This window comes from Halorientalis litorea, from assembly GCF_023028225.1.
GTDB classification, from domain to species: Archaea; Halobacteriota; Halobacteria; order Halobacteriales; family Haloarculaceae; genus Halorientalis; species Halorientalis litorea.
In genome coordinates this window covers 2,586,282-2,641,545 of sequence record NZ_CP095482.1, presented here as the reverse complement: position 1 = coordinate 2,641,545, position 55,264 = coordinate 2,586,282, and the positions used below count along the sequence as shown (strand labels likewise).

Sequence of the window (55,264 nt, the reverse complement as noted above, 5' to 3'; positions counted from 1 at the left end):
GTGAACGTCCTCGAACGGCCCTGACCGACCACCATTCTTTACCCCGGCCCGCGTAGCCCCCGGGGATGACTGACGCCCAGTCACCTGCGAGGAACCGGGAGGCCGCCGATGCTCGACGCTGAGCGACGGGCCGTCTGTGCCCATCTGTCAGACCTCGCCGCGCTCACGCCCGGTACGTCGGGGAACCTCAGCGTCCGCCGGGGCGACCGGTTTGCCGTCACGCCGACCGGCGTTCCATACGACGATATCGAGGCGGCCGACGTGCCGGTTCTGACCCTCGACGGCGAGCAAGTGGCGGGCGACGCCGACCCATCGAGCGAGACAGCGATGCACCGGGGCATCTACCGGGAGCGTGACGCCGGGGCCGTCGCCCACACGCACTCGCCGTGGGCCACCACGCTCGCGGTGCTGGGCGAACCGGTTCCGCCGGTCCACTACGCGCTGGCCCACGCGGGCGGGAGGGTTCCGGTCGCCGACTACGCGACCTACGGCACGGCGGACCTCGCCGCGAACGTCGTCGCGACCCTGACCGAGGCCGACGTGTCGGCCTGCCTCGTCGCCAACCACGGCGTCGTCGCCACGGGTGAGGACGCGGCCGCCGCCGTCGAAACCGCCCGCGCCGTCGAGACGACGGCCCGCCTCTACTGTCAGGCGGCGACCATCGGCGACCCGCGGGAACTCCCCGAGTCGGAACTCGCGGCCGTCGCGGCGAAGTTCGACGCGTACGGGCAGGACGAGTGAGGGCGGTGGCGAGGAACCGACGACCCTCACTGCGGCGGCGACCGACTGTTTTTATCGCTGCGTGTCGAAGTGTGTGGTATGAGAACAATTCAGTGGGACGACGGCCGGGACTGCATCGCGATGGTCGACCAGACGAAACTCCCGGCGGAGTACACCACCTACTACGCCGAGACGGTGGCAGACCTCGTCGAGAGCATCGAGGTACTGCGGATTCGTGGCGCGCCCGGCCTCGGCGGTGCGGGAACGCTGGGCGTCGCACTCGCCGCGCGCCGCAACGACGGCGACACCTACGACGCGTACGAGGCGGCGGTCCGCGAGGACGCCGACCGCATCGCAACCGCACGGCCGACGGCGGTCAACCTCTCGCGGGAAGTCGAGGCGGCACTCGGCGAACTCGACGCCGCGACCAGCATCGCCGAGGCCCGCGAGCGGACGCTCACGCACGCGAAGGCGGTCTGTGACCGGGACGTGGAGCGCAACAAACGCCTCGGGGAACACGGCGCGGCACTGCTCGCCGACGACGACACCGTGATGACCCACTGCAACGCCGGCGCGCTGGCGACGGTCGATTGGGGCACCGCGCTCGGCGTCGTCTACTCCGCCCACGAGGCGGACAAGGCGGTGTCGGTCATCGCCAACGAGACGCGCCCCCTGAACCAAGGGGCGCGCATCACGACGGTCGAACTACAGGAACACGGCGTCGAGACGACGCTCATCCCGGACAACGCGAGCGGCCGCGTCATGCAGGAGGGCCGCGTGGACGCCGTGGTGGTCGGGGCCGACCGCATCGTCCTGAGCGGGACGGGCGAGTTCGCCGACGGTGCGGTGTTCAACAAAATCGGGACGTACAAACACGCCGTCCTCGCGGACCGGCACGACGTTCCCTTCGTCGTCGCGGCTCCCCGGGCGACCATCGACGCCGAGACCAGCGTCGAGGACGTGGAAATCGAGGAGCGGGACGGCGACGAACTCCGGGAAATCTACGGGACGCAGAACGCGCCCGAGGACGTGCCGGTGTACAACCCCGCCTTCGACCCGACGCCGATGTCGCTCGTGGACTACGTGGTGACCGAAGTCGGCGTCTTCGAGCCGCCGCTGGACCGCGAGGCAGTCGTCGAGGACACGGCGACGCCCGCACACTGACTCACAGCAGGACCGACCCGGCGAGGGCGAGCGCGACTAACGTCGCCGCAACGTCCCCGGTCCCGAACGTGAGCGGTGGCAGCGTCGGGTTCCACGAGAGACACCGCGCCCGGAGCGCGAGCGAGAGGCGGTCGGCGCGGTCGAAAGCACGCGCGAATCCCGACACGGCGACCAGCCGCATCCGCTCGGTCAGCGGCAACTCCGTCCCGAGTCGGGCGTGCATCGCGTCCCGCGCACGGGAGAGGTCGGCCCGCAGGACCGGCAGGAAGCGAAAGACGAACGACACGCCCATTCCGAGGAACTGTCCGGGTTTGCCGGGCACGAGCCACTGAATCGCCGCGCGTGACTCCCGGACCGGTGTCGTCTGGACGTACGCCGCGCTCACGAACAGAATCAACAGCACCCGGTAGCTCGCGAGTGCCGGAAAGGTGGCCGCGGACACCGAGAACCACGGCGGGCCGAGTCGGACGCCCTCCAGTATCGGCCCGGCGACCAGAATCGGGAGGACGTACCGGATGTCGACTGCGACGGCGACCGGCGAGAGGCGGGCCGCCGCCAGCACGCCACCCGTGACGGCGGTGAGTGTCGCCAGCCCGGTCGGCGTGGTGTGGGCGAACGCGGCGCCGGCGAAGCCGACTTGGACGGCGAGTTTGCTCCGGGGGTCGAGCGAGTGAGCGAGCGACGCCCCGGGGTCGTACCTCAGCATACACGCACGCCGTAGTCCGGGAGGTCGTCCCGGAGGTCGGCCGGTGCCCCCGCGGCCGCGAGGGTGCCGTCGTCGAGTAGCAAGAGGCGGTCGGCCAGTTCCGTGAGGTCCCGCAGGTCGTGCGTGACGACGACGACGCTCGTCCCCGCCTCGTGGAGGCGTTCGAGGTGGTCGAGGACGGTCTGCCGTGCCGGCCAATCGAGGCTGGTCAGCGGTTCGTCCAGCACGAGGTGGTCCGGCTCCATCGCCAGCGCGCCGGCGATGGCGACGCGGGCCTGTTCGCCCCCGGAGAGTCGGTCGACGCGCTCCTCGCGGCGGTCGGTCATCCGTACGGCCGCCAACGCGGTGTCGACCCGGCGGTCGATTTCCTCGTGGGAGAGCCCGAGGTTCTCCGGGCCGAAGGCCACGTCGGCTGCCACCGTCGCGGCCACGAACTGGTCGCGAGGGTCCTGAAACACCATGCCGACGGCCTGCCGTGCCGCCACGAGATTGGCGGCCACCGGCCGCCCGTTGACCGAAACGTCGCCCTCGTCGGGTTCCAACAGGCCGTTGAAGTGACGTATCAGCGTGGACTTGCCGGACCCGTTCGGCCCGACGACGACGGCGAACTCGCCGTCGGCTATCGTACAGTCGACGCCGTCGAGGACCGCCGTCTCGCCGTAGGCGTACCGGAGTCCACGCGTCCGTATCATCGAGCCATTATCTCGTCGCTCCGCACGACGGCGACGGCGGCCGCGATTTTGAACGCCTCGGCGGGGATGAACGCGGCCGCACCCGCGAAGAACGCCGCCTCCGGGCCGAGACCGAGGACGAGCATCAGCCCGGCGACGCCCATCGCGTAGATGATGACGACGCCGACGACCATCGCACCCACGAGCCGCGGGAGGCTGACCGACCGCGGGTCCCCGAGCGTGAACCCGCTGTGGACGATGGTACCGACGACGATGGCCGCGAGCGGGTACGACCATAGATAGCCGCCCGTACTCCCCAACAGTTGGCCGAGTCCCGCCGCACCGCCGCTGAACACCGGTGCCCCGACGGCCCCCGCCGCGAGGTAGAGGACGAGCGACGCCCCGCCCCACAGCGGACCGAGCATGATACCGGCGAGGAACACGCCCAGTACTTGGAGCGTAATCGGTGCCGGCGAGACCGGATTGGGGAACGTGACGTAGGCGAACGCACCCATCAGTGCGGCGAACAGAGCCGCGCGCCCGACGTTCTCGACTGTCTCGTCGCCCACCAGTTCGACCGCCTCGGTGTCGGTACTCATCGCTGCCACCCCGTATCGCCAATCGCTAGAGACATACGTACCTGTCCGTCACAGTCAACCCGATTGAAAACTTCGGTTGACGCCGGCCGAGCAGGCGTGACAGGAGAGGGCCGCGAGTTACAGTTTACTCTCGGCGTCGTCGGCGAGTTCCTGCATTCGCTTACCGATGCGGCCCGCGTCGGAGAACTCGTCTTCGCTCATCGCCGTCGCCAGCGCGTTACCGAGGACGAACACCGCGTGCTTGTGCTCGCTCTTGGACATGTGAACGTCGTCCGGCGTCACGTCGAGTTCCTCGTAGGCGTCGAACAGCGAGGAGTCCGTGCCTTCGAGGTCCTTGAAGTACTCCATTATCAGCACCATGTGTTCGTGCAGTTCGAGCAGTTCGTCTTTGTGCATGGCTACGGGTTGGTGAGACGGCGGTTTAAGGATTTCTGACAGTCGATGGCTCGAAAACCAGTCAAAACACGTATTCGTCGTCGTGGCCCATCATCCCGTCGTCCTCCAGACCGGCCTCCTCCTCGTCGTCGACCGGACCACTCGTCTTGTACGCCTTTATCCCGGTCGAGAGTAAGTCTTCGATGGCTTCCTCGCGGTTGAGGAACTCGCCCTTCTCGACGAGCTGGGCGATTTGCATCTCCAAGTGTTCCGGGATGTTGATCTCTGCCTTGGGCATCTTGACGTTCGAGGTTTCGACTGAGGGGTATTTAAGCTTGGCGGGGATATTGCGACGATAGAAAATAATTACTCCGACAGTGAGAACACTCGTTCCAAAAAGCCCCATGTGAATTTTGTGTGAGGCCAAGAATCCTGCGCTATCGGACAGACCACTCGCGGCGTCGACGGCAGTAGCGAGTCTCGGTCGATGGGTCTACACGGCACCGCCACGTGGATTGTCGCATGCGCGACGTAACCGACCTCTACCGGGAGTTCGGCGACGACCGGTTACCGCCCGGCCAGCACGAGACGGACGGTTTCCCGATACTCTCGAAGGGGACGACGCCACGGTGGGACCCGGAGGCGTGGGAGTTCCGCGTCTCCGGGGCCGTCGAGGAGGAACTGACGCTCTCGTTCGAGGAGTTCCGGGCGTTGCCGAGCGAGACGCAGCGACAGGACTTCCACTGCGTGACCGGGTGGAGCAAGTTCGACTGTCAGTTTACCGGGGTTCCGTTCCCCGAACTCGCCGAGCGCGCAGGCGTCCACGACGACGCCTGTCACGTCATGTTCACCAGCCTCGACGACTATACGACAGACCTCCCGCTCGAAGCGTGCATGCGCGACGAAGTGCTGTTCGCGTGGGGGTACGACGGGGACGACTTGGCGGCGGACCACGGCGGGCCGCTCCGAGTCGTGACGCCTCACCGCTACGCCTACAAGGGAGCGAAGTGGGTCTGTGGCGTCGAGTTCCTCACGGACCCGGAGCGGGGGTTCTGGGAGAAGCGCGGGTACTCGGTGACCGCGAACCCGTGGACCGAAGACCGGTACAGCTGAGCGACTCGACAACCCGTCGCGCGTTGACTACCGACGGGGAAGGACACTCTCAAGAACCCTGCACCCTTACTAGAGGCAGATGGAACCGGCCCACCGCGAGGAGACGACGGGTCCGCGAACGGGCGCGGCCCTCGTCGGTCGAACCTGCGAGATACCGGACGTGTCCTACCGGGCGTTTCTCGCCAGCCAACCGGCCCCACGGGTCCACTGGGCCGCGCCCGACGGCCTCGAAGTCGTCGGGAGCGGGGCCGCCGTCACGCTCACCGCAGACGGCTCCGACCGCTTCGAGAGCCTGCGCCGCGGGGCGGCTACCGTCTTCGAGACGGTCGACCGCTCGGGGCCGCCGGAGACACGGCCGCGACTACTCGGCGGCCTCGCGTTCAACGAGAACCACGAAGAGCGCGGGCCGTGGACCGGGTTTCCCGCCGCGTCGTTCACGCTCCCACGCGTCCAGTTGACGCGGGCCGACGGCACGACGTGGCTGACCGTCCGGGCGTACGACACCGAGGCAACGGGCGAACGCGTCGCCGCCACGCTCGAACGGACCCGCGAAGACATCGCGGACCTCCCGGTGATGCGACCCAGCGGCGGGCCGCCGGGCGTCCTCGAGACGCGCGTCACGCCGCCCAAAGACGAGTGGACCGAACAGGTCGAACAGGCGACGGGGTACATCCGCTCCGGCGACCTCCGGAAAGTCGTCCTCGCGACGGCACTGGAGGTCGACCTCGCCGACGACATCGACGTGCCGGACGTACTCGAACGACTGCGCCGCACCTACCCGAACTGCTACCGCTTCCTCGTCCAACCCGGCGACGACGGCGCGTTCTTCGGGCCGCCGCCGGAACGTCTCGTCAGGATGGACGGCCGGCGCGTCCAGACAGAGGCACTCGCGGGGTCCGTCCCGCGCGGCGAGACGCCCGAGAAAGACGCCGACTACGCACAGTCGATGCTCGACAGCGAGAAACTCCAGCACGAACAGCAGTTGGTGGTCGACGCCATCAGGAACCAACTCGAACCGCTCGGCGACGTTCACGAGGGGGAACAGGACGTGCGGAAACTCACGAACATCCAGCACCTCCAGACGCCGATTACGGCTGATTTGGACGGCGAGGGGCACGTCCTCGACATATTGGAGGCACTCCACCCGACGCCGGCGGTGGGCGGCCTCCCGCCGGACCGGGCGTGGGAAGTCATCCGGGAGACGGAGTCGTTCGAGCGCGGGTGGTACGCCGCACCGGTCGGCTGGTTCGATTCGAACGGTGACGGCGAGTTCGCCGTCGGCATCCGCTCGGGCGTCGCCGGCGGTACCCACGCCACGCTGTTCGCCGGGTGTGGCATCGTCGCCGACAGCGACCCGGACGAGGAGTGGGAGGAAATCCAGCCCAAGTACCGCCCCATCCTCGACGAACTCGAGAACGGCGCGGACGGGCCAGACGACTGACGATGACGGCACCGAACCGCGCCACACTGTGGGGTCGGACCGTCGCCGACGAACTGGCCAAAAGCGGCGTCACCGCGGCGTGCATCGCGCCCGGTAGCCGCTCGACACCGCTGACCGTCGCCCTCGCCGACCACGAGAGTATCGAGACGTTCTCGATACTCGACGAACGCTCGGCGGCCTTCTTCGCGCTGGGCCGGGCTCGCCGGACCGGCGACCCCACGGCCATCGTCTGTACCTCCGGAACGGCCGCGGCGAACTTCCACCCGGCCGTCATCGAGGCACACCAGTCGCGGGTGCCACTCCTCGTGCTGACTGCCGACCGACCGCCGGAACTGCAGGACAGCGGCGCGAACCAGACCATCGACCAGTCCGACCTCTACGGCGACGCGGTTCGCACGTCCCGCACGCTCCCCGAACCGAAACCGCGAGCGCGGGCACTCCGCTCGCTCCGGACCACCGTTTGCCGGGCCGTCGCCGAGACGACGGGGACGCCCGCCGGGCCAGTCCACCTCAACTGCCCGTTCGCGAAGCCGCTGGAACCCGTCGAGGTGCCCGGCGACGTGCCCGAGTCGCTGGCCGAGGAGGCACCGCTGGCCGTCGAGGGCCGGGCGGGGCCGTTCGTGGAGACGGCGGCGGGCCGCCCGGAGGTGGCCGCCGATGCCGCCGAGAGGTTCGTGGCGGCACTCGACGCGGCTGACCGGCCGCTGGTCGTCGCCGGACCGGCGGACGCGCCGACGCCGGACGCCGACGCTGTGGCCGACCTCGCGGCGGCCGTCGGCGCGCCGATACTGGCCGACCCGCTCTCGGGCCTCCGTTTCGGGGGACACGTCGACCGGACGGACGTGACCGTCTGTGGGGGGTACGACTCGTATCTGGACGGGGCCGACGACTGGCCGAACCCCGATGTCGTCCTCCGACTCGGGGCGTCGCCGACCTCGAAGGTCCTCAGACAGTACCTCCGTGACCACGCCGAGCGGCAGGTGGTCGTCGACCCGGCGGGCGGGTGGCGCGAGGCGGAGTTCACCGCTACGGACCTCGTCGTGGCGGACCCGACGCGGCTGGCGCGGACGCTGGCCGACGGAGTGGCTGACGCGGCGGCGTCGGCGTGGCGCGAGCAGTTTGCCGACGCCGAGCGGACGTACTGGGACATCGTGGCGACGGCCCGCAACGAGGAGTCCTTCGAGGGAGCGATACTCGCGGACGTGGCCGACGCGGTTCCCGACCCGGCGACGCTATTCGTCTCGAACAGCATGCCGGTCCGGGATTTGGACCGGTTCGGGCGGCCTCGCTCGACAGCGGTGACTGTCCACGGCAACCGGGGCGCGAGCGGTATCGACGGCATCACCAGCACGGCACTGGGTGCGGGGAGCGCGACGGACGACCCCCTCGTTCTCGTGACCGGCGACTTGGCGTACTTCCACGACTCGAACGGCCTGCTCTCCGTCGAGCGGTGTGGGGTGGACGCCACCATCGTCCTCGTCAACAACGACGGCGGCGGTATCTTCCACCTGCTTCCCATCGAGCAGTTCGACCCACCGTTCACCGAGCAGTTCGTGACGCCCCACGGCCTCGACTTCCAGCCGACGGCCGATCTCTACGGGCTGGGCTTCCAGCGCGTCCCGCCGGGCGAGCGGTTCCGCGAGGCGTTCGACGAGTCCGTGGGCCGGGACGGGACGCAGGTAATCGAAGTCGTCGTCGACGGCGAAGCCAGCCACCGGACTCGCGAGGCGGTCCACGAGCGCGTCCTCGAAACCGTCTGAGTCACGGCCGGAGTGCCGCCCGCGTCAGGAGTGCCAGACAGAACGGGAACCACGCCGCGACGGGGACGAGCAAGCCCACGGGGGAGAACAGCGAGAGACCGCCGATACCGAGCAACAGAAGCGGTGCGAGGACGCTCCACACCCCGAAGACGACGACGGCCACGTTCGGCATCGAGACGAGGTACGCCACGACGGCCAGCGTACAGAGGGCGACCACGACGTTCACCGCCATCGGGAACGCCGGCAAGACGCTGGCGACGACGAACACGGGATAGAGGAGCGACATCGTCCCCATCAGGATGACCGTCCGGGGCGTCAGCGGCAGGCGGACGCTGTCGGAGGACCCGCCGGTGTACTCCGTCTGCGTGGCGTAGGTGGTCTCCTCGCCGCCGCGCCGGGACTGGCGATAGCGTCCCGTGGCCGCGCCGTCCGTCGAGTCACCCGTCGTGGCACTCGCGTCGGCCGTCCCCGTCGCGTCCGCTCCCGTCCGCTGACGGTTCGTGTCACTCCCAGTACGGCTCCCCCGCGATTCCGTGCCGGTGCCCGCTCGGCCACCGCCGGCCGCCGCCGTGTCGTCCGCCGTCCGGTCGTCTGAGGACGCGGTTCCGGCACCTGCGGCGTCCGCCGTGTCGTCGGTGTCAGCACCGACGCCGGGACCGCCCAGTACTCGCTCGACGTACCGGTCGTGACCGAGGCGGTCGTACGTCGCTCGCTCGTCCTCGTCGGTGAGTACGTCGCGGGCTCGCGTGACGCGCTTGAACTCGTCTTCGGCGTCGGGCGCGTCGCTCACGTCCGGGTGCGTCTCCTTGACGCGGGCCCGGTACGCGGCCTCGATTTCCTCGCGCGAGGCGTCGGATGGGACCGACAGCACCTCGTAGAACGTCTCGGTCATTGGAGGGCAGTGGCCGAGTCCTACGAGCGCGGTCGTATAAATCCAGCCGCTCCGCACCACCGCAACCGGGAACCTATTTGATGCGGCCAACCTCACTCGGGGTATGGTCTCTGAGATTTTCGACGGCGAGCGATGGGAGGAAATCGGAGAGTTCGACTTCGAGGACATCACCTACCACCGCGCGACGGACACCGGCGCGGTCCGCATCGCGTTCGACCGCCCCGAGGTGCGCAACGCCTTCCGTCCGCCGACGGTGGACGAACTCTACGTCGCACTGGACCATGCCAAGCGACAGACCGACGTGGGCTGTGTCCTGCTGACCGGCAACGGCCCGTCGCCCGACGACGGCGGGTGGGCCTTCTGCTCGGGTGGCGACCAGCGGGTCCGAGGACCCGACGGGTACGAATACGACAGTGATGGCAAGACGGGACGCCTCCACATCCTCGAAGTCCAGCGGCTCATCCGCACGATTCCCAAAGTCGTCGTCGCCGTCGTCCCCGGGTGGGCCGTCGGCGGCGGCCACTCCCTCCACGTCGTCTCGGACATGACCATCGCAAGCGAGGAACACGCGAAGTTCCTCCAGACGGACCCCGACGTGGCCTCCTTCGACGCCGGATTCGGGTCGGCGTATCTCGCCCGCCAAATCGGCCAGAAGAAGGCCCGCGAGGTGTTCTTCCTCGGGAAAACCTACGACGCCGAAGAAGCCGCGGACATGGGGATGGTCAACGACGTAGTTCCCCACGCCGAACTGGAGGACGAGGCCCTGGCGTGGGCCGAAGCCATCATGAGTAAGTCCCCGACGGCCATCCGGATGTTGAAGTACGCGTTCAACCTCGTCGACGACGGCCTGATGGGTCAGCAGGTGTTCGCGGGCGAGGCGACACGACTGGGCTATCAGACCGCCGAGGCACAGGAGGGGCGGGACGCGTTCAACGAAGATCGGGAGCCGGACTTCGAGCAGTTCCCCTGGCACTACTAACCCACCTTTTTCCGCGTCGGGTGACGCGCGGAGCGCGTCACCACTCCTTGAAAAACGTGGGCGAAGAAGCCGCGAGCGCACCAGTGGTGCGCTCGCGGTTGCTATGCTCGTGCCACCGCAACCGCCCCGCCCCGTATCCGTGCCGCTCTGCAACCGCCTGCCACGACGCCCGCGGACGAACGGAGTGGTAAGGTTGACACGGCTGGGAATCCAACAGTACGGCAATGGCAACGGCCGAGGCAGACGTGTCACGAACACGCGCGTGGCTGATGGCGGCGCGTCCACAGACGCTCCCGGCGGGGGCCGCTCCCGTCATCGTCGGGACCGGACTCGCGCTCCACGCCGGCGTGTTCGCGCTCCTCCCGGCAGTCGCGGCACTCCTCGGCGCGGTCCTCCTGCAAGTAGGGACGAACTTCGCCAACGACTACTACGACGCGGTGAAGGGGACCGACTCCGCCGAACGCGAGGGGTTCACCCGCGTCACCGCCGGTGGTCTCATCGAACCCGCGCGGGTCAAGCGGGCGATGGCCGCCACCTACGGGTTGGCCGTCGTCGTCGGCCTCTATCTGGTCTCCGTCGGCGGCGTCCCCATCCTCGTCGTCGGCCTGTCGAGCATCCTCGCGGGCGTCGCGTACACCGGCGGTCCGTATCCGTACGGCTACCGCGGCCTCGGTGACCTGTTCGTGTTCGTCTACTTCGGCCTCGTGGCGGTGACGGGGACGTACTACGTTCAAGCCGCCGCGTCGCTCCCAGCCGTCGGCCCGCTCGCCGTCGGGATTCCGCCGGGGACGGTCACCGCGGCGGCACTGACCGCCAGCCTCCCGGCCGCCGGCCTCTCGACAGCCATCCTCGTCGTCAACAACATCCGCGACAAGGAAGAGGACGCGGCGGCGGGCAAGCGGACGCTGGCGGTCATCTTGGGCTACCGGGCGAGCAGAGTCGAGTGGACGGCGATGGTCGGGATGGCCTACGTCGTCCCCGTCGTGTTCGCGCTCGACCCGAGTTTCGGACTGACGGTGCTGTTGCCGCTCCTGACGCTTCCGCTGGCCATCGCAATCAGTCGGGTCGTGTACGTCCGGACCGACGGGGCGGCACTCAACCCGGCACTCGAACGGACTGGACAGTTACTGGCGATGCACTCGGTACTGTTCGCAACGGGGTTGGCACTCGCATGATGTCGATCGAGCCGTTCACCCTACAGTTGACGCGGCCGCTCGAAACAGCACGGGGGCCGATTCACCAGCGCGACGGCTTCCTCGTGCGCATCGAGTACGCCGAGGAGACTGGCGTGGGCGAAGCGACGCCGCTGCCGGGGTGGACCGAATCGCTCTCGGACTGTCGGGACGCGCTCGAACGCGCACCCGAACTCGCCCGCGAGGAGGACTGGGGTGTCGCGCTCGGGGAGACGAACGCACCCGCCGCGCGGCACGCGCTCGCGGTGGCACTGGCCGACGCCAAGGCACGGGCGCGCGGCGTGCCGCTGTACCGGTCGCTCGGGAGCGACGAGTTGGTCCACCGTGTTCCGGTCAACGCCACCGTCGGCGACGCAGACCCGGCAGAGACGGCCGAGCGGGCGGCCGAGGCCGTCGCCGACGGGTTCGGCTGCGTGAAGGTGAAGGTGGGTGCCCGGAGCGTCACGGCGGACGCCGACCGGCTGCAGGCGGTCCGGGAGGCGGTCGGTCCGGACGTGACCCTGCGTGCGGACGCCAACGGCGCGTGGGACCGTGCGGAAGCCGAGCGCGCGCTCGACTCCTTCGCGTCGTTCGGCCTCCAGTACGTCGAGCAGCCACTACCCGCGTCGGAGGTGCCGGCACACGCGGCCCTCCGCTCTGCGGGGACCGTCCCCATCGCCCTCGACGAGTCGCTGTCGGCGCGGTCCGTCACCGACGTGCTCGCCACGGACGCCGCCGACTACCTCGTCCTCAAGCCGATGGCCCTGGGCGGGCCGGACCGGGCACGACAGGCGGCACGACAGGCCCGGCAGGCTGGTGTCACCCCCGTCGTCTCGACGACGATAGACGGCGTCGTCGCCCGGACTGCCGCCGTCCACGTCGCGGCGGCGATTCCGGACGTGCCGGCGTGTGGCTTGGCGACGGCGGCGTGGCTGGAAAGCGACATGTGTCGTGACCCCGCACCGGTCGCGGCCGGTGAGATAGAGGTCCCACAGACCGACGGTCTCGGCGTCTCCCCGGACGAGCAATGACTCCGGACGCGTGGTCGAGTCGTGACCCCCTCGCCCGGCGCGTCGCGGCGACGCCCGAGCGGACCGCCATCGTCGACACCGACGACGACACGACCAGAACATACCGCGAGTTCGACGCGGCGGTAGACGAGCGGGCGGCCGCGCTCTCCTCGCTCGCCGGGCAGGCTCCGACCGTCGCGCTGTTGCTCGACACGCGCCCGGCGTTCGCCGACATCGCGTTCGCCACGCTCCGCCTCGGCGGGACGCTCGTCCCCCTGAACACGCGGCTCACGGCGAGTGAACTCGACGACCGAGTCGCGCGGACCACCCCCGACCTGCTCGTCTGTGGCGCGAACACGGAGACGCTCGCTCGCGAAGTCGGCGACGGACCGGTCGCCAGCGTCGACACGCCGGAGACAGCGGACGTACACTCACTCGACGGCGGGGACGGGGCAGCCGTCGAACCGGCACCCGTGGACCGCGAGACGGAGTGGCTCGTCCTGTTCACCTCGGGGACGACAGGGCGACCGAAGGGCGTCCGGTTGACGGTCGGAAACCTCGTATCGAGCGCGACAGCCTCCGCGTACCGCCTCGGCGTCACACCCGGGGACCGCTGGCTGTGCTGTCTCCCGATGTACCACATGGGCGGGTTCGCCCCCGTCGTCCGCTCGACGCTCTACGGAACGACGGTCTTCCTCCAGCGGTCCTTCGATGCCGAGCGGACGGCCGACGTGTTGGCCGACTACGGTGCGACCGGCGTCTCGTTGGTGCCGACGATGCTCCGACGACTGCTCGACGCTGACTGGGAGCCGTCACCGACCCTCCGGTTCGTCCTCCTCGGTGGCGCGCCGGCCACGACCGACCTCCTCGACCGGGCACTCGACCAGAACGTCCCCGTCCACCCGACCTACGGCATGACCGAGACGGCCTCACAGATAGCGACCGCACGACCCGAGCAGGTTTCTTCCCGCGAAGGTACCATCGGACAGCCGCTCGTGAACACCGACGTGACGGTGGTGGGAGAGGACGGAACGCCCTGCGAAGTGGGCGAGCGCGGCGAGTTGGTCGTCGCCGGACCGACGGTGACGCCGGGCTACCTCGACGGCGACGTGACTGACGCGGCGTTCGGCGAGTACGGCCTGCACACGGGCGACGCGGGCTATCGGGACGAGGACGGCCGGGTCTGGGTCCTCAACCGACTTGACGACCGTATCGTGACCGGCGGGGAGAACGTCGACCCCGGTGAAGTGGTCGGGGCACTCCGCGACCACCCAGGGGTTCGGGACGCCGCCGTCGTCGGCCTCACGGACCCGGAGTGGGGCGAACGGGTCGCCGCCCTCGTCGTTCCCGACCCACAGGACGTGCCGACGGCGGACGACATCGAAGCCCACTGCCGGACGCGGTTGGCGGGATTCAAGCGGCCGCGAACCGTCGCGTTCGCCGACGCCCTCCCCCGGACCGCGTCGGGGACCGTCGACCGCGAGGCGGTCCGGGACCGGTTGCGCGAGGACAGGCCTTAATTCGGCGTGGAACCTACGGTCGCCCGTGTGTACGCTCGTCCTCGCATGGCAAGTGTTCGCCGACACGCCCGTCGCCGTCGCGGCCAACCGCGACGAGATGGTGGGCCGCCCCTCGGAGCCACCGGCACGCATCGCGGAGAATCCCGCCATCGTCGCCCCGCGTGACGCCGAGGCCGGTGGGACGTGGGTCGGCTACAACGAACACGCACTGTTCGCCGGTATCACGAACCGCTGGACCGACACCGACCTCGCGGGCGACCGCTCGCGCGGCTTGCTCGTCCGTGACGTGCTCGAACGGGAGCGTGCGGAGGACGCTGCCCGCTACGTCGAACAGGCCGTCAGGGACGACGAGTACGACGGGTTCAATCTCGTCGTCGCCGACGAGAGTGCGGCCGTCCTACTCGAGTGGGACGGCCAGTTCGCTGTTCGGAACCTCGAACCCGGCGTCCACGTCGTCGTGAACGTCGGTGCCGACGGCGACTACGTGATACCCGCCGCACGACCGGACGTGGGCGAACAGCAGGCGGGCAACGCGAACGCCGTCAGAACCGCGCTCCAACCGGAACCGGGCGAGCAGGCGGGCGTCTGGCTGGAGCGAGCGGCCGACGTGATTGCCGACCACGAGTACGGCGTCTGCATCCACCGCGACCGGTTCGGGACGCGCTCGTCGTCGCTGGTGACGCTCGGACCCGAGGGCGGCACCTACCGCTTCGCCGACGGGCCGCCCTGCGAGACGGAGTACCGCCGTGTCGAAAGTCAGGTTTAAGCCGCCGACCGTACGTAGGTTGAGACGATATGGCTGCGTCGGACCAAGACATCTCCGAGGACGAGCGTGCCGGACTGGAACTCGTGCGGGAGACGGGGGGCATCCACCAGAGCGAGTTCTGGAAGGAACTCGGCGTGTCTTCACGGAAAGGCAGTCGAATCGTCGAGTCGCTCGCCGAAAAGGGACTCATCCAGCGCGAGGAAACTATCTACGAAGGGCACAACACGTACCACCTGACGCCCGCGCCGCGCGACCTCGATTTCTCCCTGTTGATGGCCGGTGACATGCTCTCGCCGTTCATCGGCGACGAGGAGGTCGACCCCCACTCGGACGCCTTCTCCCAGTGGGTGATGAATCTCGCCTACGAAGAGTGAGCGTTTTTTAGGAGAGTCACGAGTACGGCCCGGCATGTTCGCCCGCGGCTGGTCGCCCTCCGACACGCAACGTCGTGCGTTCTCCCTCGTGGTCGGCCTCCTGTTGGTGTTGAACCCCTTCCTCGCCCAGCAGTTCGACCTCGGGGGACCCAGATACGAGTACACTGCCGCGCCGGTCGAACCGGCCGGTGACTCCCTCGATTTCGCGGAAGACACGCGCACACCGTACGGGACGGACCTCCGCGGCGTCGACTGCTACCTCCTCGACCGTCCGTGGACCTGCTACCTCGAAGAGCGCGCGGCAGTGAACGGGTCGGTCACGGTCACCACCGAGCGCGGCTACGACCGACCCAGTGCCGAGTTCGTCCACCTCGAAGGCGGATTCTACCGCCGGACGGCGACCGATATCGAGGACACCGGGCGCGTCGAGTACGAACGCGTCGACGCACAGACGGTGCTGTCGGCAGTGAGCGTCACGCGGGCACGCGCTCCCGACCCGTTCCAGCGAGCGGTTCGGGAGGGGACGGCAACGTCCAGACACGAGTACGAGGCCGCTCGGTTCGTCCGCGATGGCTCGAACTACTACATCGTCGGTCCAGTCGGGTCGGACCGCGGCATCGACGACCGTTGGACTCTGTCCTTCGTGGGAACTGTCCTCGGCCTGCTCGTACTCCGGCGTGGCTACCGACAGTCACTCGTCGGTGACGAGTGAGTGAAGCAGGGTGCTACTCGACGACAGGCCACCGCCCGGTCGACTGGCGAAGCGAACCGCTGGCGGCGAAATTCAGAACACGGAATACGAAGTCGAGAATCGGAGAACAGTCGTCGGTGTGGGCCTCAGACGCCCCGTCCCTGGAGTTTCTCTTCCTCGTCGAGGTCGGCGTTCGCGTCGCCTTTCATCCCCGAGCCGATGCCCTTGGCGATGTCCGCGAGCGTGTCGGGGTCGTCCCAGTTGTTGACCGCTTCGACGATGGCCTCGCCCATCGCCACGGGGTCCTCCGCACCGAAGATACCCGACCCGACGAAGATGCCGTCACAGCCGTGGTGCATCATCAAGGCGGCGTCGGCGGGCGTGGCGATGCCACCGGCCGCGAAGTTGACGACCGGAAGGCGTCCCATCTCTGCCGTCTCGTGGACGAGGGTGATGGGTGCCTCGTGGTCGCGCGCCCACCGCTCGCGCTCCTCGTGAGTCATCCCCTTGAGTTCGCGTATCGACCCCTTGATGTTGCGCTGGTGGTGGACGGCTTGGTTCACGTCGCCCGTCCCGGCCTCGCCTTTCGTGCGAATCATCGCCGCCCCTTCGTGGACGCGACGGAGGGCTTCCTCGAGGTTGCGCGCGCCGCAGACGAACGGCGACGTGAAGTCGCGCTTGTCGATGTGGAAGCGGTCGTCGGCGGGCGTCAGCACTTCGGACTCGTCTATCATGTCCACGCCGAGCGACTCCAGAATCTGGGCCTCCTTCGTGTGACCGATTCGGGATTTGCCCATCACCGGGATGGACACCTCGTCGATGATGCCCTCGACGTCGACGGGGTCGGGCATCCGGGCGACGCCGCCCCGCTTGCGGATGTCGGCGGGGACTGCTTCGAGTGCCATCACCGCAACAGCACCCGCGTCCTCGGCAATGCGGGCCTGTTCGCGGTTGACCACGTCCATGATGACCCCGCCTTTCTGCATCTTGGCGAACCCGCGCTTGACCAACTCGGTCCCGCGCTGGAGGTCTTCCAAATCGGTCGCGTCTGACATACTCCTTCGTAGGGTCTTGACGCACTTAACACGTCTCCTTTGCCGGGCGAGCACCGCCAGCGAGTGGCCGCCGCGAGCGGTCAGTCGGACCAGTGACCACTAGGGTTTTGCCACCCCCGGCCGTGCCTCCGGGCATGGCAGTACGCGACGCCGGGCGACGGTTCGAGCAGTTCGTCGCCCGGTACTTCGGCGGCCGACTCCCCGACCGAGAGTCACTCCCGTGGTACGTCTCGCCCCTTCCCGCGTGGCTGGAAGACGCCGCCCTTCGGTTGGCGTGGCCCATCGCCCTCGTGAACCTCGTCGGGACGGCCTTCGGCTTCTGGTACTACGGGTTCCAGCCGGTTCCGACGTCGACGCCGCTGGTGACCGGCCAGTTCGCAATCACGCCGCCGGAGATGTGGGTGTTCGTCCCCGATAGCCCCGTCGCAACTGCGTTCATCGGCCTCTCGCTCGTCGCGTGGCGACTCGACTGGGAAGCCGATTGGCTCCACGTCATGGCGTTTTTCGGCTGTATCAAACTCGGCCTGTGGACGCCCTACGTCCAGTTGGGTATCAACGGTCTCGGACAGACGCCGCTGTGGCTCTATCACTTTCTGGTCTGGAGCCACCTCGCGATGGCCGTCGAAGCCTTCCTCGTCCACCGCTACAGCGACTTCCCGGTGTGGGCCGTCGCCGTCGCCACCGTCTGGTATCTCGGGAACGACATCGTGGACTACTTCGTCCCCGTCGTCGGTGACCCGCACCACACCCTGCTGACGGCGGAGTTTACCGCCGACGGCATCAACCACGCGCTTCCCGCCCACGACGCCGCGGCCGCTGGAGCCGTGTTCCTGACCGTGTTGGCCGTCTTCCTCGCGTTGGCGACACGAGTGAAGAAGGTCGAACGGACCTGACCCCCCTCGGAATCCGCACCCTCGGACGATCACGAAGGTTTTGTTTACGGCTGTTTTCGTGAGAAATAATTACCTCAACGGAATTGTAGTGAGCGTAATATGTTCGACGAAACCACGCGACGGGACGTCCTCGGGCTGGCCGCAGGTGCGGTCGCCACGGGCGTCGCAGGCTGTAGTACCGACAGTGAAGCCGAAACGACGGCCGAAAGTGACGGCGAAACCACGACGAGCGGTGACGGTGAGGCGACGACAGACGAGAGCGGGACGACAGCCGACGGGACCGAGACGGGACCGTACCGGAACGGCGTCGCCGAGGACGCGTCGGTATCTCTCGCCGTCCCGGCCGACGGGACGACAGCGAACAGCCCGTACCTCCAGTGGGACGCCGAGGCCGATGGCGTCACCATCGAGGAGTCCGGCGAGGTGAACGAGGGCGCGGGCCACTACCACGTCCTCGTCGACACGGACCCGGTCGAGCCCGGCGAGACCATCCCGAGCGATGACCAGCACGTCCACTACGGCACCGGCCAGGCCGACGGGGTCCTCGAACTCGAACCCGGCGACCACACGCTCCACCTACAGGTCGCAGACGGGGCGCACACCGCGATGGCACTGACCGACACCGTCGAGGTGACCGTCGAGGACACGGCCAATCTTGACCTCTCGACGACAGTCGACGGGAGTACCGTCGAGTGGGAGGTGACCGCAACGGACTACACCATCGAGCCGTCCAGCGAGGGGATCAACTCGAACGCCGGCCACCTCCACGCCGTCATCGACACCGACCACGTCCCCGTGGGCGAGGTCATCCCGAGCGACGCGAACCACATCCACTACGGCGACGGGTCGACGAGCGGGAGCATCGACCTCGCCGGACAGCTCGGTGACGAGTACGAATCCGGTGAACACACCATCCACTTCCAGGTCGGTTCCGGCTCACACCGGGCGACGATGGTCCACGCGCACACGACCGTCACGACCGAATAATCACCACCGGACGGCTTCTTATTCCCCGTTCTCGTCGCTGTCGGCGTGGGCACGCACCCACAGTTCACCGATGCGCGAGAGGCGGGTTCGGTACGACTTCCCGTGTTCCTCCTGTTCGATGTAGCCCTTCCCGCCCGGCCCCAGTCGGTCGACGTTGTAGATGACCTTCGAGCGGAACGAGTCGGTGTACTCCTCGCCGAGTTCGAGCGCGAGTTCCTGTGCCAACTCCGAGACGGACTCGAACTCGCCGTGTTCGCCGAGCGTGAACAGGATTATCTCCTCGAAGGGCTTGACGTTCGAGAACGACGCGACCGGGAGTTCCACGATGTGGCTCCCGTCGATTTCCTTCGCGCCGATGGTCGTCCCGCGCTCGTCGAACTCCGCGAGCAAGTCCCGTGCGGCGGTGAGCCGCTCGGTCACGCGATCGTCGTCCACGTCGTCGTCCAAGTCCGAGAGGAGGGCGATCTGCCGCCGGAGTTCCTCCGCGAGTTCCGTTTCGAGGTACTTCTCCGGCACCGTGTAGTAGGTGTGGATGCGGTCACGGTCGGCCTCCCGCTCGACCATAATCGAGTGGGCGGCGGTGGCGAAGGCAAAGGAGACAGTCCGTGGCATCGCGGAGATGTTGACCCACACCTCGTCGTCGTCGGCCACCCGCGGGTTGCGCTCGGTGGCGTCCTCGGCGTCCCGTCCCCGGTCGAGTTCGGTCATGATGAGGTCGTAGGCCTGCTCGAACGCCTCGTCGTAGTCGTACACGTCGTCGACCACGATGCGTTCGGTTTCGGCCCCGAGCAGGTTCCGGAAGTCCGTCTCCAACTTCTCGGCGAGGTTCCGGGAGTACTCGACGTTCGCCTCGCTCCCGACTGCCCCCTCCAGCAGGATAACGCGGTCCACGTCCAACTGCTCCCGGACGAGCGGCGCGATGAGCCGGTCGTAGTCGAAGCCGACCGGGACGATGTGGGTCTGCATGACTGACGTTACTTAGCTCGGGATGTTAAGCGTTCGAGTCTCCGACCGGCCCGCGAGTCCGGCCGAACACGGCCCCGGCGGCGGTGGCTCGAAGACACAGCGGTGCGGTCAGTCCGCCGACAGCCCGTCGTAGAGGCTCGCGTCCTCGGTGGCAGAGGGGGAGGTGACGAACGACACGCCGACGGTCAGCACCAGCCCGAGTGCCATCCCCGCGAGCGACGGCGAGAAGCCGCCGAGGCCGGGGGCGAACGGGAGGACGTAGGCGTCGGGGAACACGCCCGCGAGGGTGCTGTAGTAGGGGACGAACGGAATCGAGTCGATGACGCTCGGAACGTAGAACAGTTGACTCCCGACGACGCCGGCGAGCATCCCGTCACGGGTCGTGCCCTGCCAGTAGAGCGCGACAAGGACGGGCAGTGTGAGTTGCGCGAACCCGCCGAAGGCCGTGTCGCCGATTTGGATGAGCGTCCCCGGCCGGAGGAGGCTCAGCCCGAAGGAAACCAGCGCCAAGAGGACCACACCGGCCTGCCCGACGAGGGCTTCCCGGCGGTCGGTGACGCCCGTGGCGACCTGTCGGTACACGTCACGCGTCAGGTACGACGACCCGGACAACAGCATCGAGTCGCTGGAGGACATCATCGCGGCCATCGCGCCCGCGACGACCAGCGCGGCGAACCACGCGGGCGTGTACTCGTTCAGCAACAGTGGGAGGACGTTCTCGCCCGCGTCGGCCGTGATGCCGAGTCCCTGCGCCCACGCGCCGAGCATGAACGCCGGGACGAACAGCAGGAGGACGAGGACGGGCCAGAGCGTGAACGTCCGCTTGATGACGGCCTTCGACTGCGCGACGAAGAACCGCTGGTTCACCTGCGGGAACATCGTCACCCCGAACGCGATGGAGATAGCCGTCGAGAGGACGAACGCGGGCGAGTAGAGGCCGCCACCCAGCGCGAGGAACTCGGGGTTCGTCTCGGCCAATCGGGACGTGGCGGCACTCGGGCCACCGACGGCGGCGAGGACCCACGCGGCGGCCAGCCAGACCATCCCGAGCATGAATAGCCCTTGGAGCGTGTCGGTCCACGCCACCCCACGCATACCGGAGATGGTCACGTACACAATCATGAACAGCGTGATACCGCCCGCGCCGACCCAGTAGGGAACGGCCCCCTCAGTCAGCGCGACGAGTGCCGTCCCGGCACCTTGTTGCTGGAGCATCACGTACGGCACCAGCCAGAATAGGCTGACTCCGGCGACGAACACCCGCAACAGACGCGACCCGAACCGGTCGCCCAACATCTCCCCGAGCGTGACGTAGCCGTGATCCTGTCCGACCAGCCACTGTTTGTAGCCGACGACGTACCACAGGATGCCGAAGATGACGCCGTCCATCAGCCCCATCACCAGTATCCACTCGGGGCCAGCACTGAACGCGAGGTTCGGCCCGCCGAAGAAAGTGAACGCCGACAACAGCGTCGCGAACGTCGTGAACAGGAGGACGAGCGTCCCGAACGTCCGGCTGGCGAGGAAGTAGTCCTCGGCGGTCCGGTCGGACAGTCGGTAGGCGAGGAGGCCGACGCCGAGGGCCACGAGCAGGTACGCGGCGACGATACCGAGTTGCAGCGTCGTCTCAGCCATCGACACCACCCCCCTCGATGCCGGTGCCCCACGCGTGCCGGGCGAAGACGGCGAAGACGACGGCAGTCAGGCAGAGCCACCCGACGTGCCACCACACCCAGACCGGCAGTCCGGCGACGACACCGCTTTCGCCCCACAGGAACCACGGCACCGCCAGTGCCATCAGTACGAGTGCGACCACACCCCAGCCGAGCGTCGCGTTCGACACCGCCATATGTACTACGTCTTCCTACCGAAGTCGCTTAGTAGTGTCGGATGTGAACGGAGACGAGTATCGAAGAGATTTTTCCATCAATACTGCGGACGCGTCGGCGGGCGGGATACGCTCGGGCGCGGTGGGACCGAGGGGTAGGTATTAGGGACGCACGGGGCGTAGTCAGAGGTGGTTCCATGGTCGCCATGGATTCATCATCATCACGCGGTTCACAACACCGCCCCACACAGGGGCAGTTCACCAATGCAAGATACAGCGAAATATCTCATTCACGCGGACATCACCGCCAACGGGGTGGTAGAGCGGAGTGACGTCGTCGGCGCGATATTCGGCCAGACGGAAGGGTTGCTCGGCGGCGAACTCGACCTCCGGAACCTACAGGAGTCCTCGAAGGTCGGTCGCATCGACGTGACGGTCCAATCGGAGGCAGGCCGGTCGTTCGGCGACGTGACCGTCGCCAGCGGCCTCGATAAGGTAGAGACGGCTATCCTCGCGGCGGCCCTCGAAACGATCGACAGGGTCGGCCCGTGCCGGGCGGACTTCGAGGTGACGGGCCTCGAGGACGTACGGGCGGCCAAGCGTCGGCAGATAGTCGAGCGAGCGACGGACCTGCTGGCGGACTTCGAGGCCGAGGCCACCACCAGCGAGGACCTCGTCGAGGAAGTCCGGCAGGCGGTGCGCGTCGAGGACATCACCGAGCACGAGGGACTCCCGGCCGGGCCGCGGGTCGCCGACAGCGACGCCATCGTCGTCGTCGAAGGACGCGCCGACGTGCTCCAGTTGCTCCAGTACGGCATCAAAAACGCTATCGCCGTCGAGGGCACCAACGTTCCCGAGGCAGTCGCGAGCTTGACCGACGGACGCACCGTCACGGCCTTCCTCGACGGTGACAGGGGCGGCGACCTCATCCTCAAGGAGCTCCTGCAGGTCGGGGCCGTCGAGTACGTCGCGTTCGCGCCCGAGGGCCGTTCCGTCGAAGAACTCGCACGCGACGAAGTGATGACTGCCCTCCGCAACAAGGTCCCGGTGGACGCCGTCGCCGACGCGAACGCGCCCCACGAGCGAGTCGCCGCCACGGACGGGAGCGCGCGCCCGGCACCGCCCGGCACGACGGACGACACGGCACCACGGCCCGAGAGGGACGCAGACTCGGAGGCGGCGACCGACAGTCAAGTCACACAATCAGACGCGACCGAGAACGAACCCGACGAGCAGACTGACGACGAGCGGCCTACCGACACGCAGGCGACGGAGCGTCCCGACGCCGAACAGACGGACACCGCCGACACGGCCGAGACGGACGACCCGCCCCCGACGCCGGAGACCATCGCCGGCCACGTACAGGCAGTCATCGGCGAGGAGACTGGCGAGGTAGTCCTCCTCGACAGCGAGTTCGAACGGCTCGGAACCGCGCCGGCCGCGGACGCGTTCGAGGCCGTCGCGGAGAGCGAGCGGGTCCCGGCGACCGTCGTCCTCGACGGGGAACTCGGCCAGCGCGTCCTCGACGTGGCCGCCCAGCGCGGCGTCGAGCAAATCGTCGCCCGCTCGACGGGCGAGTTCGTGAAACGGCCGACGGACGTTCGGGTCCGAACCGCCGCTCAGTTCGAACTCGACGCCTGAACGGGGCGCGCCAACACGAGGGCGTCCCCGTCCTCGTAGTGTTCGGGCAGCAGCGACCGGACGCCGAACCCGTGACTGTCGTAGAACGCCCGCGCCCGGCGGTCCCCTTCGTGGACGGTGAGCGTCAGCCGTTCGTGCCCGGCCGCGACGAGTCGGTCGGCGAGCGCGTCGAGCAGTGCCGAGCCGTGCCCCTCCCGCCGGTGGCCCGCAGCGACGGCGAGTTCTGCGAGGTAGGCGTCCGCACCCTCCGGCACGGCGACGGCGTAGCCGACGGGCGTGTCGGCGTCGAGAGCCGTCGCCGCTCCGTGGTGTCCGCGTGGCGTGGAGACGAGTACCACCGGCGGCCCCTCGATGGCCGGTTCGAGGAGGCCGTCCCACGGCTCCGCGAGCGACGCCAACTGGAGCGCGCGAAGTCGTGGCAGGTCCTCGGGCGTGGCCGCTCGAATCATAACGTCGTCAGCCCGACGGCGACGGCGAACGCGCTACCGACCAGCGCGGCGACCAGCGTGGCGAGGAAGTTGACGCCCTGATTGCCGACGTACCGCCCCTCGATGGTGGCCCCGAACAGACTGTCGGCAGTCATCCCGAAGATACCGGCGGCCACGATGACCGCGGCACCGAGTGGGCCGACGGTATCGAACATGAGTGCGGCGATACCGGCGACGATGCCCGCACCGACGAGGCCAGCGAGTTCACCCTGCCACGTCACGCCGCCGTCCGTCCCCGGCGGAACGGGTTCGAGCGTGGTGATGAGTCGCGGGTTGTCCGCGAGACCGCCGAGTTCGGAGGACAGCGTGTCGCTCATCGCCGCCGCGACGGCTCCGGCGAAGGCAAAGAGGAACAGGTCGGGCGACGCCGGGATGTGGGAAGGACTCGCCGCCCCCGCGACGAGTGCGAACAGCGCGGTCAGTGAGTTGGCGAGGACGTTCCCACTCCCGCGTGCTCCCTCGTTCTCCTCGGCGATGCCGCGCTCTAGCTTCTCGTCGTAGCGGAACTTCGTCGACAGCCCGCCGATGCCGAAGAAGGCGATGAGGATGGCGAACCAGCCGTAATCACCGAGGACGATGGCGAACAGGCCGAGGAGGACGCCGGTCAGCATGCCGGGGAGGGAGGCCGTCTCCAAGGCGTAGGAGATGTACCCCAGTCCGACAGTCACCCCGAGTGCCACGGCGATACGCGTCGTCGTCACGCTGACGGCGAGGTCCGCGAACAGCCACAGCAGAAGTGCCACGGAGACGACCACGAGCGGGTCGTCGCGGGCGAACAACACCGCACGGAGCAAGGACGCGAGGAGCGCGCCACTCGCGGCGAAAAAGAGGAGCGTCGGGACCGACAGCGACCCGGCCACCAGCGTCACCGCGAGGTACCCCGCTCCGGTCCCGGCGAGGAACCCGCCGGTGACGAACCCTGCCGTCCCGAGGATTACCTCCGCCGTCCGCACCCGGACGAGTTGCTCCGCGACGTTCCCGTACGCGAGGACGAACACGGCAACGACGAAGACGGGCACGGGTAGCCCGAACTGGAAGGATAGCAACGCCAACCCGGCGATTGCGAGGGCGAACCCGGCGAGGCCGTACAACCGGCCGTCCTGTCTGTCGCCGGGGCGCGCGAACAACTCGAACAGCGGCCCCTCGTCGACGACGTACAGCGCGAGGACGGCGATGGCGATGAACGGGGCCGTCCCGGCAACCGTCGCGACTGCCGTCGACGCGACGCTGCTGACGTACGGCACGGCCAGCGCGACGGTTCCGACCAGCGCGAAGGCCCCCGCTCGCCGGGCACTCGTTGTCACGTCCCGGAGGTATCCCCGAGAGGTACTTAACAACCACCTTTTTCCCGCTCGGGTGACGCGCCCTGTGCGTCACCGCTCGCGGCAAAGACGTGGTTCCCGCGAACGGAGTGAGCGGGTGCTCGAAAGACGCGCAGTGTCTTTCGGTGGCGAAAAAAGCGGAACTCGCTCCGCGAGTTCCGTGAACCGCGGCCCTCCGTGCCGCGTACGCTGGTCCCCTCCGCACCATCCCCGCACCGCCAGCCGTGACCTTCATTGCTCGGCCCACGGAAGCCCGACTGTGGGACTGTACGACCGGTACCTCGCGGTGCGGACGCGCTGGAGCGACCAAGCGCGCCCGGAGAACGTCGCCGTCGTCCTCACCGAGCGTGACCTGCTGGAACAGGGTGCCTACGACACGATGGGAGCGTTTCTCCGGTGGACCTTCGAGTGCGGCGCGGACCGCGTGATGGTGTACGTCAGCGTCTTGGACGAGGAGGCCGCCCCGACGCTCCGCCGGGAACTCGAATCGGTCGACGCGCCGCGAGCAGTCGCCGTCCGGGGCCCGAACGACAACCGGCGGGCCGACGCACCCATCCAGATTTCTATCGGCCTCGGTGGCAAACACGAGTTCGCGACCGCCGTCCAGCGCGTCACCGAAGAAGTCGAGGACGGCGATTTGGTCCCGGAGGACATCGGAGAGGAAGACATCGAGGAGCGACTGGTCTTCCCGACCGACCCCGACCTCGTCATCAAGACCGGTGCCGAACGGCTCTCCGATTTCATGATTTGGCAGTCGGTCTACTCCGAGTTGTACTTCACCGACGTGAACTGGCAGAACTTCCGCAAGCGCGACTACTTGCGGGCAATCCGGGACTATCAGGACCGTCAACGTCGGTTCGGGGAGTAGCTCACACGTCCAGTGCCGCGAACGGGCCGTCCGCGGCCGCCGAGAGACGGTCGAACTGGTCGTCGGTGAGCGATACCGCCGCCGCCCCGAGGTTCTCCGTGAGTTGCTCGACGGTCCGCGCGCCGACGATGGGTGCCGTCACACCGGGATGGGCGAGCAGCCACGCGAGCGCGACTTGCGTCGGTGTGCCACCGGTTTCGGCGGCGACCTCCCGGACCACGTCGAGCGTGTCGAAGTTCTCCGCAGTGAGGTAGCGGTCGGCCCACCCCGGCCGGTCGGCCGCCGTGGAGGATTCGGGCACGTCACCGTCGCGCTCGTACTTGCCGGTGAGAAAGCCCTGTCCCAGCGGACTCCACGGGCAGACGCCGAGGCCGTATGCCTCGCACATCTCCAAGTACGGCCCCTCTATCTCGCGGTTGACGAGGTTGTACCGGGGCTGTGTGACGGTGAACGGCTCGAAGCCCTCCCTGCAGGCGAGTTCGTTCGCTCGTGTGACCTTCCACGCGTTCGGGACGAGTGTCGACGCCCCGAGGTAGTGGACGCGGCCGTCGCGCACGAGGCCGTCGAGCGTCCGCATGAACTCACGAACCGGTACGTCGTCGTCCCAGCGGTGGATGTAGAGCACGTCCACGTAGTCGGTGTCGAGCCTGTCGAGCGTCCGGTCGATCTGCCGGCGGATATGCTTGCGCCCGAGACCTTGGCGGTTCGGACCGTCGCCGACCGGGAGGTACACCTTCGATGCGACGACGTAGTCCTCGCGGTCGCGGTCGGCCAACCACTCACCGATCCACCGTTCGCTGTCCCCGTCGCCGTAGTAGTCCGCGGTATCGATGAACCGGCCGCCAGCGTCCGCGTAGGCGTCGAGCAGGTCCATCGCAGTGTCGCGGCCGATTTCCAACCGGCCGGCATCCGTCTCGCGACCGAACCGCCACGTCCCAAAGCAGAGTTCGCTCACCTGCAACCCCGTGCGCCCGAGCGACACCGACGAAAGTTCCGCGTCCATAGCTTCCACTATCTGAGCAGGGTGGCATCAACGTTGTCTCGGGAGAGTCCGGACTCAGTCGGCGGCCGGGTCCGCCTCGAACTCCTCGGCGTCGAGTTCTTCGCGCTCACCGCTGGGAAGCGAGTCACGGAACTGTCCGAGGACGCGCCGGGCCTCGTCGAGTTCCGCGCTCCCCATCGCACGGACCAGCACCAACGCGCGGCGGGCGCGTGCAATCCGCCACGACTCCGCGCGGTGTTCGTAGGTCCGGATAGCGCGCAGGAAATCGAGTTTTCTGAACTCCGGCCAGTAGGGCGTACAGAAGAAGACGGCGGCCTCGTTGCCGTTTGCGTGCCACGGCAGGAAGTTCGACGTGCGCTCGTCTCCGCCGGTGCGGAGGATGAGGTCGACGTCACGGACCGGTCCCTCGTAGAGGTACGACTCCACGGTGTCCGCGTCGATGTCCTCGGAGGCGAGCGTCCCATCGGCAACGTCCTTGGCGGCGTCGCGGGCGGCACCGAGCAGTTCGGCGCGGCCGCCGTAGGCCAGCGCGATGTTTAGGTGGAGGCTGTCGTACCCCTCGGTCTGGGACTCGGCGTAGCGGACAGCGTCGCGGACGCGTTCGGGGAGCATGTGCGTCTCGCCGATAGCACGGATGCGCACCTCGCCGTCGTGGACGCGGTCGGCGTCGGCGAACTCGTAGAGTTTCTCCTCGATGAGGTCGAACAGCGACTCCTGCTGTTCCGCCGGGCGGTCGAAGTTCTCGGTCGAGAAGGTGTACAGCGTCAGTTCTTGGACGCCGAACTCGTCACACCAGTTGAGGAGTTGCTCCGTCGTCTCGGCCCCGGTACGGTACCCGTCCGTCGCCTCGCCGCCCTCCTTCCGGGCGTACCGGCGGTTGCCGTCCTGAATGACGGCGACGTGGTCGGGCGCGCCCGACACTTCCCGACGAAGCATGCGCTCGTAGCCGCGTTCTGCTTGTCTGCGAAGCCACGAGAGCATTACGAGTTACCTTTACGTCTCGTGATAAGAGTCTTGTCCTCCGGGACGGCCGTGTCACGCACTGACCCACAGGTTTTTAATACAGGGACGACTTCTGGTCAGGTGCAATGGCGAACGGTACGGTTGATTTCTTCAACGACACTGGCGGCTACGGTTTCATCGATACTGACGACTCCGAGGAAGACGTGTTCTTCCACATGGAGGACATCGGCGGTCCCGACCTCGAAGAGGGTCAGGAAGTCGAGTTCGACATCGTGCAGGCCGACAAGGGCCCGCGCGCGGAAAACTTGACCAGGGTGTGATTACCATGGCACAAGGAACTGTCGACTTCTTCAACGACACCGGCGGTTACGGGTTCATCGAGACCGACGACGCTGACGAGGACGTGTTCTTCCACATGGAAGACGTGGGCGGCCCCGACCTCGAAGAGGGTCAGGAGGTCGAGTTCGATATCGTGCAAGCCGACAAGGGTCCGCGAGCAGAGAACCTGACGCGCCTGTAAGCCAGCCACGGTCACGGTCCCCTGACGCGGGTCAGGTGAACTGCGATTTCCGGGGCACCCGCCCCAGTTTTTCACACCACCCGAGCGGCGGCTACGACAGACCGTGAGAGGTATGTGGCGGGCGCGGCACCTTCCGACAATGACCGACGACCCACGCGACCCGGACCTCTACCAGCGGACAGTCGCACTCCTCGAACCCGGCGACATCGACCTCGCGGGTCTCATCGTCCACACCGACCTCGACAGCGACGACGAGTCACTGCTCCACGAGACGACGCTCGAAATCGGGAACGAAATCGCCGCCCACGCGGGATACGACCCGGGCGACACGTACGTCTACTCCGGTAACGACGACCCCGATTTCGGACTGAACCAACATCAAGGCCTCACGCTCGACGGCGACGAGTTCGTCTGGGAATGCCAGCAACTCGTCCGTGAGGGGACGTTCAGAGTCGTCTTCTACTACGAGGCCAGCGTCGACCAAGACGCACTCCTCGCGGCCCTCCGCGACGCCGGGTACACCGTCGAAGGCGTCACCACCGAGGACGCCTGACCGGCCGGGTCAGTCCCGTCGACAGCAAGCGGACGGTACGTCTCCCGGTCCCACTGGGCGGGAACGCAAGGGCGGATTTATACACGCGCGGTTCAGAGTCTGTCGTATGACTGCAGACCTGTCGCGAGTCGACAGGGCGCTCGTCAACGCCTTCCAAGGGGGGTTCCCCGTCACCGAGCGACCCTTCGAACCAGCGGCCGCCGCGCTCCGCGAACGCGGCGTCGACATCGACGCTGATGAGTTGCTGGCCCGACTAAAGCACCTTGACGACGAAGGGACGCTCACCCGCTTTGGCGCGCTCATCAACGCGGAGGAAATCGGCGGGCAGGCGACGCTCGTGGCGATGCACGCCCCCGAGGACCGCTTCGACGACATCGCCGAGCAGGTCAACGCACACGACGAGGTTGCCCACAACTACGAACGGGAACATCCACATCTCAACATGTGGTTCGTCGTCAGCGTCGCCGACGCCGACAGGGTGAGCGAAGTCCTCGCCGAAATCGAACGCGAGACGGGACAGGAGACGTACAACCTGCCCAAACAGCAGGAGTTCCGTGTCGAGGCCAAGTTCTACGTCGACGGCCCGATTCCCGACGGTGACGTAGACCTCACAGGACACGGCCCCGACGTGACGCCGACGGACCGCGAGACGCTGACGCCCGCGGAGGTGGACCTCGTGGTCGAGATTCAGGACGGCCTCCCACTCACCGCGACGCCGTACCGCGACGTGGCCGAGACCATCGGACAGGACACCGAGTGGGTCCTCGAAACCATCAAGCGGTTCGACGCCGAGGGGAAGGTCCGGCGGGTCGGCGTCATTCCGAACCACTACGCGCTGGGGTACACAGAGAACGGGATGACGGTCTGGGACGTGCCCGACGAGGTGGTCGACGAGGTGGGGCCAGCCATCGCGTCGCTCGGGTTCGTCACGCACTGCTACGAGCGGCCCCGGCACGAGGGGGTCTGGCCGTACAACTTCTTCGCCATGACCCACGGGCGCAGCGAGGCGGAGAGCGAACGGCGGGTCGAACAGGTGCGCGAGCGGATGGCCGAGTTCTGGGACGTGGACGAGGACGACTGGGACACCCTGTTCTCGACCCAGATTCTGAAGAAGACGGGCATCCGACTGGACGAACGAGCGCGGGCGAACACGGCGGCGGACGACTGACAGATGATACCGTTGCTCCACGACTTCACGGACGAGACGGTGTTAGTGGTCGGCGGCGGGAGCGTCGGCGCGCGGAAGGCGCGGCGGTTCGCTCAGGAGGCGCGCGTCGTCGTCGTCAGTCCGGAGTTCGTCGACGCGGACTTCGGCGGTGCAGAGCGCGTCCGGGCTGCCCCCGACGCGGAGGCGGTGACGGAGTGGGTCGAGCGAACCGACCCCGCGCTGGTCGTCGCGGCGACGGACGACCCCGACCTGAACGCCGCCGTCGAGCGTGCGGGCCGGGCGGCGGGCGCGCTGGTCAACCGCACGGACGAACACGGTACCCGCGACGCCGGGAGCGTCGTCGTGCCCGCGACGGTTCGGGACGACCCGGTGGTCGTCGCCGTCGCGACGGGTGGGACGAGTCCCGCATTGAGCCGTCACCTGCGGGAACGTGTCGAGCGTGAGGTTGCGGGCGCGGGCGCGATGGCGTCGCTGACGGGGGACCTGCGCGACCGCTTGCAGTCGCGGGACGTGGCACCCGACGACCGACGGGAGGCGATACGACGGGTCGTCCGAAGCGACGATGTTTGGAAGGGTTTAGATAGGGGAAGGACAAAGGCACGGCAAGCAGCGGAGGACGTGATTTCGGACGTGACGGGTGAGAAACTGTGATGGATGGAACTGGAGTCATCGTCGGTGTGAGCGTCTCGCACGAGCGTGCGAGTGTCGACGACATCGAGGCCGCGAGCGTCGAGAGTCAACGCCGCGGCGTCGAATCGCTACTAACAGAACCCGGCATCGAGGAGGCGTACGTCCTCCAGACGTGCAACCGCGCGGAGGCCTACGTGGTCGCACCCGCGGCGGAGGTCGGCCGGGCGGCACTCGACTCGTATCTCACGGGCGTCGAGGACGTGGCCGTGGAGATGGGACACGAAGAGAGTCTGCGCCACCTCCTCCGCGTGGCGGCGGGGCTCGAATCGGTCGTCCTCGGCGAGGACCAGATACTCGGACAGGTTAGGGACGCCTACGAGGACGCCCGCGGTGGCGGCGGTATCGGGCCGGTGCTCGAGAGCGGCGTCACCAAGGCGATACACGTCGGTGAGCGTGCCCGGACCGAGACAGGCATCAACGAGGGCATCGTCTCGCTCGGGAGTGCCGCCGTTTCGCTCGCTCGCGAGGAGCGCGAAATCGCGGGCGGAACCGCGCTCGTCGTCGGGGCCGGCGAGATGGGGTCGCTCGTCGCGTCGGCACTCGACGGCACCGTCGAGCGAGTCGTCGTCGCCAACCGGACGATACCACACGCCGAACACCTCGCCGCGCGTCTGGACGTCGAGGGACGCGTGGTCGGCCTCGACGGCGTTCCGGCCGCGATGGAACAGGCCGACCTCGTCATCACAGCGACGGGCAGTCCCGAACCGGTCGTCCCGGCCGACGCCTTCGACGAGGCGGGCGAGACGCTGATAATCGACCTCGCACAGCCACGGGACGTGCCGCCGGTCGCCGACGAGCGTGAGGGAGTCGTCGTCTACGACCTCGACACGCTTGAATCGGTCACCGAGGAGTCCCGTGCCCACCGCGCGGAGGCCGCCGAAGCGGTCGAGGCACTCGTCGACGAGGAGTTCGAGCATCTCCTCACCCAGTACAAGCGCCGCCGGGCCGACCAAGTCATCGCGACGATGTACGAGAGTGCAGAGCAGGTCAAGCGGTCCGAACTCAACACCGCGCTCGAAAAACTCGACCTCGACGAGGGAGAGCGCGAGGTTCTCGAATCGATGGCCGACGCCATCGTCGGGCAGTTGCTCGCCGCGCCGACCCGGAGTCTCCGGGACGCGGCCGAAGAGGACGACTGGGCGACCATCAACACCGCCCTCCAACTGTTCGACCCCGACTTCGGCGACGCCGGCACCCCCAACTCCGACACGGGTCCCGAGGAACTGCCCGAGGACGTGCGCGCCGACATGCCGAGTGCCGTCCTCGAACAGTTGGACAACTGAGTTCGCGGGCGGAGGTTTATTTTCCGGGACGCCCATGGGATACCCATGGCAGACTTGCTCTCCGACGAGGAAATCGAGGCACGACTTCCCGAGGGGTGGGAACGCGACGGCGACGAAATCGTCCGCACCTTCGAGTTCGACTCCTATCTCCCGGGCGTGGGCTTCGCATCGGGCATCGGCGGCATCGCCGAGGACGCGTGGCACCACCCCGAGATTACCATCACATGGGGTGAGGTCGAGGTCCGTTTGACCACCCACGACGCCGGGGGTATCACGGAGAAAGACACCGACCTCGCCGCGCGGTTCAACGACGTGTACGAGTGACGGACCCGGCAGACGGAGGGTGTCGGTCCGGGTGACGAATCCGACGCGAACCTCGGCCTGTTCAACGCCGACAGCGTCCCGGCAGTCACGTCGAAGTACCTCGGGTCGAGCATCCACGTCCAGGAGTAGTCAGTCGGCGAACTTCGCGGCCGCACGTGACCAGTCCCACGGCTTGTACTGCAGGTCGGGCATCGCGTCGGCCGGAGTCACGTCGTACCGCGCGAGGAGACGACGGATACCGCGCGGGCCGCCGAAGTCGCCGCGGTACCAGCGGAACAGTCGCGGGAGGCGGACCACGTCGGCCGCGGCGTCGTACGTCACGGCCGAGCGGAGGTACGCCGCCGTCGCGCGGTCCAACTGCTCGTCGATGCGGTCGGCCTCGTAGACGCGGATGGCCGGGCAACTCTCCGCCCCGCAGTTCAACACGAAGTGAATCCGCGGGTCCGGGATGGGAACGCGGTACCGCATCTCGAAGGTTCGTGGCAGGAACCGTGGGAGATAGCCCAGTCCGTACTTGCTCTTGGACCCGCGGAGGATGCCGTGTTCCATCTCGTCGAGGGTCACGTCGGTCCCGGCGACGGTGAGGGCGGTGGCGTTGAAAAACCGGAAGAATCGAAGCGGGCTCTCGTAGAGGTGGGGTCGTCGGTCAAGCAGGAGTTGGGTACCGGCGTTGTAACAGTTCGCCCAGAACGCGAGCGCGGCCCGGGAGTCCGCTCGAATCGGTTCGAGGTCGGCGTCGTCGTAGGCGGCGAGGGTGGCGAGGTATGGGTCGGGCGAGTCACCGGCCCGGAGCGCGCTCAACAGGTCGCGGGCACAGTCCGTCGGCGCCATCGCCGTGTCGGCGGTCACCCCGGGGTCGTGGACGCTGTCGAGCGACATACGCAAACCAGCGGACGGGCGTGAAAAAGGGTTCCGCGGGTGGGCACCGGTCGTGCCCGTCGGTACCGTGTTGTGGGCGGCGTGCACGGCCCCCACAGAGTTATGATAGTTCTTTCCTACCGGACCCGCATGAGTAACGAACCGAGGGAACTGGCCACGACGACGAGCATGTGCCCGTCGTGTCTGGAGCGAGTCCCGGGGACCTACGAACTCCGCGGGGAGAGCGTACACCTCACGCGCTCGTGTCCGGACCACGGCACGACCAGTAGACGGGTGTGGGGCTCACTCGACCACTGGGAGTGGGCGGGCGAGTTCGGCCCCGAAGTAGGCGGCGACGCCGACCCGGACGGCGCGTTGACCGTCGACAACGACCACGCGTGTCTGGCCGTCGTGGAGGTGACCGAGGACTGCAACCTGTCGTGTTCGTTCTGTTTCGCCAGTTCCGGCCCCGGCGGGGACCACCGACCGTTCGAGGAGGTCGTGGAGTTACTCGACACCATCCGCGATACCGGCGGTCCGCGTCCGGTACAGTTCTCGGGCGGTGAGCCGACGGTCCGCGACGACCTGCCGGAACTGGTCGAGAAAGCCCAGTCGATGGGGTTCGAACACGTCCAGGTCAACACGAACGGTCTCCGCCTCGCGACGGAGGACGGCCACGCCGAGACGCTCGCCGAGGCGGGCGTCACCGCCGTCTATCTCCAGTTCGACGGGCTGGAGCCGGAGACCTACGAGCAGGTCCGGGAAGTCGACATCGCCGAGCAGAAACACGAGGCAATCGCGGCGTGTCGGGGTGCGGACCTGCCGGTGGTACTCGTCCCCACCGTCGTCCCGGACGTGAACGACCACGAGATGGGCGACATCGTGCGGTTCGCGCTCGACAACCTCGACGTCGTGGAGTCGGTCAACTTCCAGCCGGTCGCACAGTTCGGCCGGTACGACGACCACGGTGGGCGGTTCTCACTCGACCAAGCCGCCGCGGCACTCGCGGACCAACTCGCGGGCATCGACCGCCGGGACCTGCTCCCGATTCCCTGCTGTTCGTCGTACTGCCAGATGGCGACGGCACTCAAGCCGGACGGGGAGGGCGGTGCGACGCCGCTGACGCAGTTCGTCGACGACGAGATGTTCGCCTCGCTGTCGGGCATGGTCGACGAGTCGGACTGGATGGAACTGCTCGCCAACACCACCGCCGGACAGGAGCGGGCGTGTTCGGCCGCTGGCTGTTGCGGGCCGGACCTGCCCGAGGGTGCGGCGGACTTGCTGGGCGAGGTGTTGCCCGTCTCGCTGACCGGTTTCATGGACGCGGCCGCCGCCGACGTGGAACGACTCGACAACTGCTGTATCTCCGTGCCGACGCCCGACGGCGAGTTGGTGCCGTTCTGTGCGTACAACATGACGACCGACGACGGCGAGTACGCCCTCCGCAACCGCAACGACTGGGGCGGGCGGCCGAGCGTCGATGCGGGGACGGACGCGGCCCTCGACGTGGATGGCGTCGCCGTCGCGGACGACGCGATACCGGACGGAGAGTATCCGACGGCGGGTGACGGGGACGACTGAGATGCAGAACCCACTCGACGCCGCGCTCTCGAACCCGTGGGGCGCGCTCCGACGCGTCGTCGGTGACCCGCTTCACCCCGGCGGGTACGAGGCCACGGAGCGACTGCTCGACCGGGCCGACGTGACCGCGGACACCAAACTGCTCGACGTTGGCTGTGGTGCGGGCGGCGCGCTCGAACTGGCGCGGAACCGCGGCGCGTCGGCCGTGGGACTGGACCGCGACCCGGCGGGCGACGGGACGGTGGCAGGCGAGGTGACGAGCCTCCCGGTCCGCACGGGACACGTCGACGTGGTGCTCTCCGAGTGTGTCGTCTGTCTGGCCGACGACGTGGACAGCGCGCTCGCCGAGGCGCGACGCGTCACCGGACCGGACGGCCGCTTGGCACTCTCGGACGTCGTGGTCGAGGGCGAGACGCCGGACGTGCCCGACCCGATGGCGCGGGCACTCTGTCTCGACGGGCCACGTGACCGCGAGACGTTGCTCGCCCGCATCGAGGGGGCGGGCTTCGCAGTCGGCGAGGTGCGGGACCAGCGGGATGACCTGCTGGCGATGCGCGACGACGTGCAGTCGGCAGTCGACTACGAGGGGCTGTTGGGACTGCTGGGCGAGCGCGGAGAGCGGATACTGGCGGGCATCGAGGCCCTCGAAGCGGCCGTCGAGTCCGGCGAAGTCGGCTACGTCTCGCTGGTCGCGGAGGCCACGTAGTCACTCGGGGTGCTCGTCGGCGGCCGTCCGGGCCGTCCCGACGAGAATCGTCCCGCCGTTGTACCGCGTGACGGAGGACTCGGGAAACACCGAATCGAGTGCCCTCGGCACGTCCTGCTCGGGGTTCCAGTTCGTCGTGAGCGCGAACAGGCGGTCCGTGAGTGGGTTGAGGAGGGTGAGCGGGAACCGCTGGAACCGGCCCGCGTCGAGGACGGCAATCCGACCACCCGGTCGGAGCGCGGCGGCGGCTTCCCGGAGTGCTGTCGTCACGTCGGGCATCGCGGTGAGCGACATCGCGGCGTAGGCGGCGTCGAAAGTGTCGTCGGCGACCGGGAGGGCCGTCCCGTCACCGCGCACGGCGTGGACGTTGTGCCACTCCGCGGCGCGAGTACGAGCCTGCTCGACCATGCCAGCACTGTAGTCGACGCCGACGACATGGCCCGACTCGCCCACGGCGTCGCGGAGTCGCTCGAAGTTCGACCCCGGCCCACAGCCCAGTTCGAGAACGGACTCGCCCGGCGCGAGCGAGAGTGCGTCGACGCCACGCCGCCGAAACGTCCGTTCCCTGCCGGAGAATGCCACGGCGTAGAGGAGGTGGCGGGCGAACCGGTGGCGACTCCACCAGTCGTACACCCGCTGGCCGCGGTCCGCCGTCTCGGCACGCCCGTGGGGTCCGGTCATCGGACCGGGCTACGGCTACCGTGGCCTTCGGCGTTTCCCCACCCCGGCGGCGGAAGGCACTTACTTACTAACTGACTACAACCGGGAGAGACGAGCGATGGATATCGGCGACCACGACGTGTGGGTCCTCGACCTCGACGGCACGCTCGTGGACGTGGAACCGACCTACGTCCACCGCGTGTTCGAGCGGGTCGGTGACCGCCTCGGCCGCCCGTTCAGCGACGCGGAGGCGGAGACCATCTGGCACGGGTTCGGCGGGTCGCGCAACGAGCAGTTGCGCGAGTGGGGCGTCGACGTGGACGCGTTCTGGGAGACGTTCCACGACGTCGAGGACGCGAGTGCCCGCGCCGAACACACCTACCTCTACGACGATGCTGCCGTCGTAGGCACCATCGACGAGCCGGTCGCGCTGGTCACCCACTGCCAGCAGTACCTCACCGACCCGGTGTTGGACCGACTGGACATCCGAGACTGGTTCGACACGGTGGTCTGTTGTACCGAGGAGACGGGGTGGAAACCGGACCCGGAACCGGTCGAGATGGCACTCGACGGCGTCGGTCACGCACACGGAGGAACCGACGGCGTCCTCGTCGGTGACGGGCCACACGACATCGGCGCGGCGTGGAACGCTGGCCTCGACGGGGTCCACGTGGAGCGACACGGCCACGAGCGGCGCGGTCAGTGTGTCCTCGGTGATGCCCGCGTCAGTAGCCTCGACGCGCTCCCCGACACCGTCGGGTCGGGCAGTGACTGACTACTCGGTGGCGTACCCCGGCAGGTCGGCGAGGACCGCGTCCGCGTTCTCGACGACCTCGCGGAGTGCCTCGACGCCCTCCTTGCCCGTTCGCTCGGGGTTGACGAGGACGGACGTGGACTGCTCGCCGAGCGACACGAACCCGAGGCCGAGTTGCTCGGCGGTCGCACGCAGGCCGAGTCCGGCGTCGGCGTCCCCGGCGGCGACCCGTCGGGCCGGACTCTCGTGGGCGCGGACCGTCATGTCGTAGCCGTCGATGGCGTCGGTCAGGGCGGCGCGGTCGGTGTCGCGGTCCGTCGCGAGTGCTGCGAGCGCGTCGTCGAGCGCGCGCCGGAGGCCGCTGTTCTGCCCCCGGTTGACGAAGCGCGCGTCGCGGTCCACGAGGTCCGCGAGACCCGTCACGTCCGCGGGGTTGCCAGCGGGGACGAGTACACCCCACTCGCGGGTCCACCCGCCGGCGCGTTCGTACTCGTCGTCCGCCCCGTCGGAACCGGCGACCACCGCGAAGTCGGGAACGCCGTCCCGGAGGCGGCGACGCCCCTCACGGGTCCCCAACGAGAGATAGCGCGGACGGTCGAGGCCGTCGAGGAAGCGGGAGAACGCGGGGTCGTCCTCCCCGACGCCGTAGACGGACGGGACGCGAACGTCCGGCGAGAACAACTGGACGGTCACCGCCTCGTCGGCCGCGAGGTACTCCGTCTCGGCCGGCACCTCCACCAGTCCGTCGGCTTCCACGAGGCTGGTGGTCGCACCGCTGCCCTTGTCGACGGGGTAGACGAGCGTGTCGCCGCGTTCGTCCGCGACCGTTCCCACGGGCATCAGGCGGCGACGGCCCTCGGCGTACCGCTCCTCGACCGCCATCCGGCCGTCGATGGTCGCCGTCCGCGGTTCCGGGAGGCCGGCGGCCTCGCGGATGGCCGGCGCGACGAACGTCCGGAAGATAGTCAGTGCCGACACCGGATAGCCGGGGAGGCCGACGTACGCCGAGTCGGCGAGGCGGCCCACCAGCATCGGTTTGCCGGGCTTGACCGCGACGCCGTGGAGGAGCAACTCACCCTGCTCCTCGATGACGCGATAGATGACGTCCACGGCCGAGGCACTGGTCGACCCCGAGGACAACACGAGGTCACACTCGGCGGCGGCCTCGGTCAGGATTCGCTCCATCTCCGCGTAGTCGTCGCCCACGGGCCTGTCGGCCCGTTCTGGGCTGGCGGCTGAAGCCGCCCCGCCCGCGTGAGGGTAGAGGGCTGCCTCGCCGCCCGCCTCCTCCACCGCCGTGGCGGTGGTGTAGCTGTTCACGTCGTATATCTCCCCGGCGGCCGAGTGCAGGTCCTCGCCGGGTCGGACGAGTTCGTCGCCCGTCGAGATGATGCCCACCGTCGGTGCCGCCCGGACTGGCACCTCGTCGACGCCGAGTGCCGAGAGGAGGCCGATTTCGCGGGGCGTCAGTTCGGTGCCGGGACCGAGTGCCCGCTCCCCGGCCGCGATGTCCGCACCGGCGACCATCACGCGGTCACCGGGCGCGACGGACGTGCGAACCAACACCTCGTCGCCCTCGGTGTCAGTCCGCTCGACCATCACGACGGCGTCCGCGCCGTCGGGCAGGACTGCACCGGTCGAGATTTCGGCGGCGGTCCCGTCGGTGACGGTCACGTCCGGTTCCTCGCCCGCGTGGACCGCCCCGGTCAGTTCGAGGCGTGCCGGGTCGGCCTCGTCCGCGCCGAACGTGTCGCGGGCACGAACCGCGTAGCCGTCGACGCTGGCGCGGTCGAACCCCGGCACGTCGAGCGTCGCGTCGACGCGCTCCGCGAGGACTCGCCCCCGGGCCTCCCGGAGCGGGACGTGTTCGGTCCCACCGCCCAAATCGAGCGACGCGATGGCCTCGTGGGCCGCCTCGGGCGGCGCGAGGTCACGGAACTCCTTGCGGTCGCTCATCGGGCCACCTCCCGGGGCATCAGTACGGGCGTCACGGGTACCACTCCCAGTCCTGGACGGCGACGCGTTCACCTTCGGGTATCCCCTCCCGCCCGTCGGGGACGACGACCCAGCCGTCGGCCAGCGACACGCTGGAGAGGACGCCCGCACCGCTTGCGCGCGTCGGGACGGCGGTGGGGAGGTCGGCGTCGGTCGACTCGTCGTCCGTCAGCGACACCCGGGCGAACGTTCTGACGCCGGGTTCGCTCGGTATCTTCCGGCCGAGGACAGCCTCGGTCGTGGGATGGTCCCCGAGCGGGAGGTTCCCGGCCCACTTCATCGCGGGCCGGAGGAACTGGACGGCGTTGACGATGCAGGCGACGGGGTAGCCCGGGAGCATCAGCACCGGCGTGTCCTCGACGACGCCGAACCCGAAGGGGTGGCCCGGTTTGAGCGCGACGCCGTGGACGAGTACCTCGCCCAACTTCGAGACGACTTCGGGCACCAAGTCTCGGTCCCCGACGGAGGACCCGCCAGTCGTGACGATTAGGTCCTTCGTCAGGTCCCGCTGGATGGCGGCCCGGAGCGCGCTCTCGTCGTCGGTGACGACGTTGCGGTACGTCGGCTTGCCGCCCCACCGCTCGACGTACTGTGAGACGGTCAGACCGTTCGTCTCGACGATTTCGCCGGGGTCGGGGTCGTGTTGGACCAGTTCCTCGCCCGTCGGGACGACGCCGACCGTCGGCCGCTGGTAACACGTCACTTCGTCGACGCCCGTCGACTTCAGCAGGCCGAGGTCGGACGGCCTGAGCCGGTGGCCCGCCTCGAACAGGACCTGCCCCTCGTCCACGTCCTCGCCAGCAGGGGCGACGTTCTCGCCCTCGGCGACGGCGTCGAACAGTTCCACCTCGCCCGCGAACTCCTCGACCTGTTCCTGCATCACGACGGCGTCCGCGCCGGGCGGGAGTTCACTTCCCGTGTGGACCCGGACCGCCTCTTCCGGACCGAGTTGGCCGTCGGCCTCGGCGTCGTGTGCCCGGAGAACGGCGGGCGAGCGGTCGCCGGCACCGAACGTGTCCGCGGCCCGGACGGCGTAGCCGTCCATCGCGGCACGGTCGTAGTGGGGAACCAACCGGCGAGCCCGAACCGGCTGGGCGACGGCGCGACCCTCCGCCATCGACAGCGGAACGGTCTCGGTCCGGTCGTGGGGAGAGACGGCCGCGCGGAGCCGTTCGCGTGCCTCCGCGGGCGGGGTCACCTCCTTGAAGCCCGACTCTCGTGGGTTCGTCATACCGTCTCTTGGGGTGCCCGCACAAAAAGCGTCGGGCGACGGGGTGGACCGCGGGGTTTTTCGCCTACCGGTTCATATAAGCGGATATGTCAGCGCTCCGCGACGCGTTGCGGGACCTCCCCGAGACGGTGTTCGCCGACTTGCTGGAGAGCGAGGACGCGTACCTGCTGGTCATCGACCTGCCGGGTGCGACGGCCGAAACGGTCGACGTGAGCGTGTCCGCCGGGCGACTACAGATAGAAGCACGCCGCGAGAAGGACCTTCCGCGGGAGTTCCGCTACGTCGAGGAGGAACGCGCTCTCTTTCTCGACGCCGAACTGCCGCTTCCCCCGGACGCCACCGGCGCGGACGCCGAGGGGACGGTCAGTCGGGGCGTCCTCGAACTCCACCTGCCGAAGGCCGGAGCGACGCCGGAGACGGCGGTGCCAATCGAGGACGCCGAGGCCTGAGGACGAGGTGGCAACTCGGTGAACCTTCGCGCCTATAGACGGTTTCTCACCGTCACACGCCAGTTCCTACCACTCTTGCTCGCCTACGCCCGGGACCGCAACCGGTTCCTGCTGTTCGGGCGCTCCCGGACGGTCTCCCCCGAAGAGCGTCGCCGCCGCGCCGCGACACTACTGGACTCGCTGCTCACGCTGGGGCCGACGTTCATCAAACTCGGGCAGTTGCTCTCGACGCGGCCCGACATCCTCCCGCCGGAGTACATCGACGAGTTCACCAAACTCCAAGACGAGGTGCCCCCGGCCGACTGGGCGGAGGCCGAAGGGGTCGTCGAGGCGGAACTCGGTGCCGTCGAGGACGTGTTCACCACGTTCGACACGGAGTCGATAAGCGGTGCCAGCCTCGGACAGGTGTACTACGCCGAGACGGAGGCGGGGCCGGTTGCCGTGAAGGTCCGCCGTCCGGGCGTCGAGGACCTCGTGGAGGCCGACCTGCGGGTCATCCGCTGGTCGCTGCCCCTCGTGATGCGGTTCGTCGGGCAGGCGCGGTCGTTCTCGCTCGAAACACTGGCAGACGAGTTCGCAAAGACGATTCGGCAGGAGATGGACTACGAGCGGGAAGCGCGGATGCTCGGAGAGATACGCGAAAACTTCGGCGACGACCCGCGAATCCGCATCCCGACGGTCGACGACGAACGGTCGACCGGTCGGGTGCTGACGATGGAGTACGTCGAAGGAACCAAGATTTCGAGCGTGAGCGAACTCGACGAGTTGGGCGTCGACCGGACCCAAATCGCGGAGACGCTCCAGCGCGTCTACCTCCAGATGATAGTCGAGGACGGCGTCTTCCACGCCGACCCCCACCCCGGCAACCTCGCGGTGCAGGAAGACGGGACGCTCGTCTTCTACGACTTCGGGATGAGCGGCTACGTGGAGCCGTACGTCCAGGACAGGATTATCGACTTCTACGTCGCCGTCGCCAACCAAGACACGGACGCAATCCTCGACGCTCTCGTGGAGATGGGGACGCTCTCCCCGGAGGCCGACCGCGAGGTGATGGGTGAGGTGATGGAGTTGGCCATCGCGGACGCCCGCGGCGAGGACATCGAGCAGTACCGCGTCCAGCAGATAATCCAACAGGTCGAAGACACTATCTACGAGTTCCCGCTCCGGTTGCCCTCGAACCTCGCGCTGGTCCTGCGGGTCGCCACCGTCGTCGAGGGCGTCTGCGTCACTCTCGACCCCGAGTTCGACTTCATCTCGGTGGCGACCGACTACCTCCGGGACCAAGGGTATCTGGAGGCGGGCATCCGCCAGTTCTTCGAGGACCGCGCCGACGAACTCAATCAGGCCGCCCAGTCCACGATTCGGACGCCGCCGAAACTGGAGCAGACGCTCGACCGCATCGAACGCGACGACCTGCGGGTGAACGCGGACATCGAGGACTCGGACGACCTACTCCAGACGCTCGCAAAGCGGTTGGTCTACGGGATGGTGTTTTCCGCGGGCATCGTCTCGACGGCCGTCCTCTACGCCTTTTCGACGGTCGAGTCCGCGGGCGTCGCGGCCGGCGGGACGGTGCTGGTGGCCGGACTGCTCTACTGGTCGTTCCGGGACAAGAGCGGCATCCGCGCCCAGCCACAGTTCACCCGGCAGAGCATGCGCGAGCGGGACGAGATGGGAGGCGAGGGGAGTGCCGTCGGCGAGATAGACCTCGGCGAAGGGTTCGGCGAGGCAGTCGTGCAGGGTGCCACCGACGAGGAGAATCCCGGGACAGGTGACGTCGAAACCAGCGAGTCGGACGGCCGCTCGACGTAGTTCGGGGCCCGACGCGGCGTGTTCCAAACGGTTTATACCGGTACACTGAATATCGCGGGACATGGCGAGAGAGCAGACGGAAGTCCGCGAACTCGACGAGGGGAGTTACGTGATGATGGACGACACACCGTGTAAAATCAACTCCTACAGCACAGCCAAACCCGGCAAACACGGCAGTGCGAAGGCCCGAATCGAGGGCGAGGGCGTCTTCGACGGGAAGAAGCGAAACCTCTCACAGCCCGTGGACGCGAAGATTTGGGTGCCGATAGTCGAGCGCAAGCAGGGACAGGTCGTCAACGTCGAGTCCGCCGACATCGCACAGGTCATGGACCTCGACAACTACGAGACGATTACGATGAAGGTGCCCGAGGACGTATCGCTGTCGGCCGACGACGACATCGAGTACCTCGAGTACGAGGACCAGCGCAAAATCGTCCGCTCGTAGATGTTTCCCGGTGCGCGGGCCGACCGGGCCGACGCCGACTACGTCGTCGTCGGCGCGCCCTTGGACGCCTCGACGACGTTCCAACCCGGGACGCGCTTCGGCCCGCGTCGTATCCGACATTTTGCGACATCGTTCGACGACTACGACCACCGGACAGGGCAGCAGTTTACCGACCTGTCCGTTCACGACCACGGCGACATCGGACCGACCGACGACACCGCAGAGTACCTCGACTTTCTCACCGGCACGCTCGGAGACGTGCGTGACGACGGTGCGGTGCCCCTGACAGTCGGCGGCGAACACACCGTCACCGTCGCGGGCGTCCGTGCGGTAGACCCGGACGTGTTCGTCTGTCTCGACGCCCACCTCGACCTGCGGGAGTCCTACGCGGGGAACCCACTCTCCCACGCGACGGTCACGCGCCACGCGCTCGCCGCCGCCGAGGAGGCCGTCGTTCTCGGCGCGCGGACGGGGAGCGAAGCGGAGTGGGACCGCGCCGACGCCGACGACGTGACCGTCGTCCCGCCCGCCGAGGTGGCCGAGTGGACACCCGAGTTCGACGGCCAGTCGGTGTACCTGAGCGTGGACATCGACGCCGCCGACCCGGGATACGCGCCCGGGACGGGGACGATGGAGCCGTTCGGGTTGACCCCCGAGACGATGCACGAAGTGGTTCGAGCGGTCGCCCCGTCCGCGGACGGGTTCGACGTGGTGGAGGTCAACGACCGCGACGACGGGCAGGCGGCCACGCTCGCGGCGAAACTCCTCCGAGCGTTCGTCTTCGCGCACGCCGGCTCGTAGGTGGTTTTTAGACCGTGGGAGGAGTGGCTCCCGACGATGGAACTCTCGTCGTGTTACTTCTGTGGAACCGCACTGGACGCGCCCGTCTCGGCCCACCCGCTCGGTGCCGACGGCGGCGACCCGACCGTCTCGCTCTGTCCGACCTGCCGGCGGAAGCTCGCGGCCGTACTCGACGCCGTCGCCGACCCGGGAGCGACGGCCGACGCTCTCGACACGGAGGGGCGCGACGACGCGGCCGAGACGCCGGCCGCCGACACGCTCGACGATACCGACGCCGACGAGGAGGCGGGCGACGGAGCCGAAACCGTGGGCGCAGACGTGTCCGTCTCCGAGAAGGCCACGCTCGAAAGCGACACGAACCTGTTGCACGACATCGGCGACGACAGCGACGAGGACGGCGACGAGACAGCCGAGCCGTCCGCACAACCGGAGAGCGAGGACGAGACGGGCACCGCGGACACGGAGCCGACGGCCGAAACGGCGTCCAGCGTCGGGGACGACTGGCAGAACGTCGTCGGCGGCGAATCCGCGGACGCCGACAGCGAACCGGCGTCCGGGACAGAGAGCGACGAGCAAGAAGACGACGACCACGGGACAGCGAGCGACCACGCCGAAGAGACGAGTCCCGAGCAGACGGCACCAGACGACGACAGCACGACGACGGAGCGCGGTGACGACGGCGGAGACACCCCGTCGATACTCTCGACGCCGACGGCGAAGAAGGTCATCCGCCTCCTCCAGAACCGGGAGTTCCCGGTGGACCGCGAGGAGTTCGAGGTGGTCGCCGCGAGCGCGTACGACCTCTCGCCGCGGGACTGTGCCGACGCCATCGACGCGCTGGTGGCCGAGGGATACGTCGCCGAGGACGGCGACCACCTCGTCGAACCCGAGTCGTGACCGACCGCAAACGTCTCCCGGATGGACTCGGAAGGGCACCGCATGCGCTGTGACGAGGTGACAGCACGGCTGGACGCGGAGCTGCGGACCGACGCCTACGCCGACGTCGACGCGAGTCCCAACGGCCTCCAAGTCGGCCCGCGCGACTGCGAGGTGAACCACGTCGCCGTCGCCGTCGACGCGGCCAGAACGACCGCCGAGGCCGCAGTCGCGGCCGGGGCGGACCTGCTCGTGACACATCACGGCTACGTCTGGGGCGGCATCGACCGCGTGACGGGGCGAATCCACGAGCGACTCACGCCACACTTCGAGCACGACCTCCCGCTGTACGTCTCACACCTGCCGCTCGACGGCCATCAGGAACTGGGGAACGCGGCGGGGGTCGCCGACCTGCTCGACCTCGAGGACCGCGAACCGTTCGGCGAACTCGGCCCGGAACACGTCGGCCAGCGCGGGACGGCGACCGACCCGTTCGACCGCGAGGAATTACAGACCCTGCTCGCCAGCGAACTCGACCACGGTGGCGAGGGCGTGCAGGTCCTCCCGTTCGGCGACGGGACGGTCGAGGACGTGGCAATCGTCACCGGCAGCGGCGTGGATTGGTTGGACGAGGCGGTCGCCGTCGGTGCGGACGCGCTGGTGACCGGCGAGGGGAAACAGCAGGTCTACCACGAGGCCCGGGAGGCGGGCATCGACGTGTACCTCGCCGGCCACTACGCGACGGAGACGTTCGGCGTCCGGGCACTCGCGGACCGCGCCGGCGAGTGGGGTCTCGAGACGACGTTCCTCGACCACCCGACGGGACTCTGAGCGGCGAGTCGACGGCCGGTCCCACGCCTCGGAGTCGCCGGAACCCCTGCGAGAGAGTGTCACGCGAAACGTATCACGAAAGAAACTCTTTACCGCGCTCCCGGGGACCCAGAGGTAATGAGTTACACTATCGGACTCGTCGGCAAGCCCTCGGTGGGCAAGTCGACGCTGTTCAACGCCGCGACGATGAACGACGTGCCGGAAGGGGCGTACCCGTTCACGACCATCGACCCGAGCGTCGGGGAGGCGTACGTCCGCGTCGACTGTGCGGCCCCGGACTTCGACCACGAGTGTACGCCCAACCACGGGTTCTGCCGCGACGGCGTACGGTACGTCCCGGTGAAGTTGGTCGACGTGGCGGGTCTCGTTCCGGGTGCCCACGAGGGCAAGGGCCTAGGAAACCAGTTCCTGACGGACCTCAACGAGGCGGACGTGCTGGTCCACGTGGTCGACTTCTCGGGCGAGACGGACATCGAGGGTGAACCGACCGAAGACCACGACCCCCGCGAGGACATCGACTTCCTCGAAGCGGAACTGGACATGTGGTACCTCGACATTCTGGAGAAGGGAATCGAACGCTACCGCTCGGGCTACCACGGCGAGAACGGCGACATCGAGACGGAGTTGGCCGAGCAGATGAGTGCCTTCCGGACGAACGAGGACGAGATAAAGCAGGTGATTCTCTCGCTGGACCTCGCGCTCGACCCGGACGCGTGGGACGAGAGCGACAGGGAACGGCTCGCCCGCGAGATTCGGATGCGCACGAAGCCGATGATAGTCGCCGCGAACAAGATGGACACGCCCGCGGCACAGGCGAACTACGACGCAATCACGAGCGACCCCGAGTACGACCACCTGACGGTCGTGCCGGTGTCGGCCCACGCCGAGAAGGCACTCAAGACCGCAGACGAGTCGGGCGTCGTGGCGTACCGCCCCGGCGCGAGCGACTTCGAGGTAGTCGAAGACGTGAGCGACGAGCAGGCGGCCGGTCTCGACACGATAGCGTCGTTCGTCGCCGACTTCGACGGCACGGGCGTCCAGTCGGCACTGGAGACGGCACTGTTCGAACGGTTCGGAGCCATCGCAGTGTTCCCCGGCAGCGGAAGCCCCCGCGACGACGGGACGTTCCTGCAAGATTGTTTCGTCCTCCCCGAGGATTCGACGGCCGAGGAGTTCGCGTACTTCCTCCACAGCGACATCGGCGAAGGGTTCCTCCACGGCCACGACGCCCGGTCGGGCCGGCAAATCGGTGCCGACCACGAACTCGACCACCGCGACGTAGTCGAGATAACGACGACGAACTGAGCGGGTGAGAGTCAGAGTGGGTCGGTGGCTGTCACGACAGTGGACCACGAATCGCGGCGTTGATACGCGGGGCCGCCCACTGCCCGGGCATGACCGACGAGTACGAGCCGCCGGAGCGGGAGACGTTCGACCACGACCCGGTCGCCCACGCCGAAGCGCGTGCGGGGATGACCGTCGGCGAACTCGCCACGGAGTACGGGGACGGCGGCATCGGCGCGGCGAATCTCAACGAGGCCGTCGACATCCACGCCGAGATGCTGGACGACGACGTGACGAACTTCGTCGGCCTCGCGGGGGCGATGGTCCCTGCAGGCATGCGGACCGTCGTCGCCGACCTGATTCGGGACGGCCACGTCGACGCACTGGTGACCACCGGCGCGAACCTCACCCACGACGCCATCGAAGCCATCGGCGGGAAACACCACCACGGCCACGCCGACCCGGAGGACGGTGCCACCGAGCGCGAACACGACGAGCAACTGCGTGACGAGCAGGTGGACCGCATCTACAACGTCTACCTCCCGCAGGAACACTTCACGCTGTTCGAGGGGCACCTCCGCGACGAGGTGTTCCCGGTGCTGGCCGAGGAGGGGACGGTCAGCATCCAGCGACTGACCGCCGAGTTGGGGCGGGCCAACGCCGCGGTGAACGACCGCGACGACGTGGCGGAACGGGCCGGCATCGCCGCCGCGGCGTACGAGGAGGACGTTCCGGTCTACTGCCCGGCGATACAGGACTCCGTGCTGGGCCTGCAGTCGTGGATGTACGGCCAGACGAGCGACTTCTCGCTCGACGCGCTGGCCGACATGGACGAGATTACCGACCAAGCCTTCGACGCCGAGGAGGCGGGTGCCCTGGTGGTCGGCGGCGGCGTCCCGAAGAACTTCGTCCTCCAGACGATGCTGGTGAGTCCGGACGCCTACGACTACGCGGTGCAGTTGACGATGGACCCACCAAACACCGGCGGTCTCTCGGGCGCGACGCTGGACGAAGCGCGCTCGTGGGGGAAGTTGGAGAAGGCGGCCCGGAACGTCTCCGTCTACGCCGACGCGACGATTACGTTCCCGCTGTTGGTCGCCGCGGCCCGCGAACGCGTCGCGTAGCCGTCGCTCGCCGGGCAGTCGAGACAGAAGAAGAGAATCAGTTGATGTGGCCTTCGCGGCGGAGCTGGTTCGCGTCGGCTTCCTCGTAGCGCCACTCGATGTTTGCCTTCTCGTCTTGCCAATCCCACGGTTCCACGAGGACCACGTCGCCCTCGCTAATCCACGTACGGTACTTCATTCGGCCGGGGATTCGACCCATTCGGTTCTCGCCGTCCTCACACTGGACGCGGACGTGATTGCCCCCGTTGTGTTCTGTTACGACCGCGAAGAGTTCGTCGTCCGACGGCATCCTGAGGTTCTTGGACTCTCTGTTTTCACTGCTCATACCTTTACTACGTTGGGGGGACATATAAGGTACCTGAGATTCGTGGTACCGTGACCCACGGACCGAGGGGGAACCCTCTTTTTTCGCCTCGCCGTAGCCGTACCCGGCCGATGACGAGGCACGGTTCCGAGTTGGCTTCGACACCCAGCAGTGACGAACCCTATGAGTGCCGAGGCCACCGATTTACTGGTACCAGTGGTTTCAACCCATATTCCGCACCCCTTGGTCTCGATCGCGTCATTTTCCCCTCTTGCGGTTTTGCAGATTGATTGGTTAACTGTCATATCGTGTGTAGCCGGCTCAGCGGGTGCTCCGGCCTCATTCGTCGCCTCGTTCGGTCCACCTGAAACCGGCCCAAGAGCGCGTTTTATTGCTCTCTGTGGCTGTTTTGATGTCTTCTGAAGTTTCGTGCGGCAAGTCGGTACTGATACTGTTTGATTTCGCACAATAAATCGACTAATCGCCAGAGGGAAAATTGATTGGACTGCAATTAGGGGGTGCGGAATATGGGTTTCAACCGGGCTCTTAAGTAACTGAGCGAAACAGTACCTATCTGAGATTGGGAGAACGCTTCGTGAAAACTGTAAGGCACGTAGACACCAGGGAGAGCCTGTTCTCGAGCGGGTGTTTACCCAGTATCCCAGTCGTTCACCTGTCGATACCGTCGCACACGGGCGATCTTAAACTGTGGGTAGTTCAACGTTGAATATCGCCCCTTCGGGGTCGTTATCTTCGATCCACACCTGACCATCGTGTGTGCCAACAATCCTCTCAACGAGATGTAATCCTATCCCTGTGCCAGAACTGTCTAATCCTTGCTCTCCTTTCCCGAAGACTGCCTCTTTTCTACCGTCAGGGACGCCAGGACCATTATCGGCAATGTGGACTGTTACTGTCTCCTCATGTTCGACTGCCGAGATAATCACCTCAGCCACCTCCTCATCATTGTGCTGAATGGCGTTTTTCAACAGATTCCGAAACACCGAGGAGACCGTTTCGTTTGTTGCGAGTGTGACTGAGGGTACCGGCGTTCCGAACTCAAGAGTCGCACCGGGATACGAGGCTTTTACTTCTGTAACTTCGCCTTCCAGAATCGTTTGGAGATCGACCCGCTCTTTCTCAACATCGTCTGAGAGCATAACCTCTGATAAATCCCACGCCGTCTGCGTGAGTTCAATGGCGTGGTCAGCGCTCTCATTGATTGTGTCTATGTACTGTTGTTTGCCTTCTGTTTCACACTCGTCGTCGAGGAGTTCAGCGTACGCTGTGATCAGTTGGAGGTCGTTGCGTATGTCGTGTCTCAGAACCTGACTTAGCGTCTCAAGATCGTCTCGTTGCTTTTCAACGTGCTGTCTGTACTTTCTTTCTGCCGTGATTTCGTGTAAGATGAATGTATGGTTTCTCCCACCGGCGCCGACCGCTGACTCTGACACAGAAAAGTATCGTTTCTCACTGTCAGGCGAGGTCACAATTTCTGTCCCACCGTTGGCCTTTTTCATAAACTGATCGGGAGTTTCGCTTTCGTCTGAGTGAAAAAAGGCGTCTGTCGGCATACCAACGTACTCTGTCCCAGTATTAAACAGGTCTTGAGCAACCTGGTTGGCATACACGAGACGGTCCTGGTCATCAAGAACAAACGTAGCGTCCTCTACTTCGTCTAACAACGTCCTGCGCGCGACGGGAGTCAGGTCCAGAAAGTCGGCGTAGAACAGCGCCCAGAGGAACGTCACGGACAGGACTGTACTCCCGGCCATCGTTGCGTTGTACAGCATGTCTGGATACGGCTCGAGTCCGGCAACCTCAACAATGGCCGCGATGTAAATGACTGCAATACCCCCTAGTATTGTTCGGGTCTGCTTACGATAGGTCCCACTCTCGTACACGTATGCTTCCAGAAACATCGCCAGCATAGCAGTGGCTGCGACAAACACCACAAGGAGATGAACCGCCCACCAGACGCCAAACTCATAGACCGGTGTCCCATTTTGAACAACCGTCGGTGTACGGGTATAAAAGAGATTGCCGGGATTGAGTCCAATCATCAGTGCCTCCAGGCAGAGGTAGCCACCGACACTACCCAGCACCAGGGGTCGCTTAAACCATGTTCGTTCAGTGTACTCTACGGCGACATACATGCCGGAGATGGCCACCACGACTGCAGCGAGCCACGAAACGCCCAGCAAACTGGGAGCGACCAGTTGGCTGTCGAGTCTAGTGCCTGCTCCATAACTGAGTATCCACACGGCTGACCCAAACCCATGGACAATAAGCGGTTTGCCGCCGGGATTCGAACGGTACTGCCACGCGAACAGTGCGACACCCACTGAGATGATGGCCGGAAAGTAAAACAAGACCGGATTGAACTGAGTCACACTCATGTTGTACCGATTGGTTAACTAGTATTAGTATCTGTGCCAAATTCTCACCATGTGGCCAACGAGAGTTCCGTTCGTTCTGTAGAGAGGATGACTCCGTGGGGATTCCGCCGAAATCGCTGGAGCGTGACGTACGCCACGGAGCAACCCTGTAGCGCCGGTAGATTTCTGACGTCGAAAACACCATATTGGGTGGCTATCTATCAGCCGCTATTGAGTTCAAATACCGACCCATGTGTTCTGTTTTTATTATATAATTTCGTGGTGCCGGTAGTTCGTCGGGATTCGAGTGCCGAGGCCACGTTTCTATCCATACATTTGCGAAGAGAGGTGGACGAGCGTCAGAGAATCGCGTCTGCTACCCTCTGAGAGAGGACAGTTGAAAAGTAGTAATTAAACAGAGGTCACTCCAGCGGGTCTAGCGGCCGAACGGAATCGTGCTGACCGTTGTACCTGTTTACGTGCTCCTGTACGTCTTCGTCCTCGAGGTCGTAGAGGTCAAACACCGCCTGACCGATTTCTTGCCCAAGTTCGTCAGTATCGCCCTCGTTCCGTACCGAGATAGATTAATCGAGAGCTTCCCACGAGATAGCCTCGTCGGATTGGCTACTCGATGTAAACTCGATGGTCGACGACTCGTGTACGCGGAGGTAATCGTAGTTTTTGCCGCCGCTGGTTGCTGAATCGGTCCATTCGACCAACTGAATGTTGTCAAAGTTGGCGGCCCGTTTCTCTCCGTCGTCGGGAGGATAGAGCCGGAAATAGAGACGGACATAGGTAGCTTCCTCAGGTGTCGACAGCGACCGTTCGAGACGTTCCCAGCCAGTCGTTCGGTCGAGGTCGATCGACACTGAATCGAGTGCCGAACCACTGGTCGACTCGTACCATCGCACGAGCAGTTCCAGTCGGGTGTCCGTCTCGTGGCGGTACTGGCCGAGAAGGGTCGTCGGCCCGGTTAGGGGAACTCGCGCGGCCGTCGTCAGAATCGACCGCTGGGTGTTGTCTGCGGTTCGGGAAAGTTGAATCCCGCCACTCCCGTCGTATCCGAACTCCGGACCGTTGGAGTCCGATCCACGACTGAACCGTCATAACGGACCTTCGTGCCGTCCGTCGTCGATATCAGGGTCGTCGAACGTCCCAGTCGGAAGGAGGTCACGGCCCAGTTCGACAGATTCCGCCCCGTCTATGACTCGGTTGACCCATCCCGAGTTCCGCGTGTATATCGTCCCGTCTCCGTCCAGCGTTCGGGTTGCTGTCCGGGCCGGTGTCTCGTCTCTTGCGACGTACTCCAGCCTGTTGTGGTCAAGCGAGAACTCATCCGACGACAACGCGGCTGTTTCCCGGAATTGCCACGTCCTCGGTTTGTCGACCACCCCTTTCGGAACGTAGCCTTCAATCAGGAGCGGGTCAACGTACGCTCTGGTGATACCATCAGCAGTGACGTGGACCGTCAAGAGATACGACGGAAACGTCGACCAGAACTCCTGGTCGAACACGAGGTTTCCAAGCGTCCACGCGACCAGTGCCTCATCCTGCAGTTCCACTCCACCGGTTACGTGTGGGTGGTGATTGACGACAACGTCTGCACCGGCTGTCTTTGCCGTTTCGGTCAGGCGTCTGATTCTGTCGGTCGGTTCCTGTTGATACTCGGAGCCGCCGTGGATCTGGACGACCGTTACGTCCGCGTTCGCGTCGACCCCCGATACCGTCCGAGATATTCGGTCGCGAGTCGCCGCTGCTACCCCGACACTCCCGGAGACCGTCAGTTGCTCGGTGTCGGGTGTCCCGGCCACGTCGTCCCCCGACACTGCGTATGTCTCGGACTGGTTGTCGTCGGCTGCCCAGTCGATATCGTACTGGTCGCCCGTAACGGTAGTACAGGAGACCAAGCCGATGGTAAGTCCCCGCCGTTCGAAGTACGTCGGTTCCCACGCTTCTGTGCTGGACCTGCCGGCACCAGACCGTTCGATCCCGGCAGCAGAGAGTGCCTGTAACGTCTCATCCAACCCCGGCGTCAACGCGTCGAGCGTGTGGTTGTTCCCCAGTGCGACGTAGTCGATCCCGGCATCGGCCATCGCGGGTGCGGCGTCCGGGTGCGATACGAAGTGGTACCGTTTGGAGGGGTGTCTCCATGCCGTCGTCGTCAGCGGTGTTTCGAGATTCACTGACGTGAGATCGGCGTCCTCTAACAGGGGGGAGATGTACTGTAGTATCGTCTGGTGTGATTCCATCCGGTCATCAGGTCGAATCTGGAAGTGCGGTTCGAGAGGGTGGTCGTCCTCGTAGAACCGACGGCCAAACATTACGTCGCCGCCGAAACTGAGCGCGACTGTTCCCTCACGAGGTGAGAGTCTGATACGAGGACTCGTTCCCGGAGCCACAGCGACAGTCCGTCCGATAAAATCCGTTTTCGTTGCGCGAAGCCAGATGGGTCCGTCGACCTCCACTACTTCAAATCGTCCTTGCTCATCAGTGGTTGTCTCGGCTACGGATCCTCTCCCTGGGACGATCGCTTTCAGCGTCGCACCGGTGATCCCCTCGCCCTCTATGTCGACAACTCGCCCCGATATGGGCTCGGAGCTACGTGCGGATCTTTGACCGGTCTGTTCTGTCTGAAAATCGTTTTCGGTCGACTCGGACGGCGAAAGAGCGTTACACCCGGCAATTCCCGCTCCCGCTCCGACCGTTGCAATCCGAACGAATTCACGACGGGACCACTGATCCATTGATCTGATAAAAGACACCTTGATAGAAAAATGATGGACTGGCTCTGTTGAAACCCTACCCAGTCGATACAAACGGCCTGCGGCATACAGAGGGTACGTTCAGCACACTATTGTGATCGGTACAACCCATTCTCAGTCCAGCGGTAATAGAGTTCTACTTCTGTTTGATTGGTTCGTTGGCTTCTTTTTCTCGAGTGCTTACTGCCTGCTCGAACTCACGCATGAACTCATCGACGGTGTTTCCCATGATGACGACAGGGTCTGTCCCTGCGAGAAGATTGGTCAGCACAGTGTCGGCGTCGGTGTCGTCGTCGTGTTGGGTCACCGGAAGATCAGTGCTCTCGGCGAAGGCCCGCGTGTTGGCCCCACCGACGTGAACTTCATTGATGTGGCCTTGGTCGTAGAGAAGGTCAACGTACTCTGCGAAGGAGGCGGTTCGCCCCCGTCGATCTCGTCGGAGATAGACGAACGGGAGTATCTGTTCGTCTTCCGAAACGAGTGCCTGGCGGACCATTTCCGTACTCTCGACGTCGTTCACTTGTGCTGCGTTGAACACACGACCGTCGGGAAGTCGGGTCCACTCCGGCTGGATCGCATCTAAAAACGCTTCGAGTTCACCGTCGGGCAGAGGCGATTCGCCGAGAAACGACAGAACCGCGTCAATCGCGTGGGCAGTTTCTGCCCCGATCATCCCCTCGTGTCGTTCTGGAATCTCGACCTGTTCGATGGTACCGCCCCGCCGTTCGATCTCTTCTCCCATATACTCGTGGAGAACAGGGTGTTGTTCCCCACTAATGACGTGTGTCCCGGCGGAGACCGACCGTGCGAATGATCGGGCAATTTTGGTTCGCGTTTTGCCGAGCGTGTCGTTGTGATCCTGACGGACGTTGGTGAGAATGACGATGTCCGGATCGATGAGTTGTTGATTAATGAGCCGGGTGGTGTACTCGGTGATGCCCTGATTTTCGAAGATGCCGATATCCTCGGCGGCATAGGCATCGAGTTCCGGAGCGAACTCCCCGATCACGCTGATGTTCTCGTACAGCGTCGTCCGAGGCCCGCGTCGGTCGATGGGGTGAACCTCGCCGTTGTGGATGAGTGTCGGATGATTCCCGGTAATCTTCGTCAGCGTATCGTAGCCCCGGCGATTGAACACGTCGTCGAGGCGGCGGGTCGTCGATGTCTTGCCACGACTCCCCGCCACGGCGATGCGAGTGTCCAGGCGTCGGAGTGCTTTGCGGTGACGGAACCCTCGTGTTAACTCCTTAATGATACCGGTCAGGCTCGGCTTCCCGACCTCGATAGACCGCGGTTCGTTCCGCCACTCGTATTCGGCACCGACCATGAACATGGGGAGGGCACCCGTGGCCCGCTCTAGGAACCGCTCTAACGCATGCCTGGCATCGCTCTCCGTAGCAAACCGGTCTGCACTGTTGGCGAGTGTGCGCTCGGGTGTCTGTAATTGCCACACCCAATTGTTCCGATCCTGTGGAAGCTCGCCGGACGGCGTCGGGTCTTCTCTGACAATCGTTCGCGGATCGCTGATATCCTCGCTTTCGAACGCGTCCTCATCGCCGCCGAGCGAGGCAACTGCTCCTCGAACTCGGTCGACAGCCTGTCGGGCCTCCTGTGACGTATCGTAGTGATGGCCTCCGGTCGCAACCACGCGTTCCTGAATACGGAGTCGCCACGACCAACCGAACCCTCGCCCGTATATCTCGTATGCAGTCGTGCTCATGAGTCACCTCCCGACAGAACGGATGCCGACAGGACCTCGGACTCGTCAGGTTTGTCAACCGCATACCAGCGCCCGATCCCCAAGCCGACCAACACGACGAACACGCCTATCAGTATCACTGGAAGCGTGAGTTCTTGTGGGATGCCCTTCGGTTCCGGTGTGGCGAACAGCCGAGCCACGAGCACCGC

The 55,264-nt window shown here is 66.6% G+C and carries 59 protein-coding genes and 1 pseudogene (2 of these 60 only partly in view); 36 read left to right on the top strand and 24 right to left on the bottom strand.

The features are described 5' to 3' along the window. The 3 genes from MUG95_RS14075 to mtnA all read left to right on the top strand — a co-directional run. Positions 1-24 carry the 3' end of a thiolase family protein gene (locus MUG95_RS14075; protein WP_247008853.1) on the top strand. The gene continues 1,134 nt to the left of window position 1, outside the view, so the window shows 24 of its 1,158 coding nt (coding positions 1,135-1,158); its start codon lies beyond the left edge, outside the window; its stop codon occupies positions 22-24. 84 nt (positions 25-108) lie between these two features. Beyond that, positions 109-741 (top strand): ribulose-1-phosphate aldolase, encoded by a 633-nt coding sequence (locus tag MUG95_RS14070; protein ID WP_247008852.1) that lies wholly within the window; start codon positions 109-111, stop codon positions 739-741. A 78-nt stretch (positions 742-819) separates the two neighbouring features. After that, a complete protein-coding gene (mtnA, locus tag MUG95_RS14065) occupies positions 820-1,884 on the top strand; it encodes an S-methyl-5-thioribose-1-phosphate isomerase (RefSeq protein WP_247008851.1) in 1,065 nt (354 codons plus the stop codon). A 1-nt stretch (position 1,885) separates the two neighbouring features. Here mtnA and MUG95_RS14060 read toward each other — a convergent pair whose 3' ends face one another. The 5 genes from MUG95_RS14060 to MUG95_RS14040 form a co-directional block, all read right to left on the bottom strand. After that, positions 1,886-2,590, bottom strand: a complete 705-nt coding sequence (locus MUG95_RS14060; protein ID WP_247008850.1) for an energy-coupling factor transporter transmembrane component T family protein — start codon at positions 2,588-2,590, stop codon at positions 1,886-1,888. Next, positions 2,584-3,282 carry an energy-coupling factor ABC transporter ATP-binding protein gene (locus tag MUG95_RS14055; RefSeq protein ID WP_247008849.1) on the bottom strand — a complete coding sequence of 233 codons (699 nt, stop codon included), beginning with the start codon at positions 3,280-3,282 and terminating at the stop codon, positions 2,584-2,586. The genes MUG95_RS14060 and MUG95_RS14055 overlap by 7 nt, the downstream gene beginning before the upstream one ends. Next, entirely contained in the window at positions 3,279-3,860 is a 582-nt protein-coding gene (locus MUG95_RS14050) for a biotin transporter BioY (RefSeq protein WP_247008848.1), read from the bottom strand. The genes MUG95_RS14055 and MUG95_RS14050 overlap by 4 nt, the downstream gene beginning before the upstream one ends. Before the next feature lie 117 nt (positions 3,861-3,977). After that, entirely contained in the window at positions 3,978-4,256 is a 279-nt protein-coding gene (locus tag MUG95_RS14045) for a UPF0058 family protein (RefSeq protein WP_247008847.1), read from the bottom strand. A gap of 61 nt (positions 4,257-4,317) precedes the next feature. Continuing rightward, positions 4,318-4,533, bottom strand: a complete 216-nt coding sequence (locus MUG95_RS14040; protein WP_247008846.1) for a ribbon-helix-helix domain-containing protein — start codon at positions 4,531-4,533, stop codon at positions 4,318-4,320. A gap of 224 nt (positions 4,534-4,757) precedes the next feature. Between MUG95_RS14040 and MUG95_RS14035 the strand changes: the two genes are divergently transcribed. The 3 genes from MUG95_RS14035 (at position 4,758) to menD (ending at position 8,549) form a co-directional block, all read left to right on the top strand. Further along, positions 4,758-5,348 (top strand): sulfite oxidase-like oxidoreductase, encoded by a 591-nt coding sequence (locus tag MUG95_RS14035; protein WP_247008845.1) that lies wholly within the window; start codon positions 4,758-4,760, stop codon positions 5,346-5,348. A gap of 79 nt (positions 5,349-5,427) precedes the next feature. Continuing rightward, on the top strand, positions 5,428-6,789 hold the full coding sequence (locus MUG95_RS14030) for an isochorismate synthase (RefSeq protein ID WP_247008844.1): 1,362 nt from the start codon (positions 5,428-5,430) through the stop codon (positions 6,787-6,789). A 2-nt stretch (positions 6,790-6,791) separates the two neighbouring features. Further along, positions 6,792-8,549, top strand: a complete 1,758-nt coding sequence (gene menD, locus MUG95_RS14025) for a 2-succinyl-5-enolpyruvyl-6-hydroxy-3-cyclohexene-1-carboxylic-acid synthase (RefSeq protein ID WP_247008843.1) — start codon at positions 6,792-6,794, stop codon at positions 8,547-8,549. A gap of 1 nt (position 8,550) precedes the next feature. Here menD and MUG95_RS14020 read toward each other — a convergent pair whose 3' ends face one another. Beyond that, positions 8,551-9,441, bottom strand: coding sequence for a J domain-containing protein (locus MUG95_RS14020; protein ID WP_247008842.1), 891 nt, complete (start codon positions 9,439-9,441; stop codon positions 8,551-8,553). Positions 9,442-9,544: 103 nt separating this feature from the next. Here MUG95_RS14020 and MUG95_RS14015 point away from each other — a divergent pair, with 103 nt between their 5' ends. From MUG95_RS14015 to MUG95_RS13985, 7 genes are all read left to right on the top strand, one after another. Continuing rightward, positions 9,545-10,420 (top strand): 1,4-dihydroxy-2-naphthoyl-CoA synthase, encoded by an 876-nt coding sequence (locus tag MUG95_RS14015; protein WP_247008841.1) that lies wholly within the window; start codon positions 9,545-9,547, stop codon positions 10,418-10,420. A gap of 224 nt (positions 10,421-10,644) precedes the next feature. Continuing rightward, on the top strand, positions 10,645-11,595 hold the full coding sequence (locus MUG95_RS14010; protein WP_247008840.1) for a 1,4-dihydroxy-2-naphthoate polyprenyltransferase: 951 nt from the start codon (positions 10,645-10,647) through the stop codon (positions 11,593-11,595). Then, positions 11,595-12,623, top strand: a complete 1,029-nt coding sequence (locus tag MUG95_RS14005) for a mandelate racemase/muconate lactonizing enzyme family protein (RefSeq protein WP_247010497.1) — start codon at positions 11,595-11,597, stop codon at positions 12,621-12,623. The genes MUG95_RS14010 and MUG95_RS14005 overlap by 1 nt, the downstream gene beginning before the upstream one ends. After that, entirely contained in the window at positions 12,620-14,122 is a 1,503-nt protein-coding gene (locus MUG95_RS14000; protein ID WP_247008838.1) for a class I adenylate-forming enzyme family protein, read from the top strand. Before MUG95_RS14005 ends, MUG95_RS14000 begins: the two co-directional genes overlap by 4 nt. 25 nt (positions 14,123-14,147) lie before the next feature. Then, positions 14,148-14,888 (top strand): NRDE family protein, encoded by a 741-nt coding sequence (locus MUG95_RS13995; protein ID WP_247008837.1) that lies wholly within the window; start codon positions 14,148-14,150, stop codon positions 14,886-14,888. A gap of 29 nt (positions 14,889-14,917) precedes the next feature. After that, positions 14,918-15,262 carry a helix-turn-helix transcriptional regulator gene (locus MUG95_RS13990; protein WP_247008836.1) on the top strand — a complete coding sequence of 115 codons (345 nt, stop codon included), beginning with the start codon at positions 14,918-14,920 and terminating at the stop codon, positions 15,260-15,262. Positions 15,263-15,296: 34 nt separating this feature from the next. Next, entirely contained in the window at positions 15,297-15,974 is a 678-nt protein-coding gene (locus tag MUG95_RS13985; RefSeq protein ID WP_247008835.1) for a DUF8127 domain-containing protein, read from the top strand. Between the two features lie 125 nt (positions 15,975-16,099). Here MUG95_RS13985 and pdxS read toward each other — a convergent pair whose 3' ends face one another. After that, entirely contained in the window at positions 16,100-17,008 is a 909-nt protein-coding gene (pdxS, locus tag MUG95_RS13980; RefSeq protein ID WP_247008834.1) for a pyridoxal 5'-phosphate synthase lyase subunit PdxS, read from the bottom strand. Positions 17,009-17,142: 134 nt separating this feature from the next. Between pdxS and MUG95_RS13975 the strand changes: the two genes are divergently transcribed. Together MUG95_RS13975 and MUG95_RS13970 are read left to right on the top strand one after the other, a co-directional pair. Continuing rightward, positions 17,143-17,901 (top strand): DUF1405 domain-containing protein, encoded by a 759-nt coding sequence (locus MUG95_RS13975; RefSeq protein ID WP_247008833.1) that lies wholly within the window; start codon positions 17,143-17,145, stop codon positions 17,899-17,901. A gap of 99 nt (positions 17,902-18,000) precedes the next feature. Then, positions 18,001-18,888, top strand: a complete 888-nt coding sequence (locus MUG95_RS13970) for a DUF4399 domain-containing protein (RefSeq protein WP_247008832.1) — start codon at positions 18,001-18,003, stop codon at positions 18,886-18,888. A gap of 18 nt (positions 18,889-18,906) precedes the next feature. Here the strand turns inward: MUG95_RS13970 and MUG95_RS13965 are convergent, their stop codons facing one another. The 3 genes from MUG95_RS13965 to MUG95_RS13955 all read right to left on the bottom strand — a co-directional run bounded on the left by MUG95_RS13965 (position 18,907) and on the right by MUG95_RS13955 (position 21,703). Beyond that, positions 18,907-19,854, bottom strand: coding sequence for an HFX_2341 family transcriptional regulator (locus MUG95_RS13965; RefSeq protein WP_247008831.1), 948 nt, complete (start codon positions 19,852-19,854; stop codon positions 18,907-18,909). 108 nt (positions 19,855-19,962) lie between these two features. Continuing rightward, positions 19,963-21,489 carry a sodium:solute symporter family protein gene (locus MUG95_RS13960; RefSeq protein ID WP_247008830.1) on the bottom strand — a complete coding sequence of 509 codons (1,527 nt, stop codon included), beginning with the start codon at positions 21,487-21,489 and terminating at the stop codon, positions 19,963-19,965. Further along, a complete protein-coding gene (locus MUG95_RS13955) occupies positions 21,482-21,703 on the bottom strand; it encodes a DUF3311 domain-containing protein (RefSeq protein ID WP_247008829.1) in 222 nt (73 codons plus the stop codon). Before MUG95_RS13955 ends, MUG95_RS13960 begins: the two co-directional genes overlap by 8 nt. A 243-nt stretch (positions 21,704-21,946) precedes the next feature. On the opposite strand from MUG95_RS13955, the gene dnaG reads away from it, so the two are divergent. Further along, positions 21,947-23,323, top strand: coding sequence for a DNA primase DnaG (gene dnaG / locus MUG95_RS13950; protein ID WP_247008828.1), 1,377 nt, complete (start codon positions 21,947-21,949; stop codon positions 23,321-23,323). Here the strand turns inward: dnaG and MUG95_RS13945 are convergent. Both MUG95_RS13945 and MUG95_RS13940 read right to left on the bottom strand, forming a co-directional pair. Then, positions 23,302-23,772 carry a GNAT family N-acetyltransferase gene (locus tag MUG95_RS13945; RefSeq protein WP_247008827.1) on the bottom strand — a complete coding sequence of 157 codons (471 nt, stop codon included), beginning with the start codon at positions 23,770-23,772 and terminating at the stop codon, positions 23,302-23,304. The two genes, dnaG and MUG95_RS13945, sit on opposite strands and share 22 nt — an antisense overlap. Then, positions 23,769-25,115, bottom strand: coding sequence for a DUF92 domain-containing protein (locus MUG95_RS13940; RefSeq protein WP_247008826.1), 1,347 nt, complete (start codon positions 25,113-25,115; stop codon positions 23,769-23,771). Before MUG95_RS13940 ends, MUG95_RS13945 begins: the two co-directional genes overlap by 4 nt. A gap of 277 nt (positions 25,116-25,392) precedes the next feature. Between MUG95_RS13940 and MUG95_RS13935 the strand changes: the two genes are divergently transcribed. Continuing rightward, positions 25,393-26,001: an undecaprenyl diphosphate synthase family protein gene (locus MUG95_RS13935; protein ID WP_247008825.1), complete on the top strand. Its 609-nt coding sequence runs from the start codon at positions 25,393-25,395 to the stop codon at positions 25,999-26,001. Between the two features lies 1 nt (position 26,002). On the opposite strand, the gene MUG95_RS13930 is transcribed toward MUG95_RS13935, so the two are convergent. Both MUG95_RS13930 and uppS read right to left on the bottom strand, forming a co-directional pair. Beyond that, on the bottom strand, positions 26,003-27,004 hold the full coding sequence (locus tag MUG95_RS13930) for an aldo/keto reductase (protein ID WP_247008823.1): 1,002 nt from the start codon (positions 27,002-27,004) through the stop codon (positions 26,003-26,005). 54 nt (positions 27,005-27,058) lie between these two features. After that, entirely contained in the window at positions 27,059-27,985 is a 927-nt protein-coding gene (uppS, locus tag MUG95_RS13925; protein ID WP_247008822.1) for a polyprenyl diphosphate synthase, read from the bottom strand. A gap of 107 nt (positions 27,986-28,092) precedes the next feature. On the opposite strand from uppS, the gene MUG95_RS13920 reads away from it, so the two are divergent. From MUG95_RS13920 to MUG95_RS17125, 8 genes and pseudogenes are all read left to right on the top strand, one after another. Then, complete coding sequence (locus MUG95_RS13920; RefSeq protein WP_247008821.1) at positions 28,093-28,287, top strand: cold-shock protein; 195 nt, start codon at positions 28,093-28,095, stop codon at positions 28,285-28,287. Positions 28,288-28,292: 5 nt separating this feature from the next. Next, positions 28,293-28,487 carry a cold-shock protein gene (locus tag MUG95_RS13915; RefSeq protein WP_247008820.1) on the top strand — a complete coding sequence of 65 codons (195 nt, stop codon included), beginning with the start codon at positions 28,293-28,295 and terminating at the stop codon, positions 28,485-28,487. Positions 28,488-28,626: 139 nt separating this feature from the next. Continuing rightward, positions 28,627-29,040, top strand: coding sequence for a DUF5778 family protein (locus MUG95_RS13910; RefSeq protein ID WP_247008819.1), 414 nt, complete (start codon positions 28,627-28,629; stop codon positions 29,038-29,040). Positions 29,041-29,146: 106 nt separating this feature from the next. Next, entirely contained in the window at positions 29,147-30,208 is a 1,062-nt protein-coding gene (gene ahbB / locus MUG95_RS13905) for a siroheme decarboxylase subunit beta (RefSeq protein ID WP_247008818.1), read from the top strand. A 3-nt stretch (positions 30,209-30,211) separates the two neighbouring features. After that, positions 30,212-30,859 carry a precorrin-2 dehydrogenase/sirohydrochlorin ferrochelatase family protein gene (locus MUG95_RS13900; protein ID WP_247008817.1) on the top strand — a complete coding sequence of 216 codons (648 nt, stop codon included), beginning with the start codon at positions 30,212-30,214 and terminating at the stop codon, positions 30,857-30,859. Continuing rightward, the gene (gene hemA / locus MUG95_RS13895; RefSeq protein WP_247008816.1) at positions 30,856-32,181 is read left to right on the top strand and encodes a glutamyl-tRNA reductase; all 1,326 of its coding nucleotides are present in this window, start codon (positions 30,856-30,858) and stop codon (positions 32,179-32,181) included. The genes MUG95_RS13900 and hemA overlap by 4 nt, the downstream gene beginning before the upstream one ends. Before the next feature lie 45 nt (positions 32,182-32,226). Then, positions 32,227-32,505 (top strand): 4a-hydroxytetrahydrobiopterin dehydratase, encoded by a 279-nt coding sequence (locus MUG95_RS13890; protein WP_247008815.1) that lies wholly within the window; start codon positions 32,227-32,229, stop codon positions 32,503-32,505. A gap of 48 nt (positions 32,506-32,553) precedes the next feature. Then, a pseudogene (locus tag MUG95_RS17125) lies at positions 32,554-32,634 on the top strand (LWR-salt protein); the annotation flags it as partial. Here the strand turns inward: MUG95_RS17125 and MUG95_RS13885 are convergent. After that, entirely contained in the window at positions 32,635-33,384 is a 750-nt protein-coding gene (locus MUG95_RS13885) for a DUF547 domain-containing protein (protein WP_247008814.1), read from the bottom strand. Positions 33,385-33,513: 129 nt separating this feature from the next. Here MUG95_RS13885 and MUG95_RS13880 point away from each other — a divergent pair, with 129 nt between their 5' ends. Further along, on the top strand, positions 33,514-34,944 hold the full coding sequence (locus tag MUG95_RS13880; protein ID WP_247008813.1) for a radical SAM protein: 1,431 nt from the start codon (positions 33,514-33,516) through the stop codon (positions 34,942-34,944). A gap of 1 nt (position 34,945) precedes the next feature. Next, positions 34,946-35,650, top strand: a complete 705-nt coding sequence (locus MUG95_RS13875; protein WP_247008812.1) for a class I SAM-dependent methyltransferase — start codon at positions 34,946-34,948, stop codon at positions 35,648-35,650. On the opposite strand, the gene MUG95_RS13870 is transcribed toward MUG95_RS13875, so the two are convergent. Continuing rightward, the gene (locus MUG95_RS13870) at positions 35,651-36,331 is read right to left on the bottom strand and encodes a class I SAM-dependent methyltransferase (protein ID WP_247008811.1); all 681 of its coding nucleotides are present in this window, start codon (positions 36,329-36,331) and stop codon (positions 35,651-35,653) included. Positions 36,332-36,428: 97 nt separating this feature from the next. On the opposite strand from MUG95_RS13870, the gene MUG95_RS13865 reads away from it, so the two are divergent. After that, positions 36,429-37,085, top strand: a complete 657-nt coding sequence (locus tag MUG95_RS13865; RefSeq protein ID WP_247008810.1) for an HAD family hydrolase — start codon at positions 36,429-36,431, stop codon at positions 37,083-37,085. Here the strand turns inward: MUG95_RS13865 and MUG95_RS13860 are convergent, their stop codons facing one another. After that, on the bottom strand, positions 37,086-39,020 hold the full coding sequence (locus tag MUG95_RS13860; RefSeq protein ID WP_247008809.1) for a molybdopterin biosynthesis protein: 1,935 nt from the start codon (positions 39,018-39,020) through the stop codon (positions 37,086-37,088). It lies immediately after the preceding gene. Between the two features lie 31 nt (positions 39,021-39,051). Then, positions 39,052-40,290 carry a molybdopterin molybdotransferase MoeA gene (locus tag MUG95_RS13855; RefSeq protein ID WP_247008808.1) on the bottom strand — a complete coding sequence of 413 codons (1,239 nt, stop codon included), beginning with the start codon at positions 40,288-40,290 and terminating at the stop codon, positions 39,052-39,054. 86 nt (positions 40,291-40,376) lie between these two features. On the opposite strand from MUG95_RS13855, the gene MUG95_RS13850 reads away from it, so the two are divergent. The 8 genes from MUG95_RS13850 (at position 40,377) to MUG95_RS13815 (ending at position 47,912) form a co-directional block, all read left to right on the top strand. Next, a complete protein-coding gene (locus MUG95_RS13850) occupies positions 40,377-40,739 on the top strand; it encodes an Hsp20/alpha crystallin family protein (RefSeq protein ID WP_247008807.1) in 363 nt (120 codons plus the stop codon). A gap of 18 nt (positions 40,740-40,757) precedes the next feature. Then, positions 40,758-42,551, top strand: a complete 1,794-nt coding sequence (locus MUG95_RS13845; RefSeq protein WP_247008806.1) for an ABC1 kinase family protein — start codon at positions 40,758-40,760, stop codon at positions 42,549-42,551. Positions 42,552-42,612: 61 nt separating this feature from the next. Continuing rightward, positions 42,613-42,996 carry a translation initiation factor IF-5A gene (locus MUG95_RS13840; RefSeq protein ID WP_247008805.1) on the top strand — a complete coding sequence of 128 codons (384 nt, stop codon included), beginning with the start codon at positions 42,613-42,615 and terminating at the stop codon, positions 42,994-42,996. Beyond that, positions 42,997-43,797 (top strand): agmatinase, encoded by an 801-nt coding sequence (speB, locus tag MUG95_RS13835; RefSeq protein WP_247008804.1) that lies wholly within the window; start codon positions 42,997-42,999, stop codon positions 43,795-43,797. A gap of 36 nt (positions 43,798-43,833) precedes the next feature. Then, the gene (locus MUG95_RS13830; protein ID WP_247008803.1) at positions 43,834-44,694 is read left to right on the top strand and encodes a prolipoprotein diacylglyceryl transferase; all 861 of its coding nucleotides are present in this window, start codon (positions 43,834-43,836) and stop codon (positions 44,692-44,694) included. Between the two features lie 42 nt (positions 44,695-44,736). Beyond that, positions 44,737-45,504 carry a Nif3-like dinuclear metal center hexameric protein gene (locus MUG95_RS13825; RefSeq protein ID WP_247008802.1) on the top strand — a complete coding sequence of 256 codons (768 nt, stop codon included), beginning with the start codon at positions 44,737-44,739 and terminating at the stop codon, positions 45,502-45,504. A gap of 117 nt (positions 45,505-45,621) precedes the next feature. After that, positions 45,622-46,809, top strand: a complete 1,188-nt coding sequence (locus MUG95_RS13820) for a redox-regulated ATPase YchF (RefSeq protein ID WP_247008801.1) — start codon at positions 45,622-45,624, stop codon at positions 46,807-46,809. A gap of 89 nt (positions 46,810-46,898) precedes the next feature. Next, a complete protein-coding gene (locus MUG95_RS13815; protein ID WP_247008800.1) occupies positions 46,899-47,912 on the top strand; it encodes a deoxyhypusine synthase in 1,014 nt (337 codons plus the stop codon). 37 nt (positions 47,913-47,949) lie between these two features. Here the strand turns inward: MUG95_RS13815 and eif1A are convergent, their stop codons facing one another. The 6 genes from eif1A to MUG95_RS13785 all read right to left on the bottom strand — a co-directional run. Further along, positions 47,950-48,237: a translation initiation factor eIF-1A gene (eif1A, locus tag MUG95_RS13810; protein ID WP_256463856.1), complete on the bottom strand. Its 288-nt coding sequence runs from the start codon at positions 48,235-48,237 to the stop codon at positions 47,950-47,952. A 680-nt stretch (positions 48,238-48,917) separates the two neighbouring features. Continuing rightward, on the bottom strand, positions 48,918-50,615 hold the full coding sequence (locus MUG95_RS13805) for a histidine kinase N-terminal 7TM domain-containing protein (RefSeq protein WP_247008794.1): 1,698 nt from the start codon (positions 50,613-50,615) through the stop codon (positions 48,918-48,920). A gap of 563 nt (positions 50,616-51,178) precedes the next feature. Next, positions 51,179-51,463 carry a hypothetical protein gene (locus MUG95_RS13800; RefSeq protein ID WP_247008791.1) on the bottom strand — a complete coding sequence of 95 codons (285 nt, stop codon included), beginning with the start codon at positions 51,461-51,463 and terminating at the stop codon, positions 51,179-51,181. Between the two features lie 234 nt (positions 51,464-51,697). After that, positions 51,698-53,338 carry a CapA family protein gene (locus MUG95_RS13795; RefSeq protein WP_247008789.1) on the bottom strand — a complete coding sequence of 547 codons (1,641 nt, stop codon included), beginning with the start codon at positions 53,336-53,338 and terminating at the stop codon, positions 51,698-51,700. A 154-nt stretch (positions 53,339-53,492) separates the two neighbouring features. Then, positions 53,493-55,076: a Mur ligase family protein gene (locus tag MUG95_RS13790; protein WP_247008787.1), complete on the bottom strand. Its 1,584-nt coding sequence runs from the start codon at positions 55,074-55,076 to the stop codon at positions 53,493-53,495. Next, positions 55,073-55,264 carry the 3' end of a poly-gamma-glutamate biosynthesis protein PgsC/CapC gene (locus tag MUG95_RS13785; protein ID WP_247008785.1) on the bottom strand. Its footprint extends 972 nt past the window's final position, so only the last 192 of its 1,164 coding nucleotides appear in the window; its start codon lies beyond the right edge, outside the window — the gene reads right to left on this strand; it ends in the stop codon at positions 55,073-55,075. Before MUG95_RS13785 ends, MUG95_RS13790 begins: the two co-directional genes overlap by 4 nt.

What these genes read in the sequence shown, in the direction of transcription:
- ahbB (WP_247008818.1), top strand. Translation starts at nt 29,147, where the DNA reads ATGACTGCAGACCTGTCGCGAGTCGACAGGGCGCTCGTCAACGCCTTC.
- MUG95_RS13820 (WP_247008801.1), top strand. Translation starts at nt 45,622, where the DNA reads ATGAGTTACACTATCGGACTCGTCGGCAAGCCCTCGGTGGGCAAGTCG.
- MUG95_RS13920 (WP_247008821.1), top strand. Translation starts at nt 28,093, where the DNA reads ATGGCGAACGGTACGGTTGATTTCTTCAACGACACTGGCGGCTACGGT.
- MUG95_RS13915 (WP_247008820.1), top strand. Translation starts at nt 28,293, where the DNA reads ATGGCACAAGGAACTGTCGACTTCTTCAACGACACCGGCGGTTACGGG.
- MUG95_RS13970 (WP_247008832.1), top strand. Translation starts at nt 18,001, where the DNA reads ATGTTCGACGAAACCACGCGACGGGACGTCCTCGGGCTGGCCGCAGGT.
- MUG95_RS14050 (WP_247008848.1), bottom strand. Translation starts at nt 3,860, where the DNA reads ATGAGTACCGACACCGAGGCGGTCGAACTGGTGGGCGACGAGACAGTC.
- MUG95_RS13850 (WP_247008807.1), top strand. Translation starts at nt 40,377, where the DNA reads ATGTCAGCGCTCCGCGACGCGTTGCGGGACCTCCCCGAGACGGTGTTC.
- dnaG (WP_247008828.1), top strand. Translation starts at nt 21,947, where the DNA reads ATGCAAGATACAGCGAAATATCTCATTCACGCGGACATCACCGCCAAC.
- MUG95_RS13790 (WP_247008787.1), bottom strand. Translation starts at nt 55,076, where the DNA reads ATGAGCACGACTGCATACGAGATATACGGGCGAGGGTTCGGTTGGTCG.
- MUG95_RS13885 (WP_247008814.1), bottom strand. Translation starts at nt 33,384, where the DNA reads ATGTCGCTCGACAGCGTCCACGACCCCGGGGTGACCGCCGACACGGCG.
- MUG95_RS13910 (WP_247008819.1), top strand. Translation starts at nt 28,627, where the DNA reads ATGACCGACGACCCACGCGACCCGGACCTCTACCAGCGGACAGTCGCA.
- MUG95_RS14035 (WP_247008845.1), top strand. Translation starts at nt 4,758, where the DNA reads ATGCGCGACGTAACCGACCTCTACCGGGAGTTCGGCGACGACCGGTTA.
- MUG95_RS13965 (WP_247008831.1), bottom strand. Translation starts at nt 19,854, where the DNA reads ATGCAGACCCACATCGTCCCGGTCGGCTTCGACTACGACCGGCTCATC.
- pdxS (WP_247008834.1), bottom strand. Translation starts at nt 17,008, where the DNA reads ATGTCAGACGCGACCGATTTGGAAGACCTCCAGCGCGGGACCGAGTTG.
- menD (WP_247008843.1), top strand. Translation starts at nt 6,792, where the DNA reads ATGACGGCACCGAACCGCGCCACACTGTGGGGTCGGACCGTCGCCGAC.
- MUG95_RS13875 (WP_247008812.1), top strand. Translation starts at nt 34,946, where the DNA reads ATGCAGAACCCACTCGACGCCGCGCTCTCGAACCCGTGGGGCGCGCTC.
- MUG95_RS13975 (WP_247008833.1), top strand. Translation starts at nt 17,143, where the DNA reads ATGGCAGTACGCGACGCCGGGCGACGGTTCGAGCAGTTCGTCGCCCGG.
- eif1A (WP_256463856.1), bottom strand. Translation starts at nt 48,237, where the DNA reads ATGAGCAGTGAAAACAGAGAGTCCAAGAACCTCAGGATGCCGTCGGAC.
- MUG95_RS13880 (WP_247008813.1), top strand. Translation starts at nt 33,514, where the DNA reads ATGAGTAACGAACCGAGGGAACTGGCCACGACGACGAGCATGTGCCCG.
- MUG95_RS13890 (WP_247008815.1), top strand. Translation starts at nt 32,227, where the DNA reads ATGGCAGACTTGCTCTCCGACGAGGAAATCGAGGCACGACTTCCCGAG.
- MUG95_RS14020 (WP_247008842.1), bottom strand. Translation starts at nt 9,441, where the DNA reads ATGACCGAGACGTTCTACGAGGTGCTGTCGGTCCCATCCGACGCCTCG.
- MUG95_RS14030 (WP_247008844.1), top strand. Translation starts at nt 5,428, where the DNA reads ATGGAACCGGCCCACCGCGAGGAGACGACGGGTCCGCGAACGGGCGCG.
- MUG95_RS13815 (WP_247008800.1), top strand. Translation starts at nt 46,899, where the DNA reads ATGACCGACGAGTACGAGCCGCCGGAGCGGGAGACGTTCGACCACGAC.
- MUG95_RS14015 (WP_247008841.1), top strand. Translation starts at nt 9,545, where the DNA reads ATGGTCTCTGAGATTTTCGACGGCGAGCGATGGGAGGAAATCGGAGAG.
- MUG95_RS13870 (WP_247008811.1), bottom strand. Translation starts at nt 36,331, where the DNA reads ATGACCGGACCCCACGGGCGTGCCGAGACGGCGGACCGCGGCCAGCGG.
- MUG95_RS14060 (WP_247008850.1), bottom strand. Translation starts at nt 2,590, where the DNA reads ATGCTGAGGTACGACCCCGGGGCGTCGCTCGCTCACTCGCTCGACCCC.
- MUG95_RS14045 (WP_247008847.1), bottom strand. Translation starts at nt 4,256, where the DNA reads ATGCACAAAGACGAACTGCTCGAACTGCACGAACACATGGTGCTGATA.
- MUG95_RS13855 (WP_247008808.1), bottom strand. Translation starts at nt 40,290, where the DNA reads ATGACGAACCCACGAGAGTCGGGCTTCAAGGAGGTGACCCCGCCCGCG.
- MUG95_RS13960 (WP_247008830.1), bottom strand. Translation starts at nt 21,489, where the DNA reads ATGGCTGAGACGACGCTGCAACTCGGTATCGTCGCCGCGTACCTGCTC.
- MUG95_RS14010 (WP_247008840.1), top strand. Translation starts at nt 10,645, where the DNA reads ATGGCAACGGCCGAGGCAGACGTGTCACGAACACGCGCGTGGCTGATG.
- MUG95_RS13840 (WP_247008805.1), top strand. Translation starts at nt 42,613, where the DNA reads ATGGCGAGAGAGCAGACGGAAGTCCGCGAACTCGACGAGGGGAGTTAC.
- MUG95_RS14040 (WP_247008846.1), bottom strand. Translation starts at nt 4,533, where the DNA reads ATGCCCAAGGCAGAGATCAACATCCCGGAACACTTGGAGATGCAAATC.
- MUG95_RS13945 (WP_247008827.1), bottom strand. Translation starts at nt 23,772, where the DNA reads ATGATTCGAGCGGCCACGCCCGAGGACCTGCCACGACTTCGCGCGCTC.
- MUG95_RS13985 (WP_247008835.1), top strand. Translation starts at nt 15,297, where the DNA reads ATGTTCGCCCGCGGCTGGTCGCCCTCCGACACGCAACGTCGTGCGTTC.
- MUG95_RS14005 (WP_247010497.1), top strand. Translation starts at nt 11,595, where the DNA reads ATGTCGATCGAGCCGTTCACCCTACAGTTGACGCGGCCGCTCGAAACA.
- MUG95_RS14055 (WP_247008849.1), bottom strand. Translation starts at nt 3,282, where the DNA reads ATGATACGGACGCGTGGACTCCGGTACGCCTACGGCGAGACGGCGGTC.
- MUG95_RS13830 (WP_247008803.1), top strand. Translation starts at nt 43,834, where the DNA reads ATGGAACTCTCGTCGTGTTACTTCTGTGGAACCGCACTGGACGCGCCC.
- MUG95_RS13795 (WP_247008789.1), bottom strand. Translation starts at nt 53,338, where the DNA reads ATGGATCAGTGGTCCCGTCGTGAATTCGTTCGGATTGCAACGGTCGGA.
- mtnA (WP_247008851.1), top strand. Translation starts at nt 820, where the DNA reads ATGAGAACAATTCAGTGGGACGACGGCCGGGACTGCATCGCGATGGTC.
- MUG95_RS14000 (WP_247008838.1), top strand. Translation starts at nt 12,620, where the DNA reads ATGACTCCGGACGCGTGGTCGAGTCGTGACCCCCTCGCCCGGCGCGTC.
- speB (WP_247008804.1), top strand. Translation starts at nt 42,997, where the DNA reads ATGTTTCCCGGTGCGCGGGCCGACCGGGCCGACGCCGACTACGTCGTC.
- uppS (WP_247008822.1), bottom strand. Translation starts at nt 27,985, where the DNA reads ATGCTCTCGTGGCTTCGCAGACAAGCAGAACGCGGCTACGAGCGCATG.
- MUG95_RS13825 (WP_247008802.1), top strand. Translation starts at nt 44,737, where the DNA reads ATGCGCTGTGACGAGGTGACAGCACGGCTGGACGCGGAGCTGCGGACC.
- MUG95_RS13955 (WP_247008829.1), bottom strand. Translation starts at nt 21,703, where the DNA reads ATGGCGGTGTCGAACGCGACGCTCGGCTGGGGTGTGGTCGCACTCGTA.
- MUG95_RS13990 (WP_247008836.1), top strand. Translation starts at nt 14,918, where the DNA reads ATGGCTGCGTCGGACCAAGACATCTCCGAGGACGAGCGTGCCGGACTG.
- MUG95_RS13900 (WP_247008817.1), top strand. Translation starts at nt 30,212, where the DNA reads ATGATACCGTTGCTCCACGACTTCACGGACGAGACGGTGTTAGTGGTC.
- MUG95_RS14070 (WP_247008852.1), top strand. Translation starts at nt 109, where the DNA reads ATGCTCGACGCTGAGCGACGGGCCGTCTGTGCCCATCTGTCAGACCTC.
- MUG95_RS13805 (WP_247008794.1), bottom strand. Translation starts at nt 50,615, where the DNA reads ATGAGTGTGACTCAGTTCAATCCGGTCTTGTTTTACTTTCCGGCCATC.
- MUG95_RS13865 (WP_247008810.1), top strand. Translation starts at nt 36,429, where the DNA reads ATGGATATCGGCGACCACGACGTGTGGGTCCTCGACCTCGACGGCACG.
- MUG95_RS13930 (WP_247008823.1), bottom strand. Translation starts at nt 27,004, where the DNA reads ATGGACGCGGAACTTTCGTCGGTGTCGCTCGGGCGCACGGGGTTGCAG.
- MUG95_RS13860 (WP_247008809.1), bottom strand. Translation starts at nt 39,020, where the DNA reads ATGAGCGACCGCAAGGAGTTCCGTGACCTCGCGCCGCCCGAGGCGGCC.